Raw genomic sequence first — 53,402 nt, 5'->3', positions numbered from 1 at the left:
CCAGATGTTCGGCGACGCGATGATGCAGGCCACCTTCGCCGGCACCAAGGGTGGGAACACCCTGGTCGTGCTCTCCCTGCGTGGCGGGATCGACGGACTCGGCGTCGTGGTGCCGCACGGAGACCCCGGCTACTACACGGCCCGCACCAGCACGGCGGTACCAAAGGCCTCGCTGCTGGCGGCGGACTCGATGTTCGGGCTGCACCCCAACCTGGCGCCGCTCAAGCCCTTGTGGGACGCCGGCGAGCTGGCCGCCATCCAGGCCGTCGGCCTCGCCGTGCCCAACCGCTCGCACTTCTCGGCCATCGAGGCGGTCGAGGACGCCGATCCCGGCTCGACCGCTCGTTCGGGATGGATCAACCGGATGATCGGGCTGGGCCAGGGCGCCGGCACGCTGGACGGCGTACAGCTGGGCATGAACTTCCCGACCAGCGCCATGATCGGCCCGCGGCAGCTGCTGGCCACCACCGACCTCGACGGGCTCCGGATCAGCGCGACCGACGACGACTACGCCAGTCGCCGCTACGCCTCCCTGGCCACCGCGTGGACCGGAGCCACCGGCTCGCTGGCCTCGGGCGCCGCGGAGGCGGTGTCGATCTCCAAGGGCGCCGGCGCCACGCTGTCGAGCATGGCCGACTCGACGGTGGCCTACCCCACGCAGTGGTACGCGACGTCGTTCGCGGAACCCCTGGAGAGCGCGGCCAAGCTGATCAAGGCCGACCTCGGCACCGACGTGATCGCCATCGACGCCGGCAGCTGGGACCTGCACACCGGCTACGGCAACATCACCTCGGGCACCATGCAGCAGAACATCTCCGGGCTCGCCACCTCGCTGGCCGCCTTCTTCGCCGACCTCGGCACTCGTCGTTCGAACGTGACCGTGGTGACGATCAGCGAGTTCGGCCGACGCGTGGCGGAGAACGGAAGCCGTGGCTTCGACCACGGCTGGGGCAACATGATGCTGGTCGCCGGCGCCGGGGTGAAGGGTCAGCAGTACTACGGCACCTGGACGCCGCTGCAGACCAGCGTCGACGCCGACCTCGCCGTCACCACGGACTACCGCAACGTGCTCGGCGAGATCGTCTCGAGCCGCTTCCCGGATCGCTCGGTCAGCTCGCTGTTCCCCGGCCTCTCCTACAACCCGGTCGGCTTCATGAACTGAGAAGGCCCGACTGCCTCATCCCGTTGACGGTCGGGCCGGGTTACCGTCGCGCATGCGACCCATCCTTCTCGGGGTGGCAGCGGCCGTCGGTGCTGCTGCCCTCACCCTCACGTCCGTGCCCGCCTCGTCCGCCGCCGCGTCGTACCCGACGCTGAAGGTCACCCGCGTCGTCGGCGGCCTCGACATCCCGTGGGACGTCAAGCCGATCACCCGCGGTCGACTGCTGATCACCGAACGCAGCACCAAGCGGCTCTTCCTCTGGACACCGGGTCACCGCAAGCAACGAGTGCGGTTCCCGGCCGCGTCGGTCTGGGCCGGAGGCGAGACCGGCCTGATGGGGCTGGCCGTGGACCCCGGGTTCCGCAAGAACAAGCGCTTCTACACCTGCCAGGGGGGCCACACCGCGGGTGGCGGGCACGACGTACGCGTGATGGCGTGGCGGTTCGCGAAGAACCCCGCCCGCGCTGTCTTCGTCCGCCGACTGCTCACCGGGATCCCCTCGACGACCGGCCAGCACGGCGGCTGCCGGCTCCTGATCGCCAGCAACGGGACCATGTTCGTCGGCACCGGCGACGCCGCCACCGGCACCAACCCCCGCAACCTCGACTCGCTCGGCGGCAAGACGCTGCGCCTCAACCGGTTCACGGGTGCGCCCTCGAAGCTCAACCCCTACTACACGTCGTCGAACCGCAACCGTCGCTACGTGACGTCGTACGGCCACCGCAACGTGCAGGGCCTGGCGCAGCGGTACGACGGCACGGTGTGGTCCGCCGAGCACGGACCCGACCGCGACGACGAGATCAACCGCCTCGTCGACGGTGGTGACTACGGCTGGAACCCGGTCCCCGGCTACAACCAGGGCGTGCCGATGACCGACCAGAGCCTGCCCGGCACCCAGGTCAACGCACGCTGGAGCTCGGGCGCGCCCACCCTCGCGACCTCCGGCATCGCCTGGGTCCGCGGCGCCCAGTGGCAGGGCTACCGGGGATTCCTCGCCGTGGCCGCCCTCAAGGCCTCGAAGCTGATGTTCATGCACTTCGACAAGGGCGGGGCCTTCGTGGGGATGCGGACGCCACCGGCCCTCACGCGCTACGGACGGCTGCGCTCGGTGACCAACCTGCCGAACGGCGACCTGCTGGTGACGACCTCCAACGGGGGCGGCACGGACTCGGTGCTCCGGGTCCACCCGAACCGCTGAGGTCTCAGCCCCAGCCGAGCTGGCTGCTGCCGACCACGACCGTCGGCAGCCACACCAGGAAGCCGACCAGCGCGAGGTAGGGCACCCGATCGGGGTGGGGCACGAACCAGCGGGTGGCGATCGCGAACAGCACCAGCCAGAGCAGCACGAACAGGACGGTCACCCACCACGGCGCGATGTTCGCCGTACCGAGGTCGAGGAACAGCAGGCAGGCCATCGCGCCCATGCCCACGAATCCCCACGGAGAGACCTTCGCGCGCGCCACGGGCGAAACCCTAGGGGAAGCCTCGGTGCTGCCCTAGCCTGAACGGGCCGCGACGGGCGCGGCCCAGCTTCTCGGAGGCAACGTGCACTTCCCCACCCTGGTCCGCCGGCTCGTGCTGCCACTCGCGGTCGCGGCTGCCCTGGCAGCACTCCCCGGCCCGGCGATGGCCGCTCCGGCCCCGACGACGTTGACCCTGACGGCTCCGGCCTCGGGCAAGGCCGGTGTCCTGGCCACGTTCACGGCGACGCTGACCAACCAGGCCGGTGCCACGCCGGTCGCCGGCGCGACCGTCACCCTGCAACGCACCGGTGGTGCACCGGCCACCGGCATCACCGCCGACGACGGCACCGTGTCGTTCAACGCCTCCCTCCCGGCCGGCACGACGACCTGGCGGGCGTCGTACGCCGGGGACGCGAGCTTCGCACCCGCCACGTCCGAGACCAGGAGCGTGGTGGGCCTCCGGTTCGCCAGCACCGTGCAGCTCACCGGCCCACGCCGACTGGTCGACGAGCACTCGGCCACTCTGTCGATCCTCTGGAAGGCCTCGGACGGCTCGCCGGTGAGCGGCATCGTCACCGTCCAGCGCCGGCTCGGCGCGGGAAGATGGACGGTGGCGCGGAAGGTGCGCACGTCCAGCGCCGGCCGGGCCGCCTTCCTCGTGGCGCCCCGCGTCGACTCCCAGTGGCGGGCTGTCGGAGCGGCCGGCACGTGGTGGCTGGCGAGCGCCTCCTCGATCCTCCCCATCGACAACGTCCCGCAGGTCGCTCCGGCGTCGTACCCGAAGGCTGCACCGCGCCCGGTCGGGACGAGGGCGCAGTCGCGCGCCACCGGCGTCGGCGCCAACCCTGTCATCACCACCATCCCGACTGCCGTCTGGCGCTCCATGACCGGCCGCACCTGGCACGCCGGCTGCCCGGTCGGCCGATCGGGGCTGCGGCTGCTGCGGATCAATTACTGGGGGTTCGACGGCTACCGCTACCGCGGCGAGATGGTGCTCAGCTCGGCCATCGCGCGCCGTGCCGCGGCCGCGCTGCGAGACATGTACGACGGCCGCTTCCCGATCCGCCGGATGTACCGCGTCGACCGGTTCGGCTGGAGCAAGCGCGTGCACGGCGCCAACGACTACGCGTCGATGCGAGCCGACAACACCTCGGCCTTCAACTGCCGCAGCGTGGTGAACAAGCCGTCGGTGCTCTCCCCTCACGCCCGTGGCCGCGCCGTTGACGTGAACACGTGGGAGAACCCCTACCGCTCGGCCACCGGCCTCGTCCCGAACACGTGGTGGGCCTCGCACAGCAACCCCAGGTACGCCTGGAGGTCCAGCTCCCACCCGGTCGTGAAGATCTGGCGTTCGCACGGCTTCCGCTGGACCTACGGCAACGTCGACAGCCAGCACCTCGACGGACGTCATCAGCCGTTGTCGGGCAGCTTCCTGGGCTGACCCGATCAGTCCTCGGGCCGGACGACGTCATGCCGTGGTCCTCGCGACCTCGCGCCGGAGCCTCGGGGCGGGTCCGAACAAGGTCTGCTCCTCGCCCACGCGCACGAACCCGGCCGAGGCGTAGAACTCCGCCGCGTGGTCGTTGGCCGTGACCTCGATCCAGGCGACGCCCTCGCCCGCTGCCGCGGCGACCAGGTCGAGGATCAGCCGGGTGGCGACACCCTGCCGCATGGCATCGGGGTCGACGAACAGGTCCTCGAGCTCGAGACCGCCCTCGATCGGCACGACGGTCGCGAAGCCCAGGACCCGGCCGGTCGGGTCGGTGGCGACGCGCGTGCCGCCGGCAGCGAGGTCGTCACCGGCCCAGTGCAGGGTCTCCGGTGAGTCGAGCAGGTTGGCGCGGTCGCCCTCGTTGCTCAACGACGCGCGTCGATAGATGGCGCGCAGGGCATCGAGGTCATCCGGGTTCGCCAGGCGCGTCGCGATCTCCGCCATGGACCCGAGCCTAGGACGATCACCCGTCCTCCCCGTTGCGCGCGCCCACGGGCCACGGGTGCCCACCTGTTCTAGCGTCATGCGGTGACCACGATCCGGCTCGTGCCGCTGGCCGAGGAGCACGAGCACGCCCTGCTCGAGACGATGCGCGACCCCGACGTGCTCCGCTTCACCCGCACGCCCGACCCGATGCCCGCGGGCTGGGTGCACGAGTACGTCGAACGCTTCCGGACCGAGGACCGCGGGGGCTGGGCCATCCTGGACGGCGAGGAGTTCGTCGGGTACGCCGTCACCGGGCCCATCGACCGCGACGGGCTCGAGGTCGAGCTCGGGTACGCCGTCTCCCCGTGGGCCCGCGGGCGTGGCATCGCCACCGAGACCCTGCGCCAGCTCACCCAGTGGGCCTTCGACGAGGGCATGAAGCGGGTTGTCGCCATGATCTCGGTGGACAACCCGGCGTCGTCGCGGGTCGCCCGGAAGGCGGGCTACACCTTCGAGGGCGTGCTGCGCTCGATGCACCATCGCGGAGACCTCCGTGAGGACCTCGAGAGCTGGTCGATCCTCCCGGGCGAACTGCCTGCGCCACACCCCCCGTCATAGGCTTGCGGCCATGCCCGGAGGAACTGTCTGGGATCGGTTCAGCCTCGATCCCCGCCACGCGGACCACGCACGCCTGCGTGCGTCCGACGCCGACCGGGACATCGTCAACGACCTCCTCGGCACGGCGTACGCCGAAGGCCGCCTCACCCCGGAGGAGCTCGACGAGCGCACCGACCAGGTGACGAGGTCCCGGACGCTGGGCGACCTTCCCCCGATCATCGACGACCTCGTCGCGACCTCGCCGGCGCTGACACAGCGCGGAGGTCATCGGGCCGAGGCCGAGACTCGCTACCGCCAGCAACGGGCGAACGCCTTCTGGGGGTTCCTGACGCCGACCCTGATCTGCTGGGCGATCTGGTTCGCGATCGGAGGCGGATTTCCGTGGCCGCTCATCGTGACCATCGCCAGCGGCGCGAAGTTCCTCCAGCTCGTCACGACACCCGCGGAGAGCATCGCCTCGATCGAGCGCGAGCTGGAGAAGAAGGAGCGCAAGCGCCTCGAGGCCAAGAAGGACCGGGGCCCCGAGCCCGGGTGAACCACGGGTGAATTCACTCACGTCCTGCCGAAAAGCCATGACGCGGCGACGTGGTCGTCGTTGGGTGAGGCATGCCCATCGCCCAATTCGCTCACGGCGTCGCCAGCGGCGATCCCCGCCCGAGCTCCGTGATCATCTGGACCCGGGTCACCCCGACCTCGGCCAGCAAGCCCGGCTCCGGGGTCGGTCCCGACGTCACCGTGCGCTGGCAGGTGTCGACCACCAGCACCTTCACCAGCGTCGTGCGCTCGGGCGACGTCCGCACCGGCCCTGCCCGTGACCACACCATCAAGGTGGACGTGACCGGCCTCCTGGCGGACACGACCTACTACTACCGCTTCGTCTACGGCAGCGCCCGCAGCGCGTCCGGTCGCGCCCGCACGGCGCCGGGCAACACCTCGTCACCGGCCAACGTCCGCCTCGGCGTCGTGTCCTGCGCCAACTACCAGGCCGGCTGGTTCAGTGCTTACCGGCACCTGGGCAACCGCAACGACCTGCACGCGATCCTGCACCTGGGCGACTACATCTACGAGTACGGCCCCGGTGAGTACGGCTACGGCCAGAACGACGTCGACATCCGCAAGCACAGCCCGGCCCACGAGGTGCTGACACTGGCCGACTACCGGCAACGACACGCGCAGTACAAGCTCGACCCGGACCTGCAACGCCTGCACGCCAAGTACGCCTTCATCGCCACCTGGGACGACCACGAGGTCGCCGACGACGCGTGGAAGGGAGGTGCGGTCAACGAGAATCCCGGCGAGCCGGCCTGGGCGACCCGACGGGCCGCCGCCTACCAGGCGTACGACGAGTGGCAGCCCGTCCGCCTGAGCGGAACCGCGGCGCTCGGCGACGGCACCCAGATCTACCGCCGGCTGCAGTACGGCGACCTCGTCGAGATCAGCCTGCTCGACCTGCGCACCTACCGCGACCAGCAGCTGGCCGTCCAGGCCGACCCGGCCACCGCCGATCCCGACCGCACCATCACCGGCCGCGCCCAGCTCGACTGGCTCAAGGACTCGCTCACCCGGCAGGCCACGCAGTGGAAGCTGGTCGGCAACCCGGTGATGATCTCCCCGGTCACCTTCGCCGGAGTCCCTCGCGACCTGGTCAAGCCGATCAACGACACCGCCGGGCTGCTTCCTCCCGAGGGCGTGCCGTACAACGTCGACCAGTGGGACGGCTACACCGACGACCGGCGCGAGGTGTTCGAGCACCTGCGGGACAACGGCGTGACCGACGCGTTGTTCGTCACCGGCGACATCCACTCCGGGTGGGCCGCTGACCTGCCGGCCGACAAGGCGACCTATGCCGGCACCCGCAACTCGGTGGGAGTGGAGTTCGTGGGGACCTCGGTGACGTCCAACAACCTGTGCGACATCACCGGCACGCCGCCGCGGACCACGAGCATCGGCGTCGAGGAGATCCTCAAGGCCAACAACCCGCACCTCAAGTACATCGACTTCGACGACCACGGCTTCTCGGTCCTCGACATCACCGCGAAGCGAGCGCAGATGGACTGGTTCGTCATCGGCGACCGCGCCGACAAGAACGCCGGGGTCACCTGGTCCGTCTCCTGGGCCACCACGGCCGGCAGCCAGACCATCCACGCGGTCGACGGGCCGGTGGCGTGATGACCCCCATGACCGACCGTCGTACGGTCCTCAAGGTGGCTGGCGTGTCCGGCGCCACCCTCGCCTTCTCGAGCAAGCTCGGCGCGGCCCAGGCCGCCACCACGACGAAGCGTGCCTACGTGATCGTGGTCGACGGCTGCCGTCCCGGTGAGATCGACGAGATGGCCAACCTCAAGGCCTTGCGCGACGGCGGCACCTGGTACCCCGCTGCCCGATCGCTGCCCGTGATGGAGACCATCCCCAACCACGTGATGATGATGACCGGCTGCCGGCCGGCCCGGAACGGCGTACCGGCCAACAGCATCTACGACCGCACCGACGGTGCCGTCCGCGACTGCAGCCGGCCGACCGACATCGCGGTCACGACGATCATCGAGCAGCTCAACGCGTCGGGGCGTACGACGGGCACCGTGCTGTCCAAGGAGTACCTCTACTCGGTCTTCGGCGACCGGGCCACGCACCGGTGGGAGCCGTTCCCGCTGCTCCCGATCACCGAGCACGCACCGGACGCGGCCACCATGGACGCCGCTCTCACCATGATCGACGAGTTCGACCCGGCGATGCTGTTCGTCAACCTCGGCGACGTCGACCGGGTCGGACACGCCGACCTGACCGGCACCACCCTCAAGGCCGCCCGCACCGCGGCCCTCGCCTCGACCAACATCCAGGTCGGACGGTTCGTGGACAAGCTGAAATCGACCGGCAGATGGGCTTCCTCGATGGTGATCGTGCTGGCCGACCACTCCATGGACTGGTCGCTCCCGGAGCAGACGATCAGCCTCACCTCGGCCTTCGACGCCGATGCGACGCTGACGGGCAACTTCCAGATCGCCCAGAACGGTGGCGCCGACCTCGTCTACTGGACCGGTCCTGCGTCCGAACGCAGCACCGCCCTCACGAAGATGCGCACCCTCGCACTCGCCACCACCGGCGTCTTCCAGGCCCACGTCATCGACCAGACGCCCTCACTGCGACTGGGGCCGAAGGCCGGCGACCTGCTCGTCTACTGCAAGGCCGGCTGGCGGTTCAGCGACCCGGGTCCGCAGAGCAACCCGATTCCCGGCAACCACGGGCACCCCGCCACCGAGCCGATCCCGTTCTTCGTCACCGGTGGCTCCGCCGCTGTCAGGAAGGGCATCGCACGTTCGGCCAGGGCGCACACGATGGACGTCGCCCCGACCCTGGGGGCGTACTTCGGGGTCAAGCCGCCCCAGACCGGTTGGGAAGGCACCTCGCGCCTGTGACCTTCGGGGTCTAGCGTCCCGTGACATGGACGTACGCGAGATCGTTGCCGACCACTACGGGAACTCCGGCCTGACGGCGACGATCGTCAACGCCCTGGCCGGGGCCGGCCTCGACCCCGAGCACTTCGCTCCGGCAGACCTGTTCCCGCTCGACCAGCTGCACGCCGGTGGGCCCGACGCCGCGAAGCACGCGCTCGACCGTCTCGAGGTCGGTCCGGGCACCCGGTTGCTCGATGTCGGCTGCGGCATCGGGGGCACCTCGCGGATGGCGGCGATGGCCGGCGCCGAGGTGACCGGGATCGACCTGAGCCCTGAATTCGTCGAGACGGCGACCAGGCTCACCGAGCTCGTCGGCCTGGCCGACCGGGCTCGCTTCGTGACCACGCCGGGCGAGTCGTTGCCACTCGAGGACGCGTCCTACGACGCCGCGGTGATGGTGCACGTCGGCATGAACATCCCCGACAAGAAGTCGGTGTTCGCGGAGGTGCACCGGGTCCTGGTCCCGGGTGCACGTTTCGCCGTCTACGACCAGATGCGCACCCGTGACGGCGATCTCGTCTATCCGCTCCCCTGGGCCGAGGACGAGCGTTCGTCCTTCGTCGAGTCCGCCGAGGACTACGGCCGGCACCTCGAGGCCGCGGGCTTCATGGTCCAGGACGTCGAGGACCGCACCTCCTCGACGATGGGTCCACCGCCGGCCGGTCCGGTCAGCAACGCCGTGGTGTTCGGACCGGCGTTCGTCGAACGCATCGGCAACAACGTGCAGGCGACGAAGGCGGGCCTGCTCGGCGCGATGCTGGTGGTCGCCCGCGCCTGATCGCGCGCGCCTCATCTGTTAGGCGCGCGTCAGGCGGAGACGACGATGTTGGCCCCGATGGCCTCGAGCATCTCCGGGGTGACCTCGGCGACGCCGTGGTCCTCGCGGGCGTGCGCCGAGACCAGCTCGAGGAGCCTGTCGCGGCTGTCCTCCTCGAAACGGGCCGAGCAGCCGGGTACGGCGTCGCCGCAGCTGAGCTGATACTTCATGGGTTTCCTCCCTTGTCACTGCCTGGTTCGTTGTCGGACGACTCCGGATCGAGTGCTGGCTCCCGGGGCAGTCGCGCCAGCAGCACGGTGGTCTGGTCGTCGCCCTCGGCCCCGAGGAAGCCACCATGGGCCACGACCATGGCCCGGGCGAGGTAGAGGCCGACCGTCACGCCGGTCGCGTCGTCGTTGGCGTCGAACGGGTCGAACAACGCCTTGACGACCATCGGGCTGATCGGGTTGCCCTCGCGTACGACGCGGATCTCGTGCCACGAACCGGTCTCGACGACATCGATGTCGACGCGGTCGGGCACCGGCTCCTGGTGAGCGGTGGCCCAGAGGTCGCGGAGGACGCGGGCGAGCAGCCGCGGGTCGGCGTACACCGTCAGGTCGCCGCCGTCGCGCACCTCGGGGTTGCCCGCGAGCGCGCGGCACAGCTCGGCGACGTGGACGGGTTCGACGTTGACGCGCATGCGTCCCAGTGAGGCCGAGGTGGCCAGCTCGATGTCGAGGATGTGCTCGGACAACCGGGTGAGCGCATCGGTCAACCGCTCCATCGACTCGGTGACCTCGTCCTCGGGGACGTCGCCCTCCGAGAGGACCATGGCCCATCCCTTGGCCACTGCGACCGGCGTGCGCAGCTCGTGGGCGAAGGCTGCCAGGAAACGGTCTCGCTGGCGCGCCTCGTCGGGGTCGGGCCGGTTGGTGACCACGCTCGACCCGGCGACCAGGAAGTCACGCACCCACCGGTGCAGGAGCGTGGCGTCGATGCTCCACTCGCGGGCCACGTCGTCGACCGCTCGCCCACCCAGCACGGACAGCACCATGGAGACGCGCGGGTCGACCGGCTCGGAGGTGGACGTGGGCGCGCTGCGCAGCTGGTGCGGCCGCTTCGGCAAGTCGGTCATGACCGTTCTCTCGATCCAGGCACGCCACCCTCACGGCGTGCCTCCCTACTCACACTTTCCGAGAACGGTGCGAGCCCTCACCGACAACCTAGCCCGGTTTGGGCGTTTCGGACAGGTGGATCCGGCGAATGCTCCTAGCCGACGCTGCGCTCCCGGTCGCCCCAGTACTCCGCCCGCAGCGCCTTCTTGTCCGGCTTGCCGAGAGGAGTCAACGGCAGCGCGTCGGTGGCGATCACCTGCTTGGGTGCCTGCACCGCGCCCTTGCGCTGCTTGACCGACTCCTTGATCTCGGCGACCACGTCGTCGGTCAGCTCCGCTCCCTCACGCAGTACGACGATCGCCGTGACCGCCTCGCCCCAACGCTCGTCGGGCACGCCGATGACGCCCACCTGGGCGATCGCCGGGTGCTCGGCGACGACGTCCTCGACCTCGCGCGGGAACACGTTGAAGCCGCCGGTGACGATCATGTCCTTGGTGCGGTCGACGATGAACCAGAAGCCGTCCTCGTCCTCGCGGGCGACGTCGCCGGTGTGCATCCACCCGTCGCGGAAGGTCTCGGCCGTCTCGTCGGGCAGCTTCCAGTACCCGCCCGCGAGCAAGGGGCCGGACACACAGATCTCCCCCGGCTCCCCCTGCGGCACGGGCTTGCCGTCCTCGTCGAGCAGCGCCGTGCGCAGGAAGGCCGACGGCCGTCCGCACGAGGACAGTCGCGCCTTGTCGTGGTCGCCCTTGGCGAGGTAGCTGATCACCATCGGGGCCTCAGACTGCCCGTAGTACTGGGCGAAGATCGGACCGAAGCGGTCGATCGCCTCCTGCAGCCGGACCGGGTTGATCGCGGACGCGCCGTAGTAGACCGTCTCGAGCGAGGACAGGTCGCGGGTGTGCGAGTCGGGGTGGTCCATCAGCGCGTAGAGCATCGACGGCACCAGCATCGTCGCGGTGATCTTCTGCTCCTCGATCGTCCTCAGCACCTCGGCAGGGTCGAAGCGCGGCAGCACGTAGAGGGAGCCGCCCTTGATGACGGTGGGCGCGAAGAAGGCCGCACCCGCGTGCGAGAGCGGCGTACACATCAAGAAGCGCGGTGACTCCGGCCACTCCCACTCCGCGAGCTGTACCTGGGTCATCGTCGACATCGCCTGGGCGGTGCCGATGACGCCCTTCGGCTTGCCGGTGGTGCCGCCGGTGTAGGTGATCGAGACGATGTGGTCGGGCTGGAGGAGCACGGCCTCGAGGGGCTGCGGCGAGAAGGTCTCGGCGGTCGCGGCGAGGTCCTGGCCGATGTGCGCGAGCTCCTCGGGGACCGGCCCGATGGTCAGGACCTGGGTGAGCCCGGGCACCTTCTCGAGCAGCCCGAGCGCGCGCTCCACGAACATGGGCACCGGGTCGATGATCAGCGTGGTGATCTCGGCGTCGTTGAGCACGTAGGCGTGGTCGTCGAGCGATCCGAGCGGGTGCAGCGACGTACGCCGGTAGCCCTGGGTCTGGCCGGCACCGAGGATGAACAGCACCTCGGGCCGGTTCAGCGCGAGCAGCGCGCCGGGGGTGTCCCGGCCGGCCCCGAGCGCCTCGAAGGCCTGGACGTACCGGCTGATGCGAGCCGCCACCTCGCCGCCGGTCAGGGTGGTGTCGCCGAGGAACATGACCGGCTTCTCGCGGTGGCGCTTGAGCGCGGCGACCATCGTGTGACCGTTGTGCGTGCCGAGGCGGAGGGTGTCGTCGGAGGGCGTGACCGTCATGCCGCGAGACTAGAACGTGTTACAGAAATGAGCAATCAGTCGGGCAGGTTCCTGAGTCGTTTCCGGGCGGTCGTGTCCTCCGACAACGGGATCAGCTCGGTCGCCTTGGCCAGGCCGCGCGGCGGCATGTTGCCGTAGATCGCTTCCCACTCCCCCGCGCGGACCAGGAAGGTCTCGTGCCAGATGCCGGTGCGCTCCGAGGAGCCGAGGCGTTTCCAGTAGTTGCGCCAGACGGCGAGGTGCGGGTCGTCCTCGTCCTTGGCGAACCGCTCGAGGTGCTCGAAGGAGCGCCAGTACTGGATGGTCGTCGTCAGGCCGGCCTGCTCGTAGCCGAGGAGGCCCTTCTCGGGATGCTGCATCAGGTACTTCAGCATCTGCGGCAGGCTCATCCGGCCACCGAGGTCGGCCAGGCTGCGCACCGGGTTCCGCAGGTCGAAGCGGGCTCCGATGATGAAGACCACGAAGTCACCTTCGATCCTGGCCGTCCAGCGTCCCTTCCTGATCTGCGCCATGGCACGAGTCTGCACCCGATCCGGGCCGTCGTGTATCAGCGAGCAGCGAGCGGTCTCCTTGAGCGCTGGAGGACGAGGGAGGTGAGGACCATGCGGTTCACCGACGTACGACACGTGCCGGCGCCGGCCGAGGACGTCTGGAAGGCCCTGCACGACCGCGAGGTGCTGCGGATGGCCATCCCCGGCTGCGAGCGGCTCACTCCGGTGAGCGCAGGGCAGTACGCCGCGACGCTGGCCGCGCGGGTCGGTCGACTCTCCGACACCTACCGGGGCACCTTCGCCATCATGGATACGACTCCCGGCTCGGAGCTCGTGGTCTCCGTCAGCAGCAAGGGTCGCTGCGGCTCCCTCGACCTCGACCTGCGCGTCCGCCTCGACGAGGGCCGCAGCCGCGGTACGACAGCACTGGCCTACGACGCCGATGCCCGTGTCGGCGGTCTGGTCGCCCGGCTCGGCCGGGCACCCCTGACCGTGGCCGGTGGCCACATCACCGGTTGCTTCTTCCGCGACCTCGAGCGTGCACTGCGCACGCTCTCGTCGCACCGACGTCTCGAGATGGTGACGGCATGATCCTGCTCGGCAGCCGACCCCAGCCGTCGGAGAGGTCCCAGAGCACCCCTCCGACCCAGCGAAAGTCCCCCGACGAGGGCAACGACCAGCGTCGCCTGGTCGGTTGCGTCCCGGTTCGTGGGGGAACGCACGGCTGGTGACAGCGCCCTCACCCCAGCACACTGGTGGGGTGGGTGAGACAGGAGCGGACCAGGCTGGCGAGCTGCGCGCTCCGGGCACCGTCGAGCCGCGGACACCGCTCGTCCGCCAGCGCCCGCCGGCAGAGGGGCCGAAGGTGCGCCCTCGTCGGACCCGCAAGCCGCGGTCGACGCCGGCACCGAGGCCGGGGTGGCAGAGCCTCGTCCTGCGGACACGGCACGGCGTGGACCGTGACTGCACCGTCCTCGACGCCGGCAAGCAGCAGGTTCTGCACGTCTCCTCCGGCTTCTTCCTGCGCAGCAAGGCCGAGGTGCGCCGGCGTGACCGCGACGGCGAGAGGGTCTTCGTCCTGCGCGGCCGGGTGCTGGACCTCCCGATGGAGATCGTGATCCGGGCAGCCGACGGGACGAGGGCAGCGCGAGTGCGCGCGAAGTGGCGCGCGCCCCTGGTCTCGCCGGTCAAGGTGCGCCTCGCGGACGGCACGGAGTGGGAGACGACCGGGTCGCTCGCGAAGCGGCAGTACTCCCTCGTCACGGTCGACGGACCGGTCATCGAGGTGGCCCAGAAGCAGGTACAGATCCGCGACTCGTGCCGGATCGAGGTCGCCGACGACGTCGACCCCGTCCTGGCCGCCGCGATCGTCTGGGCGATCGACGAGCTGCTCCGCGACTGAGCGCCGGGAGGCTAGGCGTCGAGCCCGCTCAGGTCACCGGGTACGTCGACGGCGTACCTCTGCAGCACGTCGAGCGGCACCAGCTCGAGCACGGCCTCGTTGGTCGAGGCCAGCACGACCGGAGCCGCGGCGCCGTCGTCGTGGGCCCGAGCCCAGTTGGTCGCGGTGACGCACCAGCGGTCGCCGGGCTGCAGTCCGGCGAACCCGTAGACCGGGTTGGGCGTCGACAGGTCGTTGCCGATGCTGCGCTGGTGCTCGAGGAACTCCGCCGTCACGACGGCGCAGATGCTGTGACTGCCGAGGTCCTCCGGTCCCACCGTGCAGCAGCCGTCGCGGTAGAACCCGGTCACCGGTTCGGTGCCGCACTCCTGCAGCTCCTGGCCCAGGACGTTGCGCTGCTGCGTCTCCTCCTGGGTCACGCCACCGTCTCCGCGACCTGGCGCACCTCGTCGGCCGACCGACAGCTGAGCAGGAGCGTGGTCACGCCGGTCTCCTCCCACGCCGCCGCACGCTCCTTGACGTAGCCGGCGTCCCCGACGATGTGCATCTCCTCGACGAGGTCGTCGGGGATCAGTGCCGTGGCCTCCTCGCGCTTGCCGTCGAGGAACAGCTCCTGCACGCGTTCGGTGATGGCGTCGTAGCCCATCCGGTCGAAGACGTTCTTGTGGAAGTTCTGCTCCTTGGCGCCCATGCCGCCCATGTACAGCGCGATCGACGGCTTCAGCATCTCGATGACGCCGCGGCGCTCCTCCTCGTTGCTGGTGATCTGGAGGTGACAGGTCGCCGCGATCTCGAAGTCCGCACGGGTACGCCGGGCGCCCTCGCGGGCGAACCCCTCGTCGAGCCACGGCTGGTACATCCCGGCCGACTTGGGCGTGTAGAAGATCGGGATCCATCCGTCGGCGATCTCGGCGGTCTGGGCGACGTTCCTGGGACCTTCGGCTCCGAGCCAGATCGGGATGTCCGCACGCAGCGGGTGCACGATCGGCTTCAGCGGCTTGCCGAGGCCGACGGCACCCGGTCCGTCGTACGGCAGGGGGTAGTGGGGGCCGTCGTTGGTCACCGGCCCCTCGCGGGCCAGCACCTTGCGGACGATCTCGACGACCTCGCGGGTCCGGGCGAGCGGCTTGGAGAACGGCTGGCCGTACCAACCCTCGACGACCTGCGGGCCGCTGACGCCCATGCCAAGAACGACCCGGCCGTGGGAGAGGTGGTCGAGGGTGAGGGCGTGCATGGCGATCGAGGTCGGAGTGCGGCCGGACATCTGCACGATCGAGGTGCCGAGCCGTACCCGGCTGGTCTCCCTGCCCCACCACGCCAACGGCGTGAAGGCATCCGACCCCCAGGCCTCGGCCGAGAAGATCGCGTCGAAACCGGCGTCCTCGGCAGCGGCGACGAGCTCCCCCACGCCGTCGGGCGGCTGCGCTCCCCAGTAGCCGAGCTGCAGTCCCAGTTTCATCGCATGTCTCCTTCGGCGTGGGTGGGTGCTTGCCCAAATAGTAGAACGTGTTCTACTTTCGGACCATGACACGAACTCTGTCAGCCCCGGTCACCGTAGCGTTCGACTACACCCGCTCGACCGGGCCCGTCCTCGGCCGGTTCCTCACCGGACTGCGCGACGGCGTCGTCATCGGCGGTCGTACGTCGGAGGGCACGGTCGTCGTACCGCCACCGGAGTTCGACCCGGTCACCCACGAGGCCGTCACCGACTTCGTCGAGGTCGCCTCGACCGGCACCGTCACGTCGTGGTCCTGGGTGAGCGAGCCGGTGAAGCACCAGCCGCTGGACCGCCCGTTCGCGTTCGCCCTGGTCACCCTCGACGGCGCCGACACTCCCCTGCTGCACGCCCTCGACGTCGCATCCGCCGACGAGGTCAGCACCGGCATGCGGGTGCAGATCCGCTGGGCGGAGGAGCGCGTCGGGGCGATCACGGACATCCAGTGCTTTGAGCCGGAACAAGGTGGTCGAGCAGCGAGCGAAGCGAGTGATCAGTCGAGACCACGCGATGAGGAAGCGGTCACCGGCGTGATCACCCCGGTCGAGCTCGACTACCTCTACGCCGCCTCGCCGGAGGAGTCGGCCTTCTACCGGGGGCTGGCGGAGGGCCGGATCCTGGGCCAGTGCTGCCCGACGTGCCAGAAGGTCTACGTGCCGCCGCGCTCGGCCTGCCCGTCCGACGGCACGCCGACCAACGAGGAGATCGAGCTGCCCGACAAGGGCACGGTGACGACCTTCTGCATCGTGAACGTGCCGTTCATGGGCCAGAAGATCACGCCGCCCTACGTGTCGGCGTACGTCCTGCTCGACGGTGCGGACATCGCCTTCCTGCACCTGATCCTGGACATCCCGGCCGAGGAGGTCCGCATGGGCATGCGGGTCGAAGCGGTCTGGAAGCCCCGCGAGGAGTGGAGCACCACGATCGAGAACATCAGCCACTTCCGCCCGACCGGTGAACCGGACGCGGACTACGACACCTACAAGCAGCACCTCTAGGACGGATGAAGATGAGAGACGTTGCCGTCGTCGGGTTCGCCCAGCGACAGATGGAGGAGTTCGACGGGTCGCCCACCTGCGTGGAGATGCTCGTCCCGCTCTTCGCCGAGTGCTACGAGCAGACCGGCTGGACCCGTCGGGACATCGGCTTCTGGTGCTCGGGGTCCTCGGACTACCTGGCCGGCCGGTCGTTCTCGTTCGTGCAGGCGGTCGACGCGATCGGTGTGATCCCGCCGGTCAACGAGTCGCACGTCGAGATGGACGCCGCCTGGGCGCTCTACGAGGCCTGGGTGAAGATCCAGACCGGCGAGGTCGACACCGCGCTGGTCTACGGCTTCGGGAAGAGCTCGGCCGGTGTGCTGCGTCGTACGCTCGCGCTCCAGCTGGACCCCTACACGATGACGCCGCTGTGGCCCGACACCGTGTCCCTCGCCGGCCTCCAGGCCCGCGCCGGCATCGACGCCGGACTGTGGGACGAGCGTGCGATGGCTGAGGTGGTCAACCGGTCGCTGACCGACGCCGAGAAGAACGACTACGCCATCCGCAAGGGCGGCTCGTCGGTCGAGGAGCTCCTCGCCCGGCCGATGTACGCCGACCCGCTGCGCAAGCACGACTGCGCCCCCGTCACCGACGGAGCCGCCGCGATCGTGCTGGCGGCCGACGACCAGGCCCGGGACGTGGCGGAGCGACCGGCGTGGATCACCGGCATCTCGACGTACGTCGACCCGATCAGCATGGGCACCCGTGACCTGACCCGCTCCCCCTCGACCGCCAACGCGGCCAGGGGACTCGACCTCGACGGGCTCGAGGTGGCCGAGCTGCACGCGCCGTTCAGCCACCAGGAGCTGATCCTGCGCACCGAGCTCGGGCTGGCCGACGATGTGGCGGTCAACCCGTCCGGCGGCCCGCTCGCCGGGAACCCGATGTTCACCGGCGGCCTGATCCGCTTCGGCGAGGCCGCCAGGAAGGTGTGGGCAGGCGAGAACACCAAGGTGCTCGGCCATGCCACCAGCGGACCGGCCCTGCAGCAGAACCTCGTGTGCACGATGGAAGGACGGTCCTGATGGCGAAGCAGCCGGCAGCCGTGATCGGCGTGGGCCAGACCCACCACCGGGCCAAGCGCGAGGACGTCTCGATGGCGGGTCTGTGCCGTGAGGCCATCGACCGCGCGATGGCCGACGCCAACGTCGGCTTCGACGACATCGACGCGATCGTGGTCGGCAAGGCGCCCGACCTGTTCGAGGGCGTGATGATGCCCGAGCTGTTCCTGGCCGACTCGCTCGGTGCCGCGGGCAAGCCGCTGATCCGGGTGCACACGGCCGGCTCCGTCGGTGGTTCCACCGCGATCGTGGCCTCGTCGTTGGTGCAGGCGGGTGTCCACAAGCGGGTGCTCACCGTGGCCTTCGAGAAGCAGTCGGAGTCCAACGCCATGTGGGCGCTGTCGGTGCCGGTCCCGTTCAACATGCCGGTGCACGCCGGCGCGGGCGGTTACTTCGCCCCCCACGTCCGCTCCTACATCCGTCGTTCCGGGGCGCCCACCCACGTCGGTGCGATCGTCGCGGCCAAGGACCGGCAGAACGCCTTGAAGAACCCCTACGCGCACCTGAAGAACAAGGACACCACCGTCGAGACGGTGCTGGCCTCACAGATGCTCTGGGACCCGATCCGGTACGACGAGACCTGCCCCTCCTCCGACGGCGCCTGTGCGCTCGTCATCGCCGACGAGGACACCGCGAAGGCCTCCCCCAACCCGGCCTGGATCCACGGCACCGTGATGCGCTCGGAGGCCACCACGGCTGCCGAGCGCGACCAGGTGAACCCGCAGGCCTCCCGGGACGCGGCCGCTGCCATCTACAAGCAGGCCGGCATCACCAATCCGATCGAGGAGATCGACGCGGCCGAGATCTACGTGCCGTTCTCGTGGTTCGAGCCGATGTGGCTGGAGAGCCTCGGCTTCGCGGCCGAGGGCGACGGCTGGAAGCTCACCGAGTCGGGAGCGACGGCCCTGGACGGGACGATGCCGGTCAACATGAGCGGCGGGGTGCTCTCCTCGAACCCGATCGGCGCCAGCGGCATGTTGCGCTTCGCCGAGGCCGCCCTCCAGGTGCGGGGTGCCGCCGGCGAGCACCAGGTCGACGGAGCCCGCCGCGCCCTCGGCCACGCCTACGGTGGCGGCTCGCAGTTCTTCTCGATGTGGATCGTCGGCTCCGAGCAGCCCGTCAGCTGAGTGTTGCGCCCGTCTGGGACGTCGTCAGCTGAGCAGTCTCAGACCCGGTAGTCGTAGGTGACCCAGGTGGTCTTCTCGGCCAGGTCGTCGTAGAGCCGCTGGGCGGTGTGGTTGTCCTCGGCGGTGATCCACCGGACCTTGTTGTAGCCACGCCACTGCGCCATCTCGCCCAACGCGCTGATCAGCGCCCGGCCGACGCCCTTTCCGCGCGCGTCGGGCTCGGTGAACAGGTCGTCGAGGTAGAGACCGCGCTTGCCGGAGGACGGTCGCGCGAACTCACGGTGGTGGGCGAACCCGACCACCTCGTCGTCGACGAGCGCCACGAGTGCGTTGGTCTCGTGGGTGTCGTCGTTGATCCATCCCCAGACGCGGTCGACGACATCTTGTTCCTCGTCGTACTCGTAGAAGGTGCGGTAGGCGTGGAAGAGCCGCTGCCACGCCTCGTGGTCACCGGGCTCGATCGGGCGTACGACGACTGAGGTGCTCATGCTCGTCATCATGACCCACGCGGACACAGCAGTGGGTCTCCGAGGGCTCCAGCCGGGCTCGCAGGCCGGGACACCCGAGACCCTCGAGGGCACCGCCGACGTAGTCGAGGTTGACCCCGCAGACCAGGGCCGGCTGCTCCTTGGCCAGGGCGTCGAAGGGGCAGTTCCTCAGGGTGAGGTTGTCCTCCTCGAGCGTCGGTTCGAAGCCTTCGGAGTGCATCAGCCCGCGGACCCGCTCGAGCCCGTCGCCGGTCCCGTCGTACGACGACCCCGCCTCGCGGCCACGACGGCGGGCCTCGTGACGGAGCGCCTCCTCCAGCGGCTTCCCGTCGAGCGAGGAGGCCACGGCTCCGGCCAGCACCGAGCCGACCAGGTCGTAGTTGCGAGGGGGCACCGAGACCGACACCTCGACGGCGGCGCGACAGTAGAGCTTGGCCGGGCGGCCTGCGCCGGGCCCGGTCCTGCCGGAGAGGCGCCGGAACTCCGTGCTGAGCAGCCCTTCGTCGACGAGGCGCTCGAGGTGGAAGCGCGCGGTGTGCAGGGCCAGGCCGGTGCCGGCGGCGGTCTGCTCACGCCCGACCGGCTCGTCGTGCGTGGCGACGAACTCGTAGACCTGGCGGCGCACCGGGTCGGCGAGCGATCCGACTGCGGTGAACTCGTCCATCCCCCACCCCGTTCCTGTCTTGACCGATGCGGTCGCACTCACTAACGTGCAGATTACTGTCTTTTAGAGCCGCCCGTCCAGCAGGAGAGTCCATGAGCCAGACCGTCACCCCCATCCTCGAGCACCGGCTGGACCGACTCGAGCAGGCCACCGCCGCCGCTTCCGAGATGCTCGCCGCCCTGGGCGTGCCGGTCCACGAGGACGACCTGGCCGAGACTCCCCGACGCCTGGTGCACGCCTACGCCGAGCTGCTCACCCCCGGCCCGTTCGAGATGACCACCTTCCCCAACCGCGAGGAGTACGACGAGCTGGTGCTCGTGCGCGACATCCCGGTGCGGTCGTTGTGCGAGCACCACATGCTGCCGTTCATCGGCGTCGCGCACGTCGGGTACCTGCCCGGCCAGCGCATCGTCGGCTTGTCCAAGCTGGCTCGCACGGTGGACTTCCACGCGCGGCGGGTGCAGACCCAGGAACGGCTCACCAGCCAGGTCGCCGACGACCTGCAACGCCAGCTGGACCCGCTCGGGGTCGGCGTCGTGATCGAGGCCGAGCACACCTGCATGAGCGTCCGTGGCGCCCGCGCCGACGGGGCGCGCACTGTCACCGCACGGCTGCTCGGCCAGCTCCGCGAGAACCCCGCGACCAGGGCCGAGTTCCTTGCCCTCACCCGCGAGCGGGGTGGACGGTCATGAGCGGGCGGGTGGTGGTCGTCGGTGGTGGGCTCGCCGCCGGCACCGTGGTGACCCAGCTTCGCGAGGGCGGCCACGACGGGTCCATCACGGTCTTCACCGAGGAGCCGCGACCGCCGTACGAACGGCCGCCGCTGTCCAAGGACCTGCTGCTCGGCACGGGCACCGAGGAGAAGGCGCTGGTCCAGCAGGCGGACTGGTACGCCGAGAACGACGTGGACCTCCGGATCGGCACCGCCGTCACGTCGCTGGACCTCGCTGCCCGCGAGGTCGTCGCCGGCGCCGACCGCACGCCGTACGACCATCTGGTGCTCGCGACCGGCTCTCGGCCACGACACCTGCGGCTGGCCGACGAGAGCGGTGCGCCGGTCGTCTACCTGCGCACCTTGGAGGACTCGCGCCGCATCAAGTCGGCGCTGACCGCGGGCTCGCGCATCGGGATCGTCGGCGGCGGCTGGATCGGTCTCGAGGTCGCCTCTGCTGCCCGCAACGCCGATGCCGAGGTCACCCTCGTCGAGTCGCTCGACCAGCCGTTGCTCCGCGTGCTCGGTCCCGAGGTGTCCACGATCTTCGCCGAGCTGCACCGCGAGCACGGGGTCGACCTCCGGCTCGGTGCCTCGCTGACCGGCCTCTCCCGCGACGGTGACCGCGGCGTGCTGGAGGTGGCGGGGGCCGATCCCGTCCCCTGCGACCTCGTCGTCGTGGGCATCGGCATCGAACCGGTCACCGAGCTCGCGAGCGCTGCCGGGCTGACCGTCGACAACGGCATCCGCACCGACGAGCGGCTGCGCACCAGCTCCCGCGACGTCTACGCCGCCGGCGACGTCGCCAACGCCGACCATCCGGTGCTGGGCCGGCCGGTGCGGGTCGAGCACTGGGACACCGCCATCCAGCACGGCAAGGTCGTGGCGCGCAACATCCTGGGCGAGGAGGCGAAGGCCGAGGCGCTGCCGTACTTCTTCACCGACCAGTACGACCTCGGCATGGAGTACGTCGGGAGCCCTGGCCCCGATGGCTACGACCGCGTGGTCGTCCGGGGCCACCGCGTCGGAGACCGGGTCTTCACGGCGTGGTGGCTGCGCGACGGTCGGGTCGTCGCCGGCATGCATGCCAACGACTGGGACGCGATCTCCGACGTACGCCGCATCGTGGGCGCCGAGGTGGACGGCGACCGGCTGGCCGACGAGAAGGTGCCACTCAGCGAGTTCGGCGCGGAGTAGTCTCGCTCCATGGGAGAAGTGATCGCGTTCCCGCCGCAGGAGCGGCCCGAGGACAACGAGGCCGAGCCCCTGTGGCGCGAGGCCGTCGGCCACGAGCTCCGCGAGGAGCGCCAGCGCCAGGAGCGGACGCTCGCCGACGTCTCCGAGGAGTCCGGGGTCTCCACCCAGTACCTCTCCGAGATCGAGCGCGGCCGCAAGGAACCCAGCTCAGAGATCCTCGGCGCCGTCGCCGGCGCCCTCGGGCTCCGGCTCGTCGACCTGACGGCACGCATCACCCGGACCCTTGCCGCCGTCCCCCGCGGGCCGCTCGCTCTCGCCGCCTGACGTACGCGTCTAGTAGCCCGGGAAGACCGGTCGCAGGTCGTCCAGAGTGACGTTGCCGGTGACCTCGACGCCTGCAGGAGTGACCTCCGGGCGCAGCCGGCCGCTGAGCATCCGCACGGCCGCCTCGAGGGGACCGTGGAAGGTGGCGGTCGCGTCCTGCGGCGTGCCGACGGTCAGGGTGACGGTGTCGGCGAACGAGATGCCGTAGCCGTCCAGCGCGAGCGTGGCCGGTTGCTGCAGCGACTGCGGCCGGGCGGCGAAGTCGAGCATGAAGCCGAGCCCGTTGGCCAGGTGCTCGACCACGAGGGCGGACGAGGTCGGCTCGATACCTGCCGTGGGATCGAACGCGACCCGCACGTCCCAGGCGTGGGCCGCGGTCTCGTTGAGCCGCATGCCGACGAAGGTCTCCAGGGTGCTCGGCTCGGGCAGGAACCCGAGGTCCACCGTGATCGTCTTGCGCTGCTCGTCGTCGAGCCCCTCGAGCACCTCGACCAGCTCACCGTGCCGCTGGAGGAATCCCGCGGCCTGGTCCTCCGGCGACATCGCGTTCCACCGGTCCCAGACCGCCTGGTTGTCGATGTCCGGGACGGGCTCGCCCGCCACGGCCGGGGCCAGCCGTGCGTAGGTGAGCTCCGAACCGCTGCCGAGGTGCGAGAGCACCTGGGCCACCGTCCAGTCGGTGGCGCCACTCCGACGAGTCAGGTCCTCGGGTGACAGCGGGGTGATCACCTTCTCGAGCTGGTCGTGGTTGGTGCGCAGGGCGACGATCGAGGCGTCGAGAAGGTCCGTCATATGGGCGGCAACACCGGACCCGGACCCGTTCTTCCCGGATGAGACTCCCGGGATCGCTAGGCAGCCTTCCGGCTGTCCAGGATCGCGTCGACCAGGCCGTAGTCGACCGACTCCCGCGCGTTGAGGACGAGGTCTCGGCCGGTGTCCTCGCGCAGGCGCTCGGCGCTCTGGCCGGTGTGCCGGGCCAGGATCGACTCCATCTCCGCGCGCAGCCGGACGATCTCCTTGGCCTGGAGGGCGAGGTCGGGCAGTGCTCCCTGCCCGCCGGTCGACGGCTGGTGGAGGACGACGCGCGCGTGCGGCAGCAGCGTCCGGTTACCCGGCGTACCACCGGCCAGGAGCAGTGCGGCGCTGCTCGCCGCCTGACCGACACAGGTCGTGTGCACCGGCGAGCTGACGAACTGCATGGTGTCGTAGATGGCCAGACTGGCGGTGACCGAGCCGCCGGGCGAGTTGAGGTAGAGGCTGATCGGGACCTCCGGACGGTCGGACTCGAGGTGCAGCAGCTGCGCGATCACCACGTTGGCGACGCCGTCGTCGATCTCGGTGCCGATGTAGATGATCCGGTCGGTGAGGAGCCGGCTGTAGATGTCGACGGCTCGCTCGCCGCGCAGGGTCTTCTCGATGACGCTCGGGATGGTGTAGCTGCTCATCGCCGTACCCCCAGACCGACCGTGCGCGACTGTCGTGCCGGGGTGACGGCGGCGACGTCGCTGATGATCTGGTCGACGAACCCGTAGTCGCGCGCCTCCTCGGCGGTGAACCACCGGTCGCGGTCGGCGTCGTGCTCGACCTTCTCGACGGGCTGGCCGGTGTGCTCGGCGATGAGGCGCATCATGACGTTCTTGGTGTGCTCGAGGTTCTCGGCCTGGATCTCGATGTCGACAGCAGTGCCGCCGATGCCGGCAGAGCCCTGGTGCATCAGCACCCGCGAGTGCGGCAGTGCGTAGCGCTTGCCGGGAGTGCCGGCCGAGAGCAGGAACTGGCCCATGCTGGCGGCCAGCCCCATCGCCAGCGTGCTGACGTCGTTGGGGATCAGCCGCATCGTGTCGTAGATGGCGAGCCCGGCCGAGACCGAGCCCCCGGGTGAGTTGATGTAGAGGCTGATGTCGCTGTGCGGGTCCTCGGCGGACAGGAGCAGCAGCTCGGCACAGAGCCGGTTGGCGATCGGGTCGTCGACCTCCTGGCCGAGCACGATGATGCGCTGGTGCAGCAGTCGTGCGGTCAGCTGGTCGTCGAGCGAACCTGCCGGCAGCGGGCCGGAGTTCGATGGTGGCATCGGACACCTCCTGGGTCGTGGTGCTCCCAGACTCCGGCTCCGTGATCGGGCGTTCCAGCGTTTCTGCCTGCGGCGGATCTGCCCTCAGCAGAGGACCTTGTGCCGAGCGCGAGGAGGACGCATGATTACTTCATTACAACGTTGCAGAGGAGCGCGTCATGGGAGCAGATCAAGGACAGGTGGCCGGCTGGCTGCAGGGGCGGCTGCCCGACGGGTGGTTCACCGGACCGGCCGAGGTCACCGTCGACCGCGAGGAGATCATGGTCGTCGGCACGTTGGCCGCCCCTGAAGGCGTGACCGGCGACGCCGACGGTCCGGAGGCCACCGAGGCGGCCCGGGGCCGGATCTCCCGGTTCCGCGAGGAGACTCGCGACGAGCGGATCTCGATCGCCCGCGAGGCCGAGCACCGGTTCGGCAAGAAGGTCGCGTGGGGCGCCGAGTGCGGCTCCGCCACGGCGGTCTTCACCCATCTCGCCGTACCCGTGATGACGCGGCTGCGTCAGCCCGAGCGTGTCGTGCTGGACACGCTCGTCGAGTCCGGGGTGGCCCGCAGCCGGGCCGACGCGCTCGCGTGGTGCGTGCGCCTGGTCGGCGAGCACACCGAGGACTGGCTGGCCCAGCTGCGGGAAGCCATGACGAGCGTGCAGAAGCTGCGCGACGAGGGTCCGCCCGCGGCCTGACTCAGCGTCCCTCGACGAGCGCCCGCATGACCGCGCGCGCGTCGTCGAGGGCGTACGACGACCCGCCGGCCGTCGACTCGACCACCGCGCCCTCCTGCACCAGGGCGAGCTGACGAGCCAGCAGTCCGTCGTCCTCGATGCCGCCCTGCGCGAGGAGACGGCCGAAGAGTCCCCGCATCCACTCCTTCTCGGCCCGTACGACGGCCGTGGCTCTCTCGGAGGACGTCGAGAGCTCGGCGTACGCCGCGACGAAGCCGCAGCCCCGGTCGGCCATCTCCAGCCAGGACTCCAACGCGTCGATCACCGCGACCACGCGGTCGCTCGCTGGGCCGTCGACCTGCTCGACGTGGTCGGTCACGTGCGCCTGCCACCGGCGAGCCCGTGCCTCGAGGTAGGCGACCACGAGTCCCTCCTTGGACCCGAACCGGTCGTAGATCGTCTTCTTGGTGGTGCCCGCCTGCTCGGCGACCAGCTCGACGCCGACGCTGTTGATGCCGCGGCTGTAGAAGAGGTCGGTCGCCGCGTCCAAGATGCGTCGGGCGGCGGGGGTCAGGGTGGGCTCGTCAGCGGTCCCAGAGATCGTGGTCGTCATGGCTGCTGCACCTCCGAAGTACCTTGCGAGTATACCGACCGGTGTGTTTACCATCCGTCATGCAGCTGCCGGTCCGCCTCCGCTCCCCCATCGTCGCCGACGCGGCCATGGTCGTCACGTGGAGCTCGGGATTCATCGGTGCCGAGCTGTCCAGCCGGGCGGAGGCCGATCCGCTGACCGTGCTCGGCTGGCGGTTCGCGCTGCTCGCCGCGCTACTCGTCGTGGTCACGCGGATCCGTCGCGTCCCGTGGCCCTCGCTGGCTGCCTGGCGACGACAGACCGCCATCGGGGTGCTCTGCCAGCCGGCCTACCTGTTGCTGGTCTTCGAGGGCGTGCGCCACGGCGTGCCGGGCGGCACCGCTGCCCTGATCGCGGCCGTCCAGCCGCTGCTCGTCGCCACGGTCGCCGGCCGGCTCCTCGGCGAGTTCACCACGCCACGGATGTGGATCGGGATGGCGCTCGGCCTGGTCGGCGTCGCCGTCGTGGTCTCGGGCGATCTCGGTTCGTCCACCGCGCCCGCGTGGGCCTACCTGCTGCCGACGGTCGGGATGCTGTGCCTGGCCTCGGGCACGGTCCTCGAGCGCCGGCTCCGCCCACCCGAGAGCATCCTCGAGACGATCATGATGCAGGCCGTCGTCAGTGCCGTGGTGCTGAGCACCCTGGCCGTCGTGTTCGGCCGGGCATCGGCGCCGTCGTCCTGGGGATTCTGGGGTGCCGTGCTGTGGCTGCTGGTGCTGGCCAGCCTGGGCGGGTACGTGATGTACGTGCACGTCGCGCGCACACAGGGCGCGACCGTGGTGAGCACCCTGCTCTACCTGACCCCGCCCACGACGATGCTGTGGGTCTACCTCATGTTCGGCGTGCCCGTGACGCTCGTCGGGCTGGTCGGGCTGGCGATCAGTGCCGTCGGCGTGGGCCTGGTGCTCCACGGACGAAGCGTCCGGGAGCGCGTGCGGGAGATGGCCCTCAGGCGTACCTGACCGGCAGGTGCTTGATCCCGTTGATCCAGCCGTGGCGGAGTCGGATCGCGTCGCCGGTGCGGGTGATGTCGGGCATCCGGTCGGCGATCGCGTTGAACATCACCTCGACCTCGAGGCGGGCCAGGTTGGCACCGATGCAGTAGTGGGCGCCGTGCCCACCGAAGGACAGGTGCGGGTTGGGGTCGCGCAGCACGTTGAACGAGCGGGGGTCCTCGAAGACGGACTCGTCGTTGTTGCCGCTGGCGTAGAACAGCCCCACCCGCTGGCCCTTCTTGACCTCCTGGTCGCCGACCAGCACGTCGTTGAGGGCGGTGCGCTGGAAGACGGTCACGGGAGTGGCCCAGCGGATGATCTCGTCGGTGGCCGCCTTCGGCCGGTCCCTCTTGAACAGCTCCCACTGGTCGGGGTGGTCGAAGAAGGCCTTCATGCCGTGGGTGATCGCGTTGCGGGTGGTCTCGTTGCCGGCCACCGCCAGCATGATCACGAAGTAGCCGAACTCGTCCTCGGCCAGCGGCTGCCCGTCGATGTCGCCCTGGACGAGCTTGGTGATGAGGTCGTCGCGCGGGTTGAGCTTGCGGTCGGCCGCCATCTCCATCGCGTAGCCGAGGATCTCGGCGGCGGCGACGTCGGGCTGACCGCCGTACTCCGGGTCCTCGCCGGCCAGCATCTGGTTGGACCAGTCGAAGAGCTTGCGCCGGTCCTCGAACGGTACGCCGAGCAGGTCGGCGATCGCCTGGAGCGGCAGCTCGGCCGCCACGTCCTCGACGAAGTCGCCCTCACCCTTGGCCAGGGCGTCGTCGATGATCTTGTCGGCGCGCTGGATGAGCACCTCGTGGAGCGCACCGATCGAACGCGGCGTGAACCCGCGGCTGATCAGCTGGCGGGTCTTGGTGTGGATCGGCGGATCCTGGTTGATCAGCATGATCTGCTGCATCTCCACCTGGTCGCGCGTCATGTCTGCGCCGAAGCGGATGATCGCGCCGTTCTCCTGGCTGGAGAAGTCCTTGCTGTTCTTGGACACGGCAGCGACGTCGGCGTGCCGGCTCACTGCCCAGTAGCCGGTGTCCAGGAAGCCGGCGTAGCCGTCCGGCTCCTGTTCCACCCACCAGACCGGGGCCGTCTGGCGCAGCTCCATGAACTGTTCCAGGGGGATCGCCGCCTCACAGAGCAAGGGGTCGGTCGGGTCGAACCCGGCGGGCACGGTGGGCGAAGCGGTCACAGCGGAAACCTCCACGAATCTGGAACACGTTCTAGTGTTGATCGTTACATACTCTCGGTTTGTTTTGGAAGAGTGGGCCACCAGAAAATCAGCGTGGCGTTGCCCAGAATCAGAACGTGTTCTAGTTTTGTCCCATGGGAAACCCCGTGATCATCGATGCTGTCCGCACGCCCCTCGGCAAGCGCAGGGGCGGTCTCGCCGGCGTGCACCCGGGCGAGCTGCTCGGGTTCGTGCAGCGCGAGGTGCTCAAGCGCACCGGAGTCGACCCCGAGCTGGTCGAGCAGGTCGTCGGCGGCGTCGTCACCCAGGCGGGCGAGCAGTCCAACGACATGGTCCGCCGGGCCTGGCTGCACGCCGGTCTCCCCCAGCCCACGGGAGCGACCACCATTGACGCGCAGTGCGGCTCCGGCCAGCAGGCCGCCCACCTGGTCAACGACATGATCAAGGCCGGCACCATCTCGGTCGGCATCGCCTGTGGCGTGGAGTCGATGAGCCGGATCCCGCTGGGCGCCAACGTGCCGCCTGGCGCGGGCGACCCGCGGCCCGAGTCGTGGACGATCGACATGCCCAACCAGTTCGAGGGCGCCGACCGGATCGCCCGCAACCGCGGCCTGACCCGCGAGGACCTCGAGGCCTGGGGCTTCGAGTCCCAGCGCAAGGCGCGCATCGCCCTCGACGAAGGTCGCTTCGAGCGCGAGATCGCGGCGCTCGAGGCGCCCGTGATCGACAAGGAGAGTGGCAAGCCCACCGGCGAGACCCGACTGGTCGCCACCGACGAGGGACTGCGCGAGACCACGATGGAAGGGCTGGCCGGGCTGCGCCCGGTGCTCCCCGACGGGCTGCACACGGCCGGTACGTCGTCGCAGATCAGCGACGGCGCCTCTGCGGTGCTGATCATGGACCTGTCCCTGGCCGACTCGCTCGGGCTGACCCCGCGGGCGCGGATCGTCGACCACGCCCTCGTCGGGTCGGACCCCTACTACCACCTCGACGGTCCGATCGACGCGACCCGGCGCGTGCTCGACCGCACCGGCTTCACCCTCGACGACTTCGACCTCTTCGAGGTCAACGAGGCGTTCGCGTCCGTCGTACTCTCCTGGGCGCAGCAGACCGGAGCACCGCTGGAGCGCACCAACGTCAACGGCGGGGCGATCGCGCTCGGCCACCCGGTCGGCTCGACCGGCACGCGACTGATCACCACTGCCTTGCACGAGCTCGAGCGCACCGACGGCACGCGGGCGTTCATCTCGATGTGCGCCGGCGGCGCCATGGCGACCGGGACCGTGATCGAGAGGGTCTAGCGTTCGGCGCATGTTCACGTGGACCGACGAGCAGCTGGCCATCCGGGACGCGGTGCGGTCCTTCGTGGACCAGGAGATCCGTCCCCACCAGGACGAGCTCGAGCACGGTGACCTGCCGCCGTACGACCTGATCCGGAAGTTCTTCGCCACCTTCGGGCTCGACACGATGGCCGCGGAGAGCTTCGACCGGTCCGTGTCCGGCGAGGACACCTCGTCGTCCGGACCAGGGATGGATCCCGCGCTCGCCGTACTTCCCCAGATCGAGCTGGTGAAGGTGTCCATGGGCATCCCGGCCGCGATCGGGGTGTCCATCGGGCTGGCCGCCGGCACCATCAACGCGCACGGCACGGTCGAGCAGCGCAAGCGCTGGGCCCGCGACCTGATGACCTTCGAGAAGGTCGGGGCGTGGGCGATCACCGAGCCCGACGCGGGGTCCGACGCCTTCGGCGGCATGCGTACGACGGTCAAGCCCGACGGCGAGGAGTTCGTGCTCAACGGCCAGAAGACCTTCATCACCAACGGGCCGTACGCCGACACGCTGGTCGTCTACGCCAAGCTCGACGACGGCTCCGGCCTCGACCGACGCGCCCAGCCCGTCCTGACGTTCGTGCTCGACAGGGGGATGGACGGCCTCGAGCAGTCCGCGCCGTTGAAGAAGATGGGCATGCACTCCTCACCCACCGGACAGCTGTTCTTCGACGGCGTCCGGCTCGGCCGCGACCGACTCCTCGAGGGGCGACCCGGAACGGATGGCCGCGACTCGGCGCGCTCCAACTTCATGGTCGAACGGGTCGGCATCGCCACCCTCGCGCTGGGCGTCATCGAGGAGTGCCTGCGGCTGTGCGTCGACTACGCCAAGCAGCGCACCCTCTGGGGCAAGCCGATCGGCGACCTCCAGCTGATCCAGCTCAAGCTGGCCGAGATGGAGGTGGCCCGCATCAACGTGCAGAACATGGTCTTCAAGGGCATCGCGGCCCGTCGAGGCGAGGTGTCGATGGACCTCGCGGAAGCCTCTGCGATGAAGCTCTACTCCTCCCGCGCCGCGACGGAGGTGGCCATGGAGGCCGTCCAGCTCTTCGGCGGCAACGGCTACATGGCGGAGTACCGCGTCGAGCAGCTGGCCCGCGACGCCAAGAGCCTGATGATCTACGCCGGCTCCAACGAGGTGCAGGTGACCCATGTGGCCAAGGGGTTGCTGCGGCGCTAGCCCGGGAGGAGTGACCTCAGCGCGCGCACCCGCCGCAACGCCAGGCTGGCGCCGGCGCGGACGGTGGCCGGGGCGTGCAGCTCGTCGAGGATCGGGGCGCGCATGCGGGTCCAGTCGGGGTCGCTGGGCAGGGGCGCCTCGGGGCCGCTGCCGGGGGCACCGAAGGAACGTGCCATCGCTTCGCGTACGCCGAGCAGCGGCTGGCCGTCCTTGGGCACCCAGGTCTCCCCCGGCCGGCAGACCATCTCGTGGCGCAGGCTCTCGATCAGGGCGTTCACGGTCCAGAACGGGGCCGCGACCATGGCCGCGGTGCCGAGGCTGACGAGCGGCGTCGGCACGGGCAGGGTGGGGATCCGGACACGGAGCAGGCCGGCGGCGCGGGCGCACTCGGCCAGCAGCCGGGAGTACGGCAGCACGTTGGGACCGCCGATGTCGACCGCGCCGGTGAGGTGGTCGTCGGCGAAGGCCTCGACCATCGCGCGGAGGACGTCGCTGACCGCGATCGGCTGGACGCGATTCTCCAGCCAGCTCGGCACCGGCTGCACGAGCAGCAGCGTCGCCAGCTGGCGGATCACCTCGAACGACGTCGATCCGGCACCGACCACGACCCCCGCCCGGAGCGACAGCACCGAGCAACGTTCACTCGCTGCCTCCTCCAGCACCTGCTCGACCTCGAGGCGCGAGGAGATGTGGGCCGACAGCTCGTCCACCGGGGCGTCCGGCACCAGGCCCGAGAGGTAGACGACCCGGCGTACGTCGCCGTCCAGCACCGCGTCGCGCACCGCCTCGGCGCCGATCCGGTCGCGGTCGGCGAACCCGCGGACGTTGAGCGAGTGCACGAGGTAGCAGACGCCGTCGACGCCGCTCACGGCTGCCCGGACGGCCAGGGCATCGGTGACGTCGCAGCGCCGCCACTCGACCTCGTGGCCCCACGCGAAGCGGTCGGGGTCCGGCGACGACGACGAGGCAGCGACCACCTCGTGCCCGGCGTCCAGGAGCGCTGGTACGACGCGCGAGCCGACGTACCCGGTGGCCCCGAGGACGAGGATCCGCACGTTCACTCCCCCAGGTGCTTGAGCAGGTTGTGCCCGAAGCGGCGACCCATCGCGGCCATCACGCCCTTCATGGTGCCCTCGACAGCCCGCCGGGTCGCCTTGGGGAACGGCAGGTCGACCGTGACACCCAGGTCGATCGACACGCGACAGCCCGAGCCGGCCTCCTCGAGGAGGTACTCACCCTCGACGCCGCTGTTCTCCTCGGTGCACGCGGGATCGTGGGTGAACGTGATCCGGTCGGGCTCCTCGAAGGTCATCACCTCGGTGAAGGTGGTGCCGATCGACTTGCCCAGGACCGGCACCTTGGTGACGTTCCAGGTCCAGCGATCGTCCTGGACGTCGATGCGCTGCAGGTAGGGCGTCAGCTTCGGCAACAGCTCGGGGTCGGTGAGCGCCGCCCAGACGTCCTTGCGGGACGACTTGAGGGTCGCGGTGGACTGGTTGCTTGCGGTGAAGCGGGTCATGGGTCTCCTCGTCATCGCCCGTGCCGGGCGCAGGGGGGCCGCCGAACACAAACGTATCGGGTGCCTGGAGGCGTACGCTGGCGGCACCTACTGGAGGGGGAACGACATGTCGCCCATTGTCTGGCTCGTCATCTGGGGCGTTGCCATCGCGACGCTCGCCTTCTTCACGGTCCGGGAGATCCGCCGCGGCAAGAAGCCGATCCCCGACTTCGACAAGCTGAGCCACGAGGCCCACCGGGAGGCGTCGATCCGTCGCGACGGCAGCGGGCCGAACAGCACCACTCCGCTGGGCGGCTTCTGAGGCCTCAGGTCCCGTAGACCGGATCTGGTACGGCGGCCTGCGCGATGAGCTCGCGCACGGCTGTCCCGACCTCGTCGGCCTCCCAGCGCCGTCCGAGGTCGCGCCGGGGTCCGTGCCGCCAGCCCTCCTCGACGCAGATCTGCCCGCCCTCGATCTCGAGGACCCGACCGGTGACGTCGCAGTCCTCGGAGGCCAGCCAGGCGACGATCGGTGAGTTGTTGGCCGGATCCATGGCGTCGAAGGCATCCCCGTCTGCGTCCGCCATCATCTCGGGAAAGGCGCCCTCGGTCATCCGGGTGCGCGCGACGGGTGCGATCGCGTTGACATGTACGCCGTAGCGACCGAGCTCGGCGGCCGCCACCAGCGTCATGCCGACGATACCTGCCTTGGCGGCGGAGTACGTCGTCTGGCCGATCGAGCCCTGCATCCCCGCGCCGGAGGAGGTGTTGATGACGCGTGCGGCTCGTTGACGACCGTCCTTGGCCTCGGCGCGCCACCAGGCACCGGCGTGCCGCAGCGGCGCGAAGTGGCCCTTGAGGTGGACGCGGATGACGGCGTCCCACTCCTCCTCGGAGGTGTTCACCAGCATCCGGTCGCGCACGAAGCCGGCGTTGTTGACGAGGATGTCCAGCCCGCCGAAGGTGTCGATCGCCTGCTGCACCATCGCCGCCGCCTGCTCGAAGTCCGCGACGTCCGCCCCGTTGGCGACCGCTCGACCTCCGAGCGCCTCGATCTCGGCCACGACCTCGTGCGCGACCTCGGACGCCGCTCCCTCACCGGAGCCGGAGGTGCCGAGGTCGTTGACCACCACGCTCGCGCCCTGCCGGGCGAGCTCGAGGGCGTGGGCGCGACCGATGCCGCGCCCCGCGCCGGTGACGATCGCAATGCGACCTTCGAGGATGCCGGTCACTGGTTCTCCTTCTGGACGACGTGCGAGAAGACGGGGGGTTCGCCGCCGCCGTGGCACTCCACGCAGGCGCCGGAGACATAGCTGGCGAGGTCGGAGGCGAGGAAGGCCACGACCTGACCGACCTCGGCCGGTTCGGCCATCCGCCCGAGCGGGATGGTCTGCTCGATGGCCCGCACGGTCTCGTCGCTGCCGTAGTGGTCGGCGGTCTGCTCGGTGCGGCACAGGCCCACGTCGACGGTGTTGACGCGCACGTTCGGACCCCACTCGACGGCCAGCGAGCGGGTGAGGCTGTCCACACCGGCCTTGGCGGCGCCGTACGCCGCGGTGCCGGGCGAGGGGCGCAACGCCGAGACCGAGGAGATGTTCACGATGGCACCGCCGCCCTGCCGTTGCATGACCGCGTTGGCAGCCCGGGCGACGACGAGAGGGGCCGTGAGGTTCAGGCCGAGGACCTTCTCGAGGAGGCGCGGCGAGGCGTCCGCAGCCAGGGCGTACGGCGAACCACCCGCGTTGTTGACCAGGAAGTCGAGTCGACCGTGCTCGGCGACGACGGCGTCGACCATGGCAGCCACCGCCTCGGGATCGCGCACGTCGCACTGCACGTGAGTGGTGCCGGGCGCGGGAGCCTCCACCGCGGACCGGGCGCAGGTGACCACGGTGGCGCCGGCCCGCACGAGCACCTCGGCGATGCCGGCGCCGATGCCCTGGCTGCCACCCGTGACGAGGGCGACACGGTCGGAGAGGTCCACGGAGATCGGCACCCGTGTAGAGTACCAAGCAAATGCTTGGTTGTCCGGCTGAGGAGGCTTCATGAGCGTGACATCCGCGCTCCATGACGACGGGGTCCGCGTGGTCACGATGGACTTCCCGCCGGTGAACGCGCTCCCGGTCCAGGGGTGGTACGACGTCGCCGCCGCCCTCGACGAGGCCAGCCGTGACCAGGCCACCCACGTGCTGGTGCTGCGCGCCGAGGGCAAGGGCTTCAACGCCGGCGTCGACATCAAGGAGATGCAGAACACCGAGGGGTTCGACGCGCTGATCGGCGCCAACCGGGGCTGCTTCGCCGCCTTCCGGGCCGTCTACGAGTGCAGCGTGCCGGTCATCGCGGCGGTTCAGGGGTTCTGCGTCGGTGGCGGGGTCGGCCTGGTCGGCAATGCCGACTGCATCGTGGCCAGCGACGACGCCTACTTCGGCATCCCCGAGGTGGACCGCGGGGCGCTCGGCGCCGCCACCCACCTGGCCCGGATGGTGCCGCCCCACCTGATGCGCACGCTCTACTTCACCGGGCGCAACATCAAGGCCGTCGACCTGGTCCAGCACGGGTCGGTGCTCGAGGTGGTCCCTCGGGACGAGCTCGACGAGGCCGCCCTGGTCGTCGCCCGCGAGATCGCCCGCAAGGACACCCGCGTGATCCGGATGGCCAAGGAAGCGCTCAACGGCATCGACCCGATCGACGTCAACAAGAGCTACCGGTTCGAGCAGGGCTTCACCATGGAGCTCAACCTGGCCGGCGTCTCCGACGAGCTGCGCGACACGTTTGTCAATGGGCAGGGCGCTGGGACCGACAAGGCGCGGGGAGGCAACAAGTGAGCATGCCCAGCAAGGTGCTGACCGCCGCCGAGGTGGTCGGTCGCATCGAGGACGGGATGACCGTCGGCATCGGCGGCTGGGGGTCGCGGCGAAAGCCGATGGCACTGGTCCGCGAGATCTTGCGCAGCGACCTGAGGGACCTGACGGTCGTGTCGTACGCCGGCCCTGACGTCGGCCTGCTCCTCCAGGCCGGCAAGGCGAGTCGCGTCGTGTTCGCGTTCGCCACGCTCGACTCGATCCCGCTGGAGCCGCTGTTCTCCCGGGCACGTCAGGAGGCGACCGCGTCGTTCCGCGAGTGGGACGAGGGCATGTTCCAGACCGGGCTCCGCGCCGCGGCCCAACGAGTGCCCTTCCTGCCGATGCGCGCCGGGCTGGGATCCGCCGTGCTCGAGAACGACCCGACGCTCAGGACGGTCTCGAGTCCGTACGACGATCGCGAGGAGCTGGTCGCCGTACCCGCCCTCGAGCTGGACGTCGCACTGGTGCACATGAACCGCGCCGACCAGTACGGCAACGCGCAGTACCTCGGTCCCGACCCCTACTTCGACGACCTGTTCTGCATGGCGGCCAAGCAGGCCTACGTGTCGGCCGAGCAGATCATCGACACCGCCGGCATGACCGTCGACGCCGCGATCCAGACGATGCTGCTCAACCGCACCATGGTCGACGGCGTCGTCGAGACTCCCCACGGCGCGCACTTCACCACCTGCACGCCGACCTACGAGCGCGACGAGAAGTTCCAGAAGGCCTACGCGACTGCAGCGAAGACCCCTGAGGACTGGGCGGCCTTCGAGGAGCGCTTCTTGTCAGGGAGCGAGCAGGACTACCAGGACGCCGTGAATGCGTTCGCGAAGGAGGAGGCATGAGCGACGAGGTCAGCCGCGCGGAGTACTGCGCCGTCGCCATCGCCGACTGCTTCGCCGACGACGGCGAGATCATGGGCAGCCCGATGGGGCTGCTGCCGAGCCTCGGCGCCCGACTCGCCAAGCTGACCTCCAACCCACTGCTGATGATCACCGACGGCGAGTCGCGGATCCTGCAGGGTGCTCCCCCGCTCGGCGTGACCCAGGACGTGGTGGAGGGCTGGATGCCGTTCCGGCTGGTCCTCGAGTCGGTGGTCCCCTACGGCAAGCGGCACGTGATGATGGGCGCCACCCAGGTGGACCGGGAGGGCAACCAGAACATCTCGGCCATCGGCGAGTGGGCGAAGCCGAAGCGCCAGCTCCTCGGGGTCCGCGGTGCCCCCGGCAACACCGTCAACAACAAGACCTCCTACTGGGTGCCCAAGCACTCCCCACGCGTCTTCGTCGAGCACGTGGACATCGTCTCCGGCGTCGGCCGCACCCGCGCCGAGGCGGCCGGCCCGGCTGCCACTCGCTTCCACCAGGTGCACCGCGTGGTCAGTGACCTCGGCGTCTTCGACTTCAGCGGACCCGGCCACACCATGCAGTTCGTGTCCGTGCACCCCGGCGTCACCGTCGAGGACGTGCAGGCGGCGTCGTCCTTTGAGATCCACGCGTCGGGCGACGTGCCCACGACGCGCGAGCCCTCCCAAGGTGAGCTGATGCTGATCCGGGAGATGCTCGACCCGAAGATGCTGCGCGAGCGCGAGGTGCCGTCCGCAGGGACCCCGAGATGATCGAGCAGCTGCTTCGTACGCCGCTGACCGAGCTGGCCGGCGTACGCCACCCCGTCGTGCAGACCGGCATGGGCTGGGTGGCCGGACCGCGGCTGGTCGTGGGCACCGCCAACGCCGGCGGACTCGGCATCCTGGCCAGCGCCACCATGACCATCGACGAGCTCGAGCACGCGATCATCGAGGTGAAGAGCCGCACAGACCAGCCCTTCGGGGTCAACCTGCGTGCCGATGCCGGCGATGCGCCCCAGCGCGTGGACGTGCTCATCAAGCACGGCGTCAAGGTCGCATCGTTCGCCCTCGCGCCCAAGCAGGAGCTGATCGCCAAGCTCAAGGACCACGGCATCGTGGTGATGCCGAGCGTCGGACTGGCCCGGCACGCCGAGAAGGTCGCGGCCTGGGGCGCCGACGCGGTGATGATCCAGGGCGGCGAGGGCGGCGGCCACACCGGCACCGTCCCGACGACCCTGTTGCTGCCGACCGTGCTCGACGCCGTCGACATCCCGGTCGTGGCTGCTGGCGGCTTCTTCGACGGCCGCGGGCTGGCCGCCGCCCTGTCCTACGGCGCCGCGGGGATCGGCATGGGCACCCGCTTCCTGCTGACCCAGGACTCGACGGTCCCCGAGGCGGTCAAGCAGCGCTACCTCCAGGCCGACCTCAACGGCACCGTCGTCACCGCCAAGGTCGACGGCATGCCGCACCGGATGCTGCGCACCGAGCTGGTCGAGGAGGTCGAGGAGTCCCGTGCGGTCAGGCGCCTGGGACCGACCGTGCGACGCACGCTGGAGTTCAAGAAGATGAGCGGCATGTCCTGGCGCCAGCTGGCCTCCGACGGGCGCGCGATGCGCAAGGAACAGGGGCGTTCGCTGGCGCAGATGACGCTCGCGGCCAACACGCCGATGATGCTGAGGGCTGGTCTGGTCGAGGGCGACACCTCGGCCGGGGTGCTGGCCAGCGGCCAGGTGGTCGGCGTGATCGACGACCTGCCCTCCTGCGAGCAGCTGCTCGACCGGGTCGTCACCGAGGCGGCCGACTGCCTGCGTCGTACGTCGAACCTGCTGGCCTGATCACGCAGCCGGCAGGCCCATGGTGCTGGCCAACAGCTCCAGCTGGTGCTCGAACAGGTCGTTCGGGGCACTGAACGTGTCGGCGCCGTACTGGCCGAAGACCTCGAAGCTGACGCAGCCGAACAGCGCAGCCCAGCCGAGCACCCCGCGCAGCAGCAGGTCGTCGGGGGCGGTCAGGTCCAGCTCCTTGCGCACGCGTCTGGCGTCGGTCGCCAGGGCACGCGGGATGCGCGGCGCGGGGACGGCAGCCTCGACGACGCCTGCGACGTAGGCGTCCTCCCACACCCGCACCAGGGCGCCGATGACGCGCGTCCCCGGGCCGGTGGTGCGCTCGGCGGGCGCCTGGTAGCCGGGCACCGGGCTTCCGAAGAGGAGGGCGTAGGTCGCCGGCTCGCGCAACGCCCACGCGCGCACGGCGCGCCCGATCGCCAGGAAACGTCCGCGGAGGTCGTCCCGGGCGACCGCCCCCTCCGCCGCGTCGACGGCATCCCCCAGCTCGTCGTACCCGTCGACGACCAGCAGGGTGAGCAGGTCGTCGCGACTGCGCACGTAGCGGTAGATCGCCGAGGAGACCACCCCGAGATCGCGGGCCACCGCACGGACGGACAGCGCGGCTGCCCCTTCGGTCGCGAGGTGGCTGCGACCGATCCGGGTGATGTCCGCGAGGGTCTGGGCGCGGGCCCGCTGGCGTGGCGTTGCTGAGTCCGGCATGACGCCATCATGACAGAACCGAGAGCAATGAGCACGAAAGAGAGCACTGCTCTTGACTTTGTGTCTCGCCCTTGTCACTCTTGGTTCAGAGAGCAGTGCTCTCGCTTCCTCCCACGAAAGGTCATGCCATGTCCCACACATCCGAGCTCCACGTCGTCGTCGGTGCCGGTCCGGTCGGTGCCACGGTCGCCCTCCAGCTGGCCGAGCAGGGACACCAGGTCCGACTGCTCACCCGCTCCGGCAGCGGTCCCGAGCACCCGATGATCGACCGACGCAGCGTCGACGTCTCCCGGGCGGAGGGGCTCGACGAGCAGCTCGCCGGTGCTGTGGCCGTCTACCACTGCGCGCACGGTTCGGCGTACGACGCCAAGGTCTGGCGTGCCGAGCTGCCGGCCACCGAGGCGGTCGTCCTCGACGCGGCCGGACGCGCCGGGGCAGTGGTCGTCTTCCCCGAGAGCCTCTACTCCTACGGCGAGGTCGAGGCCCCGATGACCGAGGACCTGCCTCGCGACGCCACCCGCGGCAAGCTCGGGATCCGCGCCGAACTGCTCCGCGCCCGCGACGCCTCGCCCACCCCGACGGTCAGCGTGGCCGCCTCCGACTTCTTCGGCCCGTCGGTGCTGATGGCGCACGCCGGCGACCGCGTGGTGCCCAAGGTGCTCGACGGCAAGACCGTCAACGTCGTCGGCAGCCTCGACCAGCCGCACTCGTTCACCTACGTGCCGGATCTTGCGCGGGCGATGATCACGGCTGCCCGGACGCCGGAGCTGTGGAACAGCTTCCTGCACGCGCCGACCGCGCCGGCGGTCACCCAGCGGGAGATGGTCCGGGCGCTGGCTGCGGCCGCTGGGGTGCCGGCGCCGCGGATGTGGGCGCTGCCCGCGTGGGTGCTGAAGGTCTCCGGCCTGGTCTCCGGGGAGGCCCGTGAGCTGGCCGAGACCTCCTACCAGTTCTCGGCGCCGTTCGTGCTCGACTCCAGCCGCAGCGAAGCGTTGCTGGGACAGGCGCCCACCCCGCTCGACGTGGCGGCCAAGGAAACCGTCACCTGGTGGCGGTCCGTCGTCTAGGTTCTGCGCATGAGCACCCCGGGGCGACGCGTCCTGCTGATGATGATCCCGCTCAACCTGGTCCTGCTCGCGTGGGTCTGGTTCGGCCGGATCTTCTTCGGTGCCGGCGGGTGGTTCCTGCTGATTCTGTTCTACGTGCTGCCCTTCGTCCTCGCGGCGCTGGTGATCACCACTGTGCTCGCGTTCACCCAACCAGGGCGACCTCGTGCCCTGACCGGGGCTCAGGCGGTCGTGCAGGTGGTGATGTGGGGCGCGATGCTCGGGTTCGGGTTCTTCCTCGTCGACTTCGGTGACATGGAGGACAGCGATGTCTCGGCCTTCACCCAGGTCGTCGGACGCAACGACGCGACCCTCTCGATCAGCTGGACGATGACGGCTCTGTGCACGCTGGCCACGGTCGTTGCCTGGATCGTGCTGCTGGTGCTCCTCCTGGCGCAACGGCGCCAGGACGTCACCGCCGCTGGAACGCCACGACCCGACCAAGAGCGCGGTACCCCAGCCGCTCGTTGACGGCGATCATCTGACGGTTGGACTCCGCGTTCCAGGTGTCGATCGACGTCACCTGCGGCTCGGCCTCGGCCAGCCACCGCAGCATCTCGGCCTTCAGCAGCAGCCCCAGCCGGTGTCCGCGGTGGGCGCGCACCACGGAGGTGTCGTGCTGGTCGGCCAGCTCCGGCCGCTCGGTGTCGACCACGACGGCGGTGTGACCGGCCGGCTCCCCGGTAGGACGGTGGCGGGCGATGATCCGTCGGAGCCGATGTCCGGAGCTGACCTGGGCGTGGTCGTAGTCGCGGATCCGGTCGGCGGTGAAGACCTCGTCCTCGATGTCCAGGTCGTCGATCGGTGCGTCGTTGATGGCGGCCGTGAGCTCGGCCAGCATCGGGAGCATCTCGTCGGGCACCGGACCCTCGAGACGCACCAGCTCGTAGTCAGCGGCGTACGGCGCAGCCTCGGCACACACGGTCTCGACGAACCCCGGCGGCATCTCGCGAGGCGACTGCCGGCGACAGATCTCCTGCGCGGCGCGGTGGAAGCCGTGCCGCGCCGCGAACGGCTCGGTCGCGGGAGTCTCCCACCCGGCGCCACCGAACTTCGTCCGACGCTGCTGCTTCGCGAGGTCGAGTGCCTCCGTCAGCAGCCGTGAGCCGTAGCCGCGACTGCGGTGGGCGGGGTGGACCAGCAGGTCGAACCAGGCGAGATCGCGGTTGTCCCACTCCCCCAGCTCGATGTCGACGACTGCCACCGGCTGGTCGTCCACCCTCAGCAGGAGGTGACGCTCGGGGCTGCCGTCCCAGCCGTGCCGCAGGTTCATCGTCCGGCGGAACGGTGTCAGCGTAGGCACGAAGGGCGCGTCCACGGCGTGGGCGGCGTTGAGGACCTGCCGACTCGCCTCCACCGACGCGGCGTCGTCGGCGTCGTACTCGTCGACGCGAACGGCGTCCAGGGTCTGCATGGGCTCAGCGTGCGCCGAGTCGGACGGCCTGTCGAACCAATAAATGGATTGCGCGTCGGCGCGCAGGCGCCCACGATCTGTGCAGAAGAGCTCAGTGCTCCGGCACGTGACCAGAGGAGGTGCGGCATGTCCACGACTGTCCTTGGCCTGTCCGCAGACCATCTCTCTCACACCCGGAGCACCCATGAACTCCCCGCACCACCTTCCTGCCTCTGATCTCGACCCCACCTTCGTCTTCGACTTCCGGTCCTACGACGAACCCGACGGCGAGAACCAACGCTGGACCACCTGGTACGACGTCGAGCCGCTCTGTCGCGGTCCCGAACCCCGACCCGACTGGGTGATCACCGACCGCGCCGCCGTCGACACCGAGCTCGGCGTCCTGAAGACCGGCAAGGAGGCTGACGTCCTCCTGCTCGAGCGTGCCGTCGAGGACGGCCCGTCGGTGGTGATGGCCGCCAAGCGCTACCGCGACCCCGAGCACCGCAACTTCCACCGGAACGCCGTGTACACCGAGGGCAGGCGCGGTCGGGACAGCCGCGAGGCCCGTGCGGTCTCCAAGAGCTCGACGTTCGGACGGGCAGTCGCCGCCGGGCAGTGGGCGAACGCCGAGTGGGAGTCGCTCAAGCGCTGCTGGCAGGTCGGCCTGCCGGTCCCCTACCCGGTGCAGATCGACGGCACCGAGATCCTGATGGAGTGGGTGCGGTACGACGACGAGACGGCCCCACGGCTGGCACAGACCAGGCCCGAGCCGGAGCTGTTGCGCTGGTACTTCGAGCAGCTGCGCGAGGCACTCGCCCTGATGGCCCAGCACGGGATCGTGCACGGCGACCTGTCGGCGTACAACCTGCTCGCCGCCGGCGACCGGCTCGTCATCATCGACCTGCCGCAGGTGCTGGACCTCGTAGGCAACCCGCAGGGCATGGACTTCCTGCTCCGCGACTGCGCCAACGTGTGTGCCTGGTTCCGCGCACGGGGACTCGACCCGGCCGTGGCCGACGAGCACGCCCTGTTCGGCGACGTGCTGGCGACCGCTTTCTAGAGGAGTCGCCAGTGCTGGTAGTCGTGCACGGCAATGCCGGCGTACGCAGGCACGTCGGCGAGGTCTCGGTCGACCTCGCCCAGCGCGCGGTCGAGGGCGGCCTTGCCGAGTCCGTGGAAGGTCTGCTTGCGGGCGACGGGGTCGGCGCCGAGGTCCTGGGTCTCGACGGCGAGGCGGCACGGGACGCCCGCGTTGCCGGCCGAGGCGAGTGCAGAGGCCGCCACACCGGTGATGCTGTCCGGACCGGTCACCGTGTTGCGGTAGCTCAGCACGGTCACCGCATCGACGACCGTCATCACCTCGGCCTCGAGCGAGGCGCCGGAGTCCCCCGGCACCTCGTGCAGGTGGAAGGCGATGTCGGCCTCGATGGGCAGCGGGCTCTCCCTGGCCAGGTGCTGGAGCAGGAACAGGTACGCCGCACCGAGCGGCCGGGGCCGCGTGGTCCAGTCGGGGCGCGTCCACACCTCCACGTCGAGATGGATGCCGTCGAACAGCCGGGTCGCGGTGACCGCACGCTGCCACGCGAGTGCCGACGACGTGTCCGTCACCCAGCCGGGATCGCCGCCCAGCGCCGCCACACGCACACCGTGTCGGTGCATCAGCTCGACGACCACGCGCGCCCACATCGCGTCGGCCGAGCTCTCGAAGTCCTCCCCGACACCCAGGAAGATGTCGCCGACGTCCTCGGCCACGACCCAGGCCAGCAGTTCCTCGGGCGCGGGCCGGTCCCACACCCACGTGGCGCGAGGCGCCATCCGTCAGCCGAGCCGCTCGATGATGGTCACGTTGGCCTGGCCGCCGCCCTCGCACATGGTCTGCAGGCCGTAGCGGCCGCCGGTGCGCTCGAGCTCGTTGAGCAGCGTGGACATGATGCGGGTGCCGGTGGCACCGATGGGGTGACCGAGCGCGATGCCGCCGCCGTTGACGTTGACCTTGTCGAGCGGGACGTCGAGCTCCCGCGCCCAGGCGAGTACGACGGACGCGAACGCCTCGTTGCACTCGAACAGGTCGATGTCGTCGACGGAGAGGCCGGTCTTCTCGAGCGCGTGCCGGGTCGCCCGGATCGGGCCGGTCAGCATCCAGACGGGGTCGTCGCCCCGCACCGAGAGATGGTGGATGCGCGCCCGTGGGGTCAGTCCGTGCTGCTCGACGGCCCGCTCCCCCGCGATCAGCAGGGCCGACGACGCGTCGCAGATCTGGGAGGCCACCGCCGCCGTGATCCGGCCGCCCTCGGCCAGCGGCTTGAGCCCGGCCATCTTCTCGAGTGAGGTGTCGCGCGGGCACTCGTCGGTCTCGAAGTCGCCCACCGGGGCGATCTCGTTCTTGAACCGGCCCTCGTCGATGGCGGCACGAGCCCGCGTGTGCGAGGACAGCGCGAACTCCTCCATCTCCTCGCGGCTGATGTCCCACTTCTCGGCGATCATCTCGGCCGAGCGGAACTGCGAGACCTCCTGGTCGCCGTACCGCTCGAGCCAGCCGGGTGACTCGGCGAACGGCGTCGAGAAGCCGTACTGCTGCGCCACGAGCATCGCCGCCGAGATCGGGATGGCCGACATGTTCTGGAGTCCGCCCGCGACGACGAGGTCCTGGGTGCCGGACATGACCCCCTGGGCGGCGAAGTGGACCGCCTGCTGGGAGGAACCGCACTGACGGTCGATGGTCACACCCGGCACGTGGTCGGGCAGCCCGGCCACCAGCCAGGACGTGCGAGCGACGTCGCCGGCCTGCGAGCCGATGGTGTCGCAGCACCCCATGACCACGTCGTCGACGGCACCCGGGTCGATGCCCGTGCGTTCGACGAGCGCCTTCAGCACATGGGCGCCGAGGTCGGCCGAGTGCATCGACGCCAGCGAGCCGCCGCGCTTGCCGACGGGGGTGCGGACCGCGTCGACGATGTAGGCCTCAGGCCTCGAGCTCATTGCGAGATCCCTTCGAGGAGGATGTGCAGGTACTGGTCGGCGACCTGAGTGGGGGTGAGGTCACCGCCGGGGCGGTACCAGCGGACGGCGACCCAGACGGTGTCGCGCAGGAACCGGTAGACCAGCTCGACGTCGAGGTCGGCGCGCAGCTCACCGGCGGTGACACCGTCGCGCAGCAGGCCCGTCCAGAGGTCGCGGAAGCGCACGTTGCGCTCCTGGAGGTAGGCGAACCGGTCGAAGCCCGACAGGTAGGCCGCGTCGGTCTGGAAGATCGCCACCTCGCTGTGGTGCTGGTCGATGGCGTCGAACGAGGCGTGCACGACAGCCTCGAGCTTCTCCTTCGGAGTCCGGTCGGAGGCCTCGATCGCGTCGTACTCCTCCCAGAGGGCGTTCTGGAAGGAGTCGAGCAGCTCGTCGACCATCGCCTCCTTGGAGTCGAAGTGGTGGTACAGGCTGCCGGACAGGATCCCGGCGGCGTCGGCGATGTCGCGCACCGTCGTGTTCTTGAACCCGCGCTCGGCGAACAGCTTCGCGGCGATGTCGAGCAGCTCGGCGCGACGCGTCTGGGTGGCTTCAGTCATGCTGGCTGCTCACGGAGATGACCTCGCCGGTGAGGTAGGACGAGTAGTCACTGGCCAGGAAGACCATCACGTTGGCCACCTCCCAGGGCTCGGCCGCCCGACCGAACGCTTCACGCTGCTTGAGCTCCGCGAGCAGCTCGTCGGAGGTCACCTTGGCGAGGAACGGATGCATCGCCAGGCTGGGCGACACGGCGTTGACGCGGATGCCGTGCGGTGCGACGTCGAGGGCGGCACACCTGGTCAGCGCCATCACTCCGGCCTTCGCGGCGGCGTAGTGGGCCTGACCTTCCTGCGCGCGCCAGCCGATCACCGAGGCGTTGTTGACGATGACTCCGCGCTTTCCGGACGCGATCATCTTGTTGCTGGCGGCGCGGATGCAGCGGAAGGTGCCGGTGAGGGTGATGTCGATGACCCTGCCCCACTGGTCGTCGGTCATCTCCGTGACGGCGGCGGTGCCACCGAGGCCGGCGTTGTTGATCATCACGTCGACACCACCGAGCTCGTCAGCGGTGTCGATGAGTGCCTGCACCTGTTCCTCGACCGTCACGTCGCACAGGAGCGTGCGGACGCGGTCGGCACCGAACTCCTGGCCCAAGGACGCCTCGGCCTCGCCGAGGCGACGCTCGTGGGTGTCACCGAGCACGACGCCCGTGGCACCCTCCTCGAGCACCCGACGCGCCACCGCCGCTCCGATGCCGGCACCGGCTGCGGCCGTGATCACCACGACCCTGTCGCGGAGCAGGCCGTGCGCCGGCACGTACTCCGGTGTCGGCTGTTCTGGACGGACAGTCGTCATCGTGCCTCGCTCCGTTGTTCTCTGGGCAGCCCGAGCACGCGCTCGGCCAGGACGTTGCGCTGGACCTCGTCGGAGCCGCCGTAGATGGTGTCGGCCCGGGTGAACAGGTAGAGCCGCTGCCACTCGTCGAGGTCGTAGTCGGGACCGGTCGTGAGTGAGGCGGCGCCGCGCACCTGCATGGCGAGGTCACCGAGGGCGCGGTGCCAGCCGGCCCAGAGCAGCTTGGCGATGCTCGCCTGCTGGGGCGCCTGGTCCTCGCCCGGAGATGTACTGAGGGTGCGCAGTGCGTTGAGGCGGATGACCTCGAGCTCGACCTGGGCCTTCGCCAACCGGTCACGGATCACCGGGTCGTCGTACGCCCCGTTGTCACGGGCCACCTCGAGCAGGGCATCGAGCTCGCGCTGGAAGCCGACCTGCTGGCCGAGGGTGGACACGCCACGCTCGAAGCCGAGGGTGGCCATCGCTACCTTCCAGCCGTCGCCCTCGTCCCCCACGACGTTCGCGGCATCGGTGGTGGCGCCGTTGAAGAACACCTCGTTGAACTCCGAGGTCCCGGTGGTCTGGATGATCGGGCGGACCTCGACGCCCTCCTGGTCCATGGGCACGAGCAGGTAGGACAGCCCGTGGTGGCGCTTCGAGCCGGGCTCGGTGCGGGCCACCACGAAGCACCAGTCGGAGAGGTGCGCGAGCGAGGTCCAGACCTTCTGGCCGTCGATGACCCACGTGTCGCCGTCGAGGCGTGCCCTCGTGGCGACGTTGGCGAGGTCGGAGCCGGCGCCCGGCTCGGAGTAGCCCTGGCACCAGAGCTCCTCGACGGCCACGATCCTCGGCAGGAAACGCTGCTTCTGCTCGTCGGTGCCGAGGGCGATGAGCGTCGGCCCGAGCAGCTCCTCACCGAGGTGGTTGACCCGTGCCGGGGCGTTGGCACGGGCGTACTCCTCGTGGAAGATCACCTGCTGGAACAGCGACAGCCCACGCCCGCCGTACTCCTGCGGCCAGCCGATGCAGGTCCAGCCGTGCCGGGCGAGATGTCGGTCCCAGGCCACGCGCTCGTCGTAGGCCTCGTGCTCGCGTCCCGGACCACCCTTGCCGCGCAGCTCGGCGAACTCGCCGACGAGGTGCTCCTCCAGCCACGAGCGGACCTCGACGCGGAACGCCTCGTCCTCGGAGCTGTAGGAGAGATCCATGCCCATAGGGTAACCTACCAAGCACTTGCTTGGTATCTGTCCGCGACCGACGAGCCAGGAGCCTCGATGTCGTCCTCACCGCGCACGCTCCCGGCATTGCTGCGCGCCGCTGCGGAGGCCCACGGCGACCGGGCGGCGTACGTCGAGGACGGGCGCACCCTCTCCTACCGGGACCTCCTGCAGCGCGTCCGCGAGACCGCGGCCGGCTACCGCTCGCTCGGGTTCGGCGCCGGCGACCGGGTCGTGGTGTGGGCGCCGAACAGCACCGACTGGGCGGTCGCTGCGCTCGCCGTGTCGTACGCCGGCGGCGTGCTCGTCCCCGCCAACAGCCGCTACACCGGGCACGAGGTGGCCGACCTCGTCGAGCGCACCGCTGCCCGACTGGTCGTGGTGGCGGACGGCTTCCTGGGCCGGACCCAGATCGCGGACCTCGAGGCGGCCGGCGGCCTGACGTCGGTGCTTCGGGTGATCGACATCGCCGACCTGGCGCAGGTGGCGGCCGATCCCACCGAGATCGACGATGTCGCCGACCGGGTCGCGGCGGACGACGTCGCCGACATCCTCTTCACCTCGGGCACCACCGGGCGGCCCAAGGGAGCGATGAGTGCCCACCGCCAGACGATCGGCGTGGCCGACGCGTGGGCCGGCCTCGGCGGGGTCGCCGCCGACGACCGCTACCTGGTGGTGAACCCGTTCTTCCACTCGTTCGGCTACAAGATCGGCATCGTGGTCGGGCTGCTGACCGGCTGCACGCTCTACCCGGTGGCCTCCTTCGACGTCGAGGGGACGATGCGGCTGATCCAGGACGCACGGATCACCGTCTTCCCCGGCGCGCCGACCCTCTACCAGTCGTTGCTCACGGCGCCCGGGCGGGCGTCCTACGACCTGTCCTCCCTGCGGCTGGCCGTGACCGGCGCCGCGGTGGTGCCCGTCGTGCTCATCGAACGGATGCGGGCCGATGCTCCCGACGGTCTGGCCATCGACAACGTGGTCACGGCCTTCGGCATGACCGAGGCCGTGGTCGCCACGATGTGTCGCGAGGGTGACTCGGCCGACACCGTGGCCAACACCTGCGGGCGGGCCGTCCCGGGCATGGAGGCCAGCATCGGTGACTCCGGTGAGCTGCTGCTCCGCGGCGAGTACGTGATGCTCGGCTACCTCGACGACCCGGAGGCCACGCGCGAGGCGATCGACGAGGACGGCTGGCTGCACACCGGAGACGTCGGGACCCTCGACGAGCACGGCAACCTGACGATCACCGACCGGCTCAAGGACATGTACATCTCCGGCGGCTTCAACGTCTACCCGGCCGAGGTCGAGCAGGCACTGATGCGCCTGGAGGGGGTCAACGACGTGGCCGTGGTCGGCGTACCCGACGAGCGGATGGGCGAGGTGGGGAAGGCGTACGTCGTACGCGCCTCCGAGTCGCTGTCCGAGGACGACGTGGTCGCCTTCGCCCGGGAGCGGTTGGCCAACTTCAAGGTGCCGAGGCAGGTGGAGTTCATCGACGTGCTCCCCCGCAACCTCGGCGGCAAGGTGCTGAAGCGGGACCTGCGATGAACCTCGACCTGTCGGAGTCCGAGCTCACCTTCCAGGCGGAGGCGAGGGCGTGGCTGGCGGAGAACGTGCCGCGCGAGCCGCTGCCGTCGATGGACACGGCCGAGGGATTTGCCGCGCACCAGGAGTGGGAGGCGAAGCTCGCCGAGGCTCGTTGGGCGGTGGTGAGCTGGCCCGAGGAGTACCACGGGCGCGGCGCGTCCCTCGTCGAGTGGGTGATCTTCGAGGAGGAGTACTACCGCGCCGGTGCGCCGGGGCGGGTGAGCCAGAACGGCATCTTCCTGCTGTCGCCGACGATCTTCGAGAACGGCACCCAGGAGCAGCAGGACCGGTGGCTGCCGTCGATGGCCACCGGCGAGAAGATCTGGGCCCAGGCGTGGTCCGAGCCCGAGGCAGGGTCCGACCTGGCCTCGCTGCGGTCGAAGGCGGTGCGTGACGAGACCCGTGGCGGGTGGGTGCTCAACGGCCAGAAGACCTGGTCGTCGCGTGCGTCGTACGCCCACTGGGGCTTCGGGCTGTTCCGCAGCGACCCGGAGTCACAGCGGCACCACGGGCTCACCTACTTCTGCTTCCCGCTGGACGCCGAGGGGGTGACGGTCCGGCCGATCGCCCAGCTGGACGGCGAACCGGGCTTCGCCGAGCTGTTCTTCGACGACGTCTTCGTGCCCGATGCCGACGTCCTGGGCGAGCCCGGCCAGGGCTGGTCGGTCGCGATGAGCACCGCAGGCAACGAGCGCGGCCTGTCCCTGCGCTCCCCCGGCCGCTTCTGCGCGACCGCCGAACGGCTGGTCGAGCTGTGGCGTTCGGTCGGCTCGCCCGTCGAGTACCGCGACCGGGTGGTCGACGCCTGGCTGGGCGCCGAGGCCTACCGGCTCTACACCTGGGGAACCGTCTCCCGGCTGGTGGACGGCGGCTCGATCGGCTACTCGGGTTCGGTCAACAAGGTCTTCTGGTCGGACCTCGACGTGGCGATGCACGAGACCGCCCTCGACCTGCTCGCACCTGCGGCAGAGCTGCGCGGACCGTGGATGGACGGCTACCTGTTCTCGTTGTCCGGGCCGATCTACGCCGGCACCAACGAGGTGCAGCGCAACGTGGTCGCCGAGCGGATCCTCGGCCTCCCGCGCGAGCCGAAGGGCGCCTGATGGACTTCCGACTCACCCCCGAGCAGACCGGCTTCGCGCAGTCGCTCACCGAGCTGATGACCAAGGGTGACTCGGTGGCCGCCGCTCGAGCCTGGGAAGCGGGCGACCACGCCCCCGGCCAGGCGCTGTGGACGCGACTGGCCGACCAGGGCGTGACCGCGCTCGTGCTGGCCGAGGACGACGGCGGTCTCGGCGGTACGCCGGTCGACCTGGTCGTGGCCTTCGAGGTGCTCGGCCACCAGCTGGCGGTCGGACCGTGGATCGAGTCGGCAGCTCTCGCGCCGCAGGCCGAGGGCGAGATGGTCACCGCCGGGGTGTCGCCGTTGAACCCGTACGCCGTGGACGCGGACGTGGCCCGGCTGTTGCACGGGTCCGTGAGCGAGAGCCTCCAGTCGGTGGACACGACCCGACGGCTGTTCGAGGTGCACGACGCCCAGCCGTTCGACGAGGGCGCGATCGACCTGGCGGTGCTGGCCTGCTCGGCCGAGCTGCTCGGTTGCGGCGAACGGCTGCTGGCCGACTCGGTGGAGTACGTGCAGCAGCGCAAGCAGTACGGCCGCACCATCGGCTCCTACCAGGCGATCAAGCACCAGCTGGCCGACGTACGGATCGCGCTCGACTTCGCGCGACCGCTCGTGCACGGCGCCGCCCTGACGATGCGGCCGCGCGACGTCTCGGGTGCCAAGGTGGCGGCCGGCGACGCGGCGTACCTCGCCTCACGGGTCGCGCTCCAGGTGCACGGTGCGATCGGGTACACCGCCGAGTTCGACCTCGGCCTGTGGATCAACCGGGTGCGTGCGCTGGTGGGGGCATGGGGCTCGTCGTCGTACCACCGCGGCCGCATCGCGGACGCGCTCGGGGCCTCCTGATGCACTTCGCCCGCACCGAGGAGCAGGACGAGCTCGCCTCGATCGTCGCGTCCCTGCTGGACAAGCGCAGCGACAGTGCGGCCGTGCGCGCGGCGATGGAGTCGGAGAGCGGGTACGACGAGTCGCTGTGGCAGGCGCTCTGCGAGCAGGTCGGCGTCGCCGCACTCGCCGTTCCGGAGGAGTACGACGGCTTCGGGGCCTCGCTCGTCGAGACGGCCGTGGTCCTCGAGGAGCTGGGTCGCAACCTCGCGCCCACACCGTTGCTGGCCACCGCTCTCGGCACCGCGGCCCTGCTGGTGCTCGGTGACGACGACCAGAGGGCGATGCTGCTCCCCCGGGTCGCCTCCGGCGAGGTGGCCACCCTCGTCACCGGCGAGCTCGTGCTCACCGGCGACATCGCACTCCAACCGCGTGGTTCGGCCCTGGAGGTCTGCGCGGACGACCTCCAGCGCGTGGGCTCGCTCGACCAGACACTCTCTCTTTCCCGCGTCTCTGGAGCACCTTCGGTCGATGGGCCGCTGATGCATGTGGCGTGGGCGCTGACCAGCGCGCTGCAGGTGGGGTCAGCGCAGCGGGGACTGGACATGACGGTCGCCTACAGCAAGGAGCGGGTGCAGTTCGGCCGGCCGATCGGGTCGTTCCAGGCGCTCAAGCACCGGATGGCCGACATGCTCGTGCTCGTCGAGGCGTCCCGGTCCTCGTCATGGGGAGCGACGGCCGCTGCCGCGGCGTACGTCCAGGACCCGACGGAGGCGCGTGCCGACGTCCTGGCTCGACGAGCCGCGGTGGCGCGGTCCTACTGCTCCGACGCCCTGGACCACGTGGCATCGGAAACCGTCCAGCTGCACGGCGGCATCGCGATCACGTGGGAGCACGACGCGCACCTCGTCTTCAAGCGAGCGCATGCGCTGAGCCACCTGTGGGCGCCGGCACATGCGGCACGCGCAACCCTGCTGACCTGAGGCTCAGACCTGGCGCAGCACCGCGTCGAGTGGTGGGGGGAGGCGGTCCGGGTCGAGCGCCTCGACGAGCAGCCTGGCATAGGTCTCCTTGCGGCCCGACCTGGTGCCGAGGAAGCGGTGCAGCTGGTCCTCGACCGACCGGCTGAGCTGGGCCGGCTGTCGCTGGAGGATGTGCCACGAGCTCAGCTCGCCCTGTTCCTCGATCACCCCTTCGACGACGCTCGTGCCGAGCGCGCGGATCAGCTCGCCCTCGAGATCGGGCTCGCAGGCGAAGAACCCCAGCTCCTCGAGTCGCGCACGGTCCGGGACCGGGCCGTGGCCACCCCGCTCGAGACCGCGCCGGAAGTAGCGCTCCTCCGGTGCGTCGTACATCCCGGCGAGTCGTGGCCGGCGACCTTCGGACGCGAGGTCCTCGAGGAAGCGTCCGACGTTGGTGGCGCCGCCCAGGTCCACGATGTCGACCTGCTCGTCCTCCAGGTCGCGTCCCTGGCGCGCGGCCAGGGCGAGCAGGGCGGCCCGGTCGCTGGCTCCCTCGACGAGGACGAGGGCTCGGGCTGACCGGTGCACTGGACCACGGTGCCATGGAGCGTGGGATGCGTCATACCTCTGCGCCCGGACGCGCTGCTAGCGTCCGCCACATGCGCAGCGCCAAGGACTTCTTCGCCCCGCTCGCGGTCGGTGCTCCCACCCCTCTCCGCGAGATCCCCGCACGCCCGAGCCGGGCCATCCACTTCTTCGACCCCAGCAACGAAAAGATGGCCTCGAAGATCCCGGACATGGTCGGCAAGGTCGACGTACTCCTGGGCAACCTCGAGGACGCCATCAAGGCCGACAACAAGCTCGCGGCGCGCGAGGGTCTGGTGAAGATCGCTCGGGACACGGCCAATCTCGGAGGGCAGAGCGGTCCGACCCAGCTGTGGACCCGCGTCAACGCGCTCGACTCGCCTTGGGGTCTCGACGATCTAACGACCCTTGTTACCGAGATCGGCGACAAGCTCGACGTGGTGATGATCCCCAAGGTGCAGGGCGCCGAGGACATCCACTACGTCGACCGGCTGCTCGCCCAGCTCGAGGCCAAGGCCGGGCTGGAGCGCCCGATCCTGGTGCACGCGATCCTCGAGACCGCCCGCGGCATGGTGAACATCGAGGAGATCTGTGGCGCTTCCCCGCGGATGCAGGGCCTCTCGCTCGGCCCGGCCGACATGGCTGCCGACCGGAGGATGAAGACGACCCGCGTCGGTGGGGGCCATCCCGGGTACCTGGTCCGGCAGGACCCGGTCGACGGCGACATCGAGGGTGACCGTCCGACGTACCAGCAGGACCTGTGGCACTACACGATCGCGCGGATGGTCGACGCCTGCGCGATGCACGGGATCTACCCCTACTACGGGCCGTTCGGCGACATCGCCGACGTGGTCGCGTGCGAGGACCAGTTCCGCAACGCGTTCCTGCTCGGCTGCGTGGGCACCTGGTCGTTGCACCCGAAGCAGATCGCGATCGCCAACAAGGTGTTCAGCCCGTCGCCGGAGGACGTCGCGCATGCCCGGCGAGTGGTCGAGGCGATGGGCGACGGCACCGGGGCCGTGATGCTGGACGGCAAGATGGAGGACGACGCCTCTCTCAAGCAGTGCCTGGTGATGGTCGAGCTGGCCGAGCAGCTGGCCGAGATCGATCCTGAGCTGAAGAAGCAGTACGACGCCCTGTCGGACGCCTCATGACTTCGGACTTCCGCGCCCGGCGCTCCGTGCTGTACATGCCCTCGTCGAACGAGCGTGCCCTCGAGAAGGCGAAGTCGATCGCCTGCGACGGGCTGATCCTCGACCTCGAGGACGCGGTGGCTCCCGACGCGAAGGTGTCGGCGCGTGCGTCGGCCTGCGAAGCCGCGGCGTCGGGCGCGTACGGCCAGCGCGAGGTCACCATCCGCGTCAACGGCGCCGACACCGAATGGCACGCCGACGACGTTCGGGCCGCCTGCGAGGCCGGCCCGGACGCGATCGTCGTACCCAAGGTGAGCTCGGCCGACGCCGTACTCCGGCTGGTCGACGCGATGGCCTCCCACGACGCTCCCGAGCACACGAAGCTCTGGGCGATGCTGGAGACGCCGTACGCCATGCTGCACGCCGAGGAGATCGCCGCGGCCTCCGACCGCCTCACCGTGCTGGTGATGGGCACCAACGACCTGGCCAAGGAGCTGTACGCCGAGCACGTCCCCGGCCGCCAGCCCCTGCTCGCCGGTCTCGGTCTCTCGCTGCTCGCCGCCCGCGCGACCGGCAAGGCGATCCTCGACGGCGTCTACAACGACGTGAAGAACACCGACGGCTTCCTGGCTGAGTGCCAGCAAGGACGGGAGATGGGCTTCGACGGCAAGACCCTCATCCACCCCGGCCAGGTCGACGGCGCCAACACCACCTTCGCCCCGTCGTCCGAGGCCGTCGAGGACGCCCGCGGCATCCTGCAAGCCTGGGAGGACGGCGCCGGCTCAGGAGTGGTCACCTACAACGGCCGGATGATCGAGAACCTCCACGTCGAATCCGCCCAGCGCACCCTCACCCTCCACGACGCCATCCGCGCGCTGGAGGGGGACTCCCAAGCCGGATAGTCCAGAACGCATTACCGATCGGATCCGGGATCGGCGCGGCATATTGCTCTGGACTATCAAGTTCAGGTGTGGACCAGCATCGGCGCCAGTCCCACCCGCTCGAGATAGAGGTCCAATGGCTCGTCGGGCACCCACCACGATGGCGGAGTCAGCGACCAGCGGCGATCCTCTGGTGCCTCGAACAGGGCGCGCGCACGCGTCT

Annotated in this window: 62 protein-coding genes (2 of these 62 running past the window's edge); 34 read left to right on the top strand and 28 right to left on the bottom strand. The window is 70.1% G+C overall.

Annotation, left to right across the window (positions count from 1 at the left end; all coding sequences use genetic code 11):
* Together H976_RS25630 and H976_RS0110110 are read left to right on the top strand one after the other, a co-directional pair.
* Window positions 1-1,162, top strand: the 3' portion of a protein-coding gene (locus H976_RS25630) for a DUF1501 domain-containing protein (protein ID WP_036225740.1). The gene continues 113 nt to the left of window position 1, outside the view; the window shows 1,162 of its 1,275 coding nt (coding positions 114-1,275); its start codon lies off the left edge, out of view; the stop codon is at window positions 1,160-1,162.
* 52 nt (window positions 1,163-1,214) lie between these two features.
* On the top strand, window positions 1,215-2,360 hold the full coding sequence (locus H976_RS0110110) for a sorbosone dehydrogenase family protein (RefSeq protein WP_027861441.1): 1,146 nt from the start codon (window positions 1,215-1,217) through the stop codon (window positions 2,358-2,360).
* A 4-nt stretch (window positions 2,361-2,364) separates the two neighbouring features.
* Here the strand turns inward: H976_RS0110110 and H976_RS0110105 are convergent, their stop codons facing one another.
* Window positions 2,365-2,625, bottom strand: coding sequence for a hypothetical protein (locus H976_RS0110105; RefSeq protein WP_155918138.1), 261 nt, complete (start codon window positions 2,623-2,625; stop codon window positions 2,365-2,367).
* Between the two features lie 82 nt (window positions 2,626-2,707).
* On the opposite strand from H976_RS0110105, the gene H976_RS28735 reads away from it, so the two are divergent.
* Entirely contained in the window at window positions 2,708-4,066 is a 1,359-nt protein-coding gene (locus H976_RS28735) for a M15 family metallopeptidase (protein ID WP_051276630.1), read from the top strand.
* Between the two features lie 27 nt (window positions 4,067-4,093).
* Here H976_RS28735 and H976_RS0110095 read toward each other — a convergent pair whose 3' ends face one another.
* On the bottom strand, window positions 4,094-4,561 hold the full coding sequence (locus H976_RS0110095; protein WP_027861439.1) for a GNAT family N-acetyltransferase: 468 nt from the start codon (window positions 4,559-4,561) through the stop codon (window positions 4,094-4,096).
* A gap of 84 nt (window positions 4,562-4,645) precedes the next feature.
* On the opposite strand from H976_RS0110095, the gene H976_RS28730 reads away from it, so the two are divergent.
* From H976_RS28730 to H976_RS0110070, 5 genes are all read left to right on the top strand, one after another.
* The gene (locus tag H976_RS28730) at window positions 4,646-5,161 is read left to right on the top strand and encodes a GNAT family N-acetyltransferase (protein ID WP_051276628.1); all 516 of its coding nucleotides are present in this window, start codon (window positions 4,646-4,648) and stop codon (window positions 5,159-5,161) included.
* Window positions 5,162-5,171: 10 nt separating this feature from the next.
* Window positions 5,172-5,696 carry a DUF1707 domain-containing protein gene (locus tag H976_RS28725; protein WP_051276626.1) on the top strand — a complete coding sequence of 175 codons (525 nt, stop codon included), beginning with the start codon at window positions 5,172-5,174 and terminating at the stop codon, window positions 5,694-5,696.
* Window positions 5,697-5,767: 71 nt separating this feature from the next.
* Window positions 5,768-7,330 (top strand): alkaline phosphatase, encoded by a 1,563-nt coding sequence (locus tag H976_RS25610; RefSeq protein WP_036225737.1) that lies wholly within the window; start codon window positions 5,768-5,770, stop codon window positions 7,328-7,330.
* Between the two features lie 8 nt (window positions 7,331-7,338).
* Window positions 7,339-8,574 (top strand): alkaline phosphatase family protein, encoded by a 1,236-nt coding sequence (locus tag H976_RS0110075; RefSeq protein WP_027861438.1) that lies wholly within the window; start codon window positions 7,339-7,341, stop codon window positions 8,572-8,574.
* Between the two features lie 25 nt (window positions 8,575-8,599).
* A complete protein-coding gene (locus tag H976_RS0110070) occupies window positions 8,600-9,391 on the top strand; it encodes a class I SAM-dependent methyltransferase (RefSeq protein ID WP_027861437.1) in 792 nt (263 codons plus the stop codon).
* 29 nt (window positions 9,392-9,420) lie between these two features.
* On the opposite strand, the gene H976_RS0110065 is transcribed toward H976_RS0110070, so the two are convergent.
* From H976_RS0110065 to H976_RS0110050, 4 genes are all read right to left on the bottom strand, one after another.
* Window positions 9,421-9,600 (bottom strand): DUF1059 domain-containing protein, encoded by a 180-nt coding sequence (locus tag H976_RS0110065; protein WP_027861436.1) that lies wholly within the window; start codon window positions 9,598-9,600, stop codon window positions 9,421-9,423.
* Window positions 9,597-10,505: a HAMP domain-containing sensor histidine kinase gene (locus H976_RS0110060; RefSeq protein ID WP_027861435.1), complete on the bottom strand. Its 909-nt coding sequence runs from the start codon at window positions 10,503-10,505 to the stop codon at window positions 9,597-9,599. Before H976_RS0110060 ends, H976_RS0110065 begins: the two co-directional genes overlap by 4 nt.
* A gap of 134 nt (window positions 10,506-10,639) precedes the next feature.
* Entirely contained in the window at window positions 10,640-12,241 is a 1,602-nt protein-coding gene (fadD8, locus tag H976_RS0110055) for a fatty-acid--CoA ligase FadD8 (RefSeq protein ID WP_027861434.1), read from the bottom strand.
* 35 nt (window positions 12,242-12,276) lie between these two features.
* Window positions 12,277-12,753, bottom strand: coding sequence for a DUF4188 domain-containing protein (locus tag H976_RS0110050; RefSeq protein ID WP_027861433.1), 477 nt, complete (start codon window positions 12,751-12,753; stop codon window positions 12,277-12,279).
* A gap of 90 nt (window positions 12,754-12,843) precedes the next feature.
* Here H976_RS0110050 and H976_RS0110045 point away from each other — a divergent pair, with 90 nt between their 5' ends.
* Together H976_RS0110045 and H976_RS0110040 are read left to right on the top strand one after the other, a co-directional pair.
* Window positions 12,844-13,323: a CoxG family protein gene (locus H976_RS0110045; RefSeq protein ID WP_027861432.1), complete on the top strand. Its 480-nt coding sequence runs from the start codon at window positions 12,844-12,846 to the stop codon at window positions 13,321-13,323.
* Window positions 13,324-13,492: 169 nt separating this feature from the next.
* Window positions 13,493-14,134 (top strand): hypothetical protein, encoded by a 642-nt coding sequence (locus H976_RS0110040; RefSeq protein ID WP_155918136.1) that lies wholly within the window; start codon window positions 13,493-13,495, stop codon window positions 14,132-14,134.
* Window positions 14,135-14,145: 11 nt separating this feature from the next.
* Here H976_RS0110040 and H976_RS0110035 read toward each other — a convergent pair whose 3' ends face one another.
* Window positions 14,146-14,553 carry a DUF2237 family protein gene (locus tag H976_RS0110035; RefSeq protein WP_027861430.1) on the bottom strand — a complete coding sequence of 136 codons (408 nt, stop codon included), beginning with the start codon at window positions 14,551-14,553 and terminating at the stop codon, window positions 14,146-14,148.
* Window positions 14,550-15,593: an LLM class F420-dependent oxidoreductase gene (locus tag H976_RS0110030; RefSeq protein ID WP_027861429.1), complete on the bottom strand. Its 1,044-nt coding sequence runs from the start codon at window positions 15,591-15,593 to the stop codon at window positions 14,550-14,552. The genes H976_RS0110035 and H976_RS0110030 overlap by 4 nt, the downstream gene beginning before the upstream one ends.
* Before the next feature lie 65 nt (window positions 15,594-15,658).
* Here H976_RS0110030 and H976_RS0110025 point away from each other — a divergent pair, with 65 nt between their 5' ends.
* The 3 genes from H976_RS0110025 to H976_RS0110015 are packed head-to-tail and all read left to right on the top strand — an operon-like array spanning window position 15,659 to window position 18,854.
* Window positions 15,659-16,627, top strand: coding sequence for a Zn-ribbon domain-containing OB-fold protein (locus tag H976_RS0110025; protein ID WP_027861428.1), 969 nt, complete (start codon window positions 15,659-15,661; stop codon window positions 16,625-16,627).
* 11 nt (window positions 16,628-16,638) lie between these two features.
* Window positions 16,639-17,691 carry a thiolase domain-containing protein gene (locus tag H976_RS0110020; RefSeq protein ID WP_027861427.1) on the top strand — a complete coding sequence of 351 codons (1,053 nt, stop codon included), beginning with the start codon at window positions 16,639-16,641 and terminating at the stop codon, window positions 17,689-17,691.
* On the top strand, window positions 17,691-18,854 hold the full coding sequence (locus H976_RS0110015) for a thiolase domain-containing protein (RefSeq protein ID WP_027861426.1): 1,164 nt from the start codon (window positions 17,691-17,693) through the stop codon (window positions 18,852-18,854). The genes H976_RS0110020 and H976_RS0110015 overlap by 1 nt, the downstream gene beginning before the upstream one ends.
* 38 nt (window positions 18,855-18,892) lie before the next feature.
* Here the strand turns inward: H976_RS0110015 and H976_RS0110010 are convergent, their stop codons facing one another.
* Complete coding sequence (locus tag H976_RS0110010) at window positions 18,893-19,342, bottom strand: GNAT family N-acetyltransferase (protein ID WP_231388852.1); 450 nt, start codon at window positions 19,340-19,342, stop codon at window positions 18,893-18,895.
* On the bottom strand, window positions 19,302-20,006 hold the full coding sequence (locus H976_RS25605) for a metalloregulator ArsR/SmtB family transcription factor (RefSeq protein WP_051276624.1): 705 nt from the start codon (window positions 20,004-20,006) through the stop codon (window positions 19,302-19,304). The genes H976_RS0110010 and H976_RS25605 overlap by 41 nt, the downstream gene beginning before the upstream one ends.
* A 92-nt stretch (window positions 20,007-20,098) precedes the next feature.
* Here H976_RS25605 and folE point away from each other — a divergent pair, with 92 nt between their 5' ends.
* From folE to H976_RS0109990, 3 genes are read left to right on the top strand one after another with little or no spacing between them, the layout of a single operon-like run.
* Entirely contained in the window at window positions 20,099-20,698 is a 600-nt protein-coding gene (gene folE, locus H976_RS25600) for a GTP cyclohydrolase I FolE (protein WP_036225733.1), read from the top strand.
* Window positions 20,695-21,915, top strand: a complete 1,221-nt coding sequence (locus H976_RS0109995; RefSeq protein WP_027861424.1) for an NAD(P)/FAD-dependent oxidoreductase — start codon at window positions 20,695-20,697, stop codon at window positions 21,913-21,915. Before folE ends, H976_RS0109995 begins: the two co-directional genes overlap by 4 nt.
* A gap of 9 nt (window positions 21,916-21,924) precedes the next feature.
* Window positions 21,925-22,239 (top strand): helix-turn-helix domain-containing protein, encoded by a 315-nt coding sequence (locus H976_RS0109990; RefSeq protein WP_027861423.1) that lies wholly within the window; start codon window positions 21,925-21,927, stop codon window positions 22,237-22,239.
* Between the two features lie 9 nt (window positions 22,240-22,248).
* Here H976_RS0109990 and H976_RS0109985 read toward each other — a convergent pair whose 3' ends face one another.
* Genes H976_RS0109985 through H976_RS25595 form a run of 3 tightly spaced genes read right to left on the bottom strand, consistent with a single transcriptional unit; the run spans window position 22,249 to window position 24,310 of the window.
* Entirely contained in the window at window positions 22,249-23,031 is a 783-nt protein-coding gene (locus tag H976_RS0109985) for a maleylpyruvate isomerase family mycothiol-dependent enzyme (RefSeq protein WP_027861422.1), read from the bottom strand.
* A 56-nt stretch (window positions 23,032-23,087) separates the two neighbouring features.
* Complete coding sequence (locus H976_RS0109980) at window positions 23,088-23,684, bottom strand: ClpP family protease (protein WP_027861421.1); 597 nt, start codon at window positions 23,682-23,684, stop codon at window positions 23,088-23,090.
* Window positions 23,681-24,310: a ClpP family protease gene (locus tag H976_RS25595; protein WP_036225732.1), complete on the bottom strand. Its 630-nt coding sequence runs from the start codon at window positions 24,308-24,310 to the stop codon at window positions 23,681-23,683. Before H976_RS25595 ends, H976_RS0109980 begins: the two co-directional genes overlap by 4 nt.
* A gap of 158 nt (window positions 24,311-24,468) precedes the next feature.
* Between H976_RS25595 and H976_RS0109970 the strand changes: the two genes are divergently transcribed.
* On the top strand, window positions 24,469-24,990 hold the full coding sequence (locus H976_RS0109970) for a hypothetical protein (protein ID WP_027861420.1): 522 nt from the start codon (window positions 24,469-24,471) through the stop codon (window positions 24,988-24,990).
* 1 nt (window position 24,991) lies between these two features.
* Here H976_RS0109970 and H976_RS25590 read toward each other — a convergent pair whose 3' ends face one another.
* A complete protein-coding gene (locus H976_RS25590) occupies window positions 24,992-25,582 on the bottom strand; it encodes a TetR/AcrR family transcriptional regulator (RefSeq protein WP_036225729.1) in 591 nt (196 codons plus the stop codon).
* A gap of 59 nt (window positions 25,583-25,641) precedes the next feature.
* On the opposite strand from H976_RS25590, the gene H976_RS0109960 reads away from it, so the two are divergent.
* Window positions 25,642-26,562: a DMT family transporter gene (locus tag H976_RS0109960; protein ID WP_027861419.1), complete on the top strand. Its 921-nt coding sequence runs from the start codon at window positions 25,642-25,644 to the stop codon at window positions 26,560-26,562.
* On the opposite strand, the gene H976_RS0109955 is transcribed toward H976_RS0109960, so the two are convergent.
* Window positions 26,549-27,781, bottom strand: coding sequence for a cytochrome P450 (locus H976_RS0109955; protein ID WP_027861418.1), 1,233 nt, complete (start codon window positions 27,779-27,781; stop codon window positions 26,549-26,551). The genes H976_RS0109960 and H976_RS0109955 overlap by 14 nt on opposite strands.
* 134 nt (window positions 27,782-27,915) lie before the next feature.
* Here H976_RS0109955 and H976_RS0109950 point away from each other — a divergent pair, with 134 nt between their 5' ends.
* Window positions 27,916-29,082, top strand: coding sequence for a steroid 3-ketoacyl-CoA thiolase (locus H976_RS0109950; protein WP_027861417.1), 1,167 nt, complete (start codon window positions 27,916-27,918; stop codon window positions 29,080-29,082).
* Window positions 29,083-29,092: 10 nt separating this feature from the next.
* Complete coding sequence (locus H976_RS0109945) at window positions 29,093-30,289, top strand: acyl-CoA dehydrogenase family protein (RefSeq protein WP_027861416.1); 1,197 nt, start codon at window positions 29,093-29,095, stop codon at window positions 30,287-30,289.
* Here H976_RS0109945 and H976_RS25585 read toward each other — a convergent pair.
* Complete coding sequence (locus tag H976_RS25585; protein WP_051276623.1) at window positions 30,286-31,344, bottom strand: NAD-dependent epimerase/dehydratase family protein; 1,059 nt, start codon at window positions 31,342-31,344, stop codon at window positions 30,286-30,288. The genes H976_RS0109945 and H976_RS25585 overlap by 4 nt on opposite strands.
* A 2-nt stretch (window positions 31,345-31,346) precedes the next feature.
* Window positions 31,347-31,808 (bottom strand): SRPBCC family protein, encoded by a 462-nt coding sequence (locus H976_RS0109935; protein ID WP_027861415.1) that lies wholly within the window; start codon window positions 31,806-31,808, stop codon window positions 31,347-31,349.
* A gap of 106 nt (window positions 31,809-31,914) precedes the next feature.
* Between H976_RS0109935 and H976_RS0109930 the strand changes: the two genes are divergently transcribed.
* Complete coding sequence (locus tag H976_RS0109930; RefSeq protein ID WP_027861414.1) at window positions 31,915-32,109, top strand: hypothetical protein; 195 nt, start codon at window positions 31,915-31,917, stop codon at window positions 32,107-32,109.
* 4 nt (window positions 32,110-32,113) lie between these two features.
* Here the strand turns inward: H976_RS0109930 and H976_RS0109925 are convergent, their stop codons facing one another.
* Both H976_RS0109925 and H976_RS0109920 read right to left on the bottom strand, forming a co-directional pair.
* Window positions 32,114-33,019: an SDR family oxidoreductase gene (locus H976_RS0109925; RefSeq protein WP_027861413.1), complete on the bottom strand. Its 906-nt coding sequence runs from the start codon at window positions 33,017-33,019 to the stop codon at window positions 32,114-32,116.
* Window positions 33,016-33,780: an SDR family oxidoreductase gene (locus H976_RS0109920; RefSeq protein ID WP_027861412.1), complete on the bottom strand. Its 765-nt coding sequence runs from the start codon at window positions 33,778-33,780 to the stop codon at window positions 33,016-33,018. Before H976_RS0109920 ends, H976_RS0109925 begins: the two co-directional genes overlap by 4 nt.
* Before the next feature lie 49 nt (window positions 33,781-33,829).
* Between H976_RS0109920 and H976_RS0109915 the strand changes: the two genes are divergently transcribed.
* The 4 genes from H976_RS0109915 to H976_RS0109900 are packed head-to-tail and all read left to right on the top strand — an operon-like array spanning window position 33,830 to window position 37,312.
* Window positions 33,830-34,609: an enoyl-CoA hydratase family protein gene (locus H976_RS0109915; protein ID WP_027861411.1), complete on the top strand. Its 780-nt coding sequence runs from the start codon at window positions 33,830-33,832 to the stop codon at window positions 34,607-34,609.
* Window positions 34,610-34,611: 2 nt separating this feature from the next.
* Window positions 34,612-35,475: a CoA transferase subunit A gene (locus H976_RS0109910; RefSeq protein WP_027861410.1), complete on the top strand. Its 864-nt coding sequence runs from the start codon at window positions 34,612-34,614 to the stop codon at window positions 35,473-35,475.
* On the top strand, window positions 35,472-36,248 hold the full coding sequence (locus tag H976_RS0109905; RefSeq protein ID WP_027861409.1) for a CoA-transferase subunit beta: 777 nt from the start codon (window positions 35,472-35,474) through the stop codon (window positions 36,246-36,248). Before H976_RS0109910 ends, H976_RS0109905 begins: the two co-directional genes overlap by 4 nt.
* Complete coding sequence (locus H976_RS0109900) at window positions 36,245-37,312, top strand: nitronate monooxygenase family protein (RefSeq protein WP_027861408.1); 1,068 nt, start codon at window positions 36,245-36,247, stop codon at window positions 37,310-37,312. The genes H976_RS0109905 and H976_RS0109900 overlap by 4 nt, the downstream gene beginning before the upstream one ends.
* Here H976_RS0109900 and H976_RS0109895 read toward each other — a convergent pair whose 3' ends face one another.
* Complete coding sequence (locus tag H976_RS0109895) at window positions 37,313-38,023, bottom strand: TetR/AcrR family transcriptional regulator (protein WP_027861407.1); 711 nt, start codon at window positions 38,021-38,023, stop codon at window positions 37,313-37,315.
* A gap of 128 nt (window positions 38,024-38,151) precedes the next feature.
* On the opposite strand from H976_RS0109895, the gene H976_RS0109890 reads away from it, so the two are divergent.
* Window positions 38,152-39,090 carry an NAD-dependent epimerase/dehydratase family protein gene (locus tag H976_RS0109890; RefSeq protein ID WP_027861406.1) on the top strand — a complete coding sequence of 313 codons (939 nt, stop codon included), beginning with the start codon at window positions 38,152-38,154 and terminating at the stop codon, window positions 39,088-39,090.
* Window positions 39,091-39,099: 9 nt separating this feature from the next.
* Window positions 39,100-39,600 (top strand): hypothetical protein, encoded by a 501-nt coding sequence (locus H976_RS0109885; RefSeq protein ID WP_027861405.1) that lies wholly within the window; start codon window positions 39,100-39,102, stop codon window positions 39,598-39,600.
* Here H976_RS0109885 and H976_RS0109880 read toward each other — a convergent pair.
* On the bottom strand, window positions 39,542-40,543 hold the full coding sequence (locus H976_RS0109880; protein WP_051276622.1) for a GNAT family N-acetyltransferase: 1,002 nt from the start codon (window positions 40,541-40,543) through the stop codon (window positions 39,542-39,544). The genes H976_RS0109885 and H976_RS0109880 overlap by 59 nt on opposite strands.
* Before the next feature lie 184 nt (window positions 40,544-40,727).
* Between H976_RS0109880 and H976_RS0109875 the strand changes: the two genes are divergently transcribed.
* Complete coding sequence (locus H976_RS0109875; protein WP_027861403.1) at window positions 40,728-41,585, top strand: serine protein kinase RIO; 858 nt, start codon at window positions 40,728-40,730, stop codon at window positions 41,583-41,585.
* Here the strand turns inward: H976_RS0109875 and H976_RS0109870 are convergent.
* Genes H976_RS0109870 through H976_RS0109850 form a run of 5 tightly spaced genes read right to left on the bottom strand, consistent with a single transcriptional unit; the run spans window position 41,582 to window position 46,068 of the window.
* Complete coding sequence (locus H976_RS0109870; protein WP_027861402.1) at window positions 41,582-42,340, bottom strand: hypothetical protein; 759 nt, start codon at window positions 42,338-42,340, stop codon at window positions 41,582-41,584. The genes H976_RS0109875 and H976_RS0109870 overlap by 4 nt on opposite strands.
* 3 nt (window positions 42,341-42,343) lie before the next feature.
* The gene (locus H976_RS0109865; RefSeq protein WP_036225723.1) at window positions 42,344-43,504 is read right to left on the bottom strand and encodes an acetyl-CoA C-acetyltransferase; all 1,161 of its coding nucleotides are present in this window, start codon (window positions 43,502-43,504) and stop codon (window positions 42,344-42,346) included.
* Window positions 43,501-44,085, bottom strand: coding sequence for a TetR/AcrR family transcriptional regulator (locus tag H976_RS0109860; RefSeq protein WP_027861400.1), 585 nt, complete (start codon window positions 44,083-44,085; stop codon window positions 43,501-43,503). Before H976_RS0109860 ends, H976_RS0109865 begins: the two co-directional genes overlap by 4 nt.
* Window positions 44,078-44,881 carry an SDR family oxidoreductase gene (locus H976_RS0109855; protein ID WP_027861399.1) on the bottom strand — a complete coding sequence of 268 codons (804 nt, stop codon included), beginning with the start codon at window positions 44,879-44,881 and terminating at the stop codon, window positions 44,078-44,080. The genes H976_RS0109860 and H976_RS0109855 overlap by 8 nt, the downstream gene beginning before the upstream one ends.
* Entirely contained in the window at window positions 44,878-46,068 is a 1,191-nt protein-coding gene (locus H976_RS0109850) for an acyl-CoA dehydrogenase family protein (RefSeq protein ID WP_027861398.1), read from the bottom strand. The genes H976_RS0109855 and H976_RS0109850 overlap by 4 nt, the downstream gene beginning before the upstream one ends.
* A 66-nt stretch (window positions 46,069-46,134) precedes the next feature.
* Between H976_RS0109850 and H976_RS0109845 the strand changes: the two genes are divergently transcribed.
* From H976_RS0109845 to H976_RS0109830, 4 genes are read left to right on the top strand one after another with little or no spacing between them, the layout of a single operon-like run.
* Entirely contained in the window at window positions 46,135-47,628 is a 1,494-nt protein-coding gene (locus H976_RS0109845; RefSeq protein ID WP_027861397.1) for a FadD3 family acyl-CoA ligase, read from the top strand.
* Window positions 47,625-48,770, top strand: coding sequence for an acyl-CoA dehydrogenase family protein (locus H976_RS0109840; protein ID WP_027861396.1), 1,146 nt, complete (start codon window positions 47,625-47,627; stop codon window positions 48,768-48,770). Before H976_RS0109845 ends, H976_RS0109840 begins: the two co-directional genes overlap by 4 nt.
* Window positions 48,770-49,639, top strand: coding sequence for an acyl-CoA dehydrogenase family protein (locus H976_RS0109835; protein ID WP_027861395.1), 870 nt, complete (start codon window positions 48,770-48,772; stop codon window positions 49,637-49,639). The genes H976_RS0109840 and H976_RS0109835 overlap by 1 nt, the downstream gene beginning before the upstream one ends.
* The gene (locus H976_RS0109830) at window positions 49,639-50,601 is read left to right on the top strand and encodes an acyl-CoA dehydrogenase family protein (RefSeq protein WP_027861394.1); all 963 of its coding nucleotides are present in this window, start codon (window positions 49,639-49,641) and stop codon (window positions 50,599-50,601) included. Before H976_RS0109835 ends, H976_RS0109830 begins: the two co-directional genes overlap by 1 nt.
* 3 nt (window positions 50,602-50,604) lie before the next feature.
* Here H976_RS0109830 and H976_RS0109825 read toward each other — a convergent pair whose 3' ends face one another.
* The gene (locus H976_RS0109825) at window positions 50,605-51,168 is read right to left on the bottom strand and encodes a TOPRIM nucleotidyl transferase/hydrolase domain-containing protein (RefSeq protein WP_027861393.1); all 564 of its coding nucleotides are present in this window, start codon (window positions 51,166-51,168) and stop codon (window positions 50,605-50,607) included.
* A gap of 71 nt (window positions 51,169-51,239) precedes the next feature.
* Here H976_RS0109825 and H976_RS0109820 point away from each other — a divergent pair, with 71 nt between their 5' ends.
* Window positions 51,240-52,319: a CoA ester lyase gene (locus H976_RS0109820; protein WP_027861392.1), complete on the top strand. Its 1,080-nt coding sequence runs from the start codon at window positions 51,240-51,242 to the stop codon at window positions 52,317-52,319.
* Window positions 52,316-53,200, top strand: coding sequence for a CoA ester lyase (locus tag H976_RS0109815; protein ID WP_027861391.1), 885 nt, complete (start codon window positions 52,316-52,318; stop codon window positions 53,198-53,200). Before H976_RS0109820 ends, H976_RS0109815 begins: the two co-directional genes overlap by 4 nt.
* Before the next feature lie 62 nt (window positions 53,201-53,262).
* On the opposite strand, the gene H976_RS0109810 is transcribed toward H976_RS0109815, so the two are convergent.
* Window positions 53,263-53,402, bottom strand: partial view of a hypothetical protein gene (locus tag H976_RS0109810; RefSeq protein WP_155918133.1) — the 3' end only. It continues 931 nt past the right edge of the window; 140 of the gene's 1,071 nt are visible here — the last part of the coding sequence; its start codon lies beyond the right edge, outside the window; its stop codon occupies window positions 53,263-53,265.

The organism is Marmoricola sp. URHB0036 (assembly GCF_000426045.1).
Taxonomy (GTDB): Bacteria; Actinomycetota; Actinomycetes; order Propionibacteriales; family Nocardioidaceae; genus Marmoricola.
The sequence above is the reverse complement of the archived record's forward strand: the minus strand, read 5'-3'. Positions and strand labels throughout refer to the sequence as shown.

Excerpts from the sequence above, each read along its gene's own strand:
- folE (WP_036225733.1), top strand. The coding sequence starts at position 20,099 with ATGAGCCAGACCGTCACCCCCATCCTCGAGCACCGGCTGGACCGACTC.
- H976_RS0110010 (WP_231388852.1), bottom strand. The coding sequence starts at position 19,342 with ATGAGCACCTCAGTCGTCGTACGCCCGATCGAGCCCGGTGACCACGAG.
- H976_RS0109950 (WP_027861417.1), top strand. The coding sequence starts at position 27,916 with ATGGGAAACCCCGTGATCATCGATGCTGTCCGCACGCCCCTCGGCAAG.
- H976_RS0109870 (WP_027861402.1), bottom strand. The coding sequence starts at position 42,340 with ATGGCGCCTCGCGCCACGTGGGTGTGGGACCGGCCCGCGCCCGAGGAA.
- H976_RS0109980 (WP_027861421.1), bottom strand. The coding sequence starts at position 23,684 with ATGAGCAGCTACACCATCCCGAGCGTCATCGAGAAGACCCTGCGCGGC.
- H976_RS28725 (WP_051276626.1), top strand. The coding sequence starts at position 5,172 with ATGCCCGGAGGAACTGTCTGGGATCGGTTCAGCCTCGATCCCCGCCAC.
- H976_RS0109985 (WP_027861422.1), bottom strand. The coding sequence starts at position 23,031 with ATGACGGACCTTCTCGACGCCTCGATCGTCGCCCTGCGCACCAACCAC.
- H976_RS0109840 (WP_027861396.1), top strand. The coding sequence starts at position 47,625 with ATGAACCTCGACCTGTCGGAGTCCGAGCTCACCTTCCAGGCGGAGGCG.
- H976_RS0110110 (WP_027861441.1), top strand. The coding sequence starts at position 1,215 with ATGCGACCCATCCTTCTCGGGGTGGCAGCGGCCGTCGGTGCTGCTGCC.
- H976_RS0109960 (WP_027861419.1), top strand. The coding sequence starts at position 25,642 with ATGCAGCTGCCGGTCCGCCTCCGCTCCCCCATCGTCGCCGACGCGGCC.
- H976_RS0110020 (WP_027861427.1), top strand. The coding sequence starts at position 16,639 with ATGAGAGACGTTGCCGTCGTCGGGTTCGCCCAGCGACAGATGGAGGAG.
- H976_RS0109930 (WP_027861414.1), top strand. The coding sequence starts at position 31,915 with ATGTCGCCCATTGTCTGGCTCGTCATCTGGGGCGTTGCCATCGCGACG.
- H976_RS0110075 (WP_027861438.1), top strand. The coding sequence starts at position 7,339 with ATGACCGACCGTCGTACGGTCCTCAAGGTGGCTGGCGTGTCCGGCGCC.
- H976_RS25605 (WP_051276624.1), bottom strand. The coding sequence starts at position 20,006 with ATGGACGAGTTCACCGCAGTCGGATCGCTCGCCGACCCGGTGCGCCGC.
- H976_RS25595 (WP_036225732.1), bottom strand. The coding sequence starts at position 24,310 with ATGCCACCATCGAACTCCGGCCCGCTGCCGGCAGGTTCGCTCGACGAC.
- H976_RS0109935 (WP_027861415.1), bottom strand. The coding sequence starts at position 31,808 with ATGACCCGCTTCACCGCAAGCAACCAGTCCACCGCGACCCTCAAGTCG.
- H976_RS0110070 (WP_027861437.1), top strand. The coding sequence starts at position 8,600 with ATGGACGTACGCGAGATCGTTGCCGACCACTACGGGAACTCCGGCCTG.
- H976_RS0110095 (WP_027861439.1), bottom strand. The coding sequence starts at position 4,561 with ATGGCGGAGATCGCGACGCGCCTGGCGAACCCGGATGACCTCGATGCC.
- H976_RS0109835 (WP_027861395.1), top strand. The coding sequence starts at position 48,770 with ATGGACTTCCGACTCACCCCCGAGCAGACCGGCTTCGCGCAGTCGCTC.
- H976_RS0109815 (WP_027861391.1), top strand. The coding sequence starts at position 52,316 with ATGACTTCGGACTTCCGCGCCCGGCGCTCCGTGCTGTACATGCCCTCG.
- H976_RS0109900 (WP_027861408.1), top strand. The coding sequence starts at position 36,245 with ATGATCGAGCAGCTGCTTCGTACGCCGCTGACCGAGCTGGCCGGCGTA.
- H976_RS0109970 (WP_027861420.1), top strand. The coding sequence starts at position 24,469 with ATGGGAGCAGATCAAGGACAGGTGGCCGGCTGGCTGCAGGGGCGGCTG.
- H976_RS0109995 (WP_027861424.1), top strand. The coding sequence starts at position 20,695 with ATGAGCGGGCGGGTGGTGGTCGTCGGTGGTGGGCTCGCCGCCGGCACC.
- H976_RS0109890 (WP_027861406.1), top strand. The coding sequence starts at position 38,152 with ATGTCCCACACATCCGAGCTCCACGTCGTCGTCGGTGCCGGTCCGGTC.
- H976_RS0109895 (WP_027861407.1), bottom strand. The coding sequence starts at position 38,023 with ATGCCGGACTCAGCAACGCCACGCCAGCGGGCCCGCGCCCAGACCCTC.
- H976_RS25590 (WP_036225729.1), bottom strand. The coding sequence starts at position 25,582 with ATGACGACCACGATCTCTGGGACCGCTGACGAGCCCACCCTGACCCCC.
- H976_RS0110015 (WP_027861426.1), top strand. The coding sequence starts at position 17,691 with ATGGCGAAGCAGCCGGCAGCCGTGATCGGCGTGGGCCAGACCCACCAC.
- H976_RS0109830 (WP_027861394.1), top strand. The coding sequence starts at position 49,639 with ATGCACTTCGCCCGCACCGAGGAGCAGGACGAGCTCGCCTCGATCGTC.
- H976_RS0109905 (WP_027861409.1), top strand. The coding sequence starts at position 35,472 with ATGAGCGACGAGGTCAGCCGCGCGGAGTACTGCGCCGTCGCCATCGCC.
- H976_RS25610 (WP_036225737.1), top strand. The coding sequence starts at position 5,768 with ATGCCCATCGCCCAATTCGCTCACGGCGTCGCCAGCGGCGATCCCCGC.
- H976_RS0109865 (WP_036225723.1), bottom strand. The coding sequence starts at position 43,504 with ATGAGCTCGAGGCCTGAGGCCTACATCGTCGACGCGGTCCGCACCCCC.
- H976_RS0110030 (WP_027861429.1), bottom strand. The coding sequence starts at position 15,593 with ATGAAACTGGGACTGCAGCTCGGCTACTGGGGAGCGCAGCCGCCCGAC.
- H976_RS0109875 (WP_027861403.1), top strand. The coding sequence starts at position 40,728 with ATGAACTCCCCGCACCACCTTCCTGCCTCTGATCTCGACCCCACCTTC.
- H976_RS0109945 (WP_027861416.1), top strand. The coding sequence starts at position 29,093 with ATGTTCACGTGGACCGACGAGCAGCTGGCCATCCGGGACGCGGTGCGG.
- H976_RS0109990 (WP_027861423.1), top strand. The coding sequence starts at position 21,925 with ATGGGAGAAGTGATCGCGTTCCCGCCGCAGGAGCGGCCCGAGGACAAC.
- fadD8 (WP_027861434.1), bottom strand. The coding sequence starts at position 12,241 with ATGACGGTCACGCCCTCCGACGACACCCTCCGCCTCGGCACGCACAAC.
- H976_RS0109910 (WP_027861410.1), top strand. The coding sequence starts at position 34,612 with ATGCCCAGCAAGGTGCTGACCGCCGCCGAGGTGGTCGGTCGCATCGAG.
- H976_RS0109820 (WP_027861392.1), top strand. The coding sequence starts at position 51,240 with ATGCGCAGCGCCAAGGACTTCTTCGCCCCGCTCGCGGTCGGTGCTCCC.
- H976_RS0109845 (WP_027861397.1), top strand. The coding sequence starts at position 46,135 with ATGTCGTCCTCACCGCGCACGCTCCCGGCATTGCTGCGCGCCGCTGCG.
- H976_RS0110060 (WP_027861435.1), bottom strand. The coding sequence starts at position 10,505 with ATGACCGACTTGCCGAAGCGGCCGCACCAGCTGCGCAGCGCGCCCACG.
- H976_RS0109860 (WP_027861400.1), bottom strand. The coding sequence starts at position 44,085 with ATGACTGAAGCCACCCAGACGCGTCGCGCCGAGCTGCTCGACATCGCC.
- H976_RS0110025 (WP_027861428.1), top strand. The coding sequence starts at position 15,659 with ATGACACGAACTCTGTCAGCCCCGGTCACCGTAGCGTTCGACTACACC.
- H976_RS0109850 (WP_027861398.1), bottom strand. The coding sequence starts at position 46,068 with ATGGATCTCTCCTACAGCTCCGAGGACGAGGCGTTCCGCGTCGAGGTC.
- H976_RS0109855 (WP_027861399.1), bottom strand. The coding sequence starts at position 44,881 with ATGACGACTGTCCGTCCAGAACAGCCGACACCGGAGTACGTGCCGGCG.
- H976_RS0110045 (WP_027861432.1), top strand. The coding sequence starts at position 12,844 with ATGCGGTTCACCGACGTACGACACGTGCCGGCGCCGGCCGAGGACGTC.
- H976_RS0109915 (WP_027861411.1), top strand. The coding sequence starts at position 33,830 with ATGAGCGTGACATCCGCGCTCCATGACGACGGGGTCCGCGTGGTCACG.
- H976_RS0110065 (WP_027861436.1), bottom strand. The coding sequence starts at position 9,600 with ATGAAGTATCAGCTCAGCTGCGGCGACGCCGTACCCGGCTGCTCGGCC.
- H976_RS0109880 (WP_051276622.1), bottom strand. The coding sequence starts at position 40,543 with ATGCAGACCCTGGACGCCGTTCGCGTCGACGAGTACGACGCCGACGAC.
- H976_RS0110050 (WP_027861433.1), bottom strand. The coding sequence starts at position 12,753 with ATGGCGCAGATCAGGAAGGGACGCTGGACGGCCAGGATCGAAGGTGAC.
- H976_RS0109885 (WP_027861405.1), top strand. The coding sequence starts at position 39,100 with ATGAGCACCCCGGGGCGACGCGTCCTGCTGATGATGATCCCGCTCAAC.